General features: G+C 42.6%; 44 protein-coding genes and 1 tRNA gene. 10 read left to right on the top strand and 35 right to left on the bottom strand.

All coding sequences use genetic code 11. The features are described from left to right. Window positions 1-59: 59 nt before the first annotated feature. The 8 genes from NFR88_RS14165 to NFR88_RS14195 all read right to left on the bottom strand — a co-directional run bounded on the left by NFR88_RS14165 (window position 60) and on the right by NFR88_RS14195 (window position 2,448). Entirely contained in the window at window positions 60-422 is a 363-nt protein-coding gene (locus NFR88_RS14165; protein ID WP_251616971.1) for a helix-turn-helix domain-containing protein, read from the bottom strand. Next, on the bottom strand, window positions 419-583 hold the full coding sequence (locus tag NFR88_RS14170) for a hypothetical protein (protein WP_251616973.1): 165 nt from the start codon (window positions 581-583) through the stop codon (window positions 419-421). The genes NFR88_RS14165 and NFR88_RS14170 overlap by 4 nt, the downstream gene beginning before the upstream one ends. Window positions 584-614: 31 nt before the next feature. Next, on the bottom strand, window positions 615-962 hold the full coding sequence (locus NFR88_RS14175; protein WP_251616974.1) for a hypothetical protein: 348 nt from the start codon (window positions 960-962) through the stop codon (window positions 615-617). Beyond that, window positions 959-1,357, bottom strand: coding sequence for a glucosaminidase domain-containing protein (locus NFR88_RS14180; protein ID WP_251616975.1), 399 nt, complete (start codon window positions 1,355-1,357; stop codon window positions 959-961). The genes NFR88_RS14175 and NFR88_RS14180 overlap by 4 nt, the downstream gene beginning before the upstream one ends. A gap of 15 nt (window positions 1,358-1,372) precedes the next feature. Beyond that, the gene (locus NFR88_RS15125; protein ID WP_285813904.1) at window positions 1,373-1,495 is read right to left on the bottom strand and encodes a hypothetical protein; all 123 of its coding nucleotides are present in this window, start codon (window positions 1,493-1,495) and stop codon (window positions 1,373-1,375) included. Beyond that, window positions 1,492-1,692 carry a hypothetical protein gene (locus tag NFR88_RS14185; protein WP_251616976.1) on the bottom strand — a complete coding sequence of 67 codons (201 nt, stop codon included), beginning with the start codon at window positions 1,690-1,692 and terminating at the stop codon, window positions 1,492-1,494. Before NFR88_RS14185 ends, NFR88_RS15125 begins: the two co-directional genes overlap by 4 nt. 235 nt (window positions 1,693-1,927) lie before the next feature. Further along, window positions 1,928-2,200 (bottom strand): hypothetical protein, encoded by a 273-nt coding sequence (locus NFR88_RS14190; RefSeq protein WP_251616978.1) that lies wholly within the window; start codon window positions 2,198-2,200, stop codon window positions 1,928-1,930. A 26-nt stretch (window positions 2,201-2,226) separates the two neighbouring features. Further along, entirely contained in the window at window positions 2,227-2,448 is a 222-nt protein-coding gene (locus NFR88_RS14195) for a helix-turn-helix domain-containing protein (RefSeq protein ID WP_251616980.1), read from the bottom strand. A gap of 145 nt (window positions 2,449-2,593) precedes the next feature. On the opposite strand from NFR88_RS14195, the gene NFR88_RS14200 reads away from it, so the two are divergent. From NFR88_RS14200 to NFR88_RS14225, 6 genes are all read left to right on the top strand, one after another. After that, window positions 2,594-3,229, top strand: a complete 636-nt coding sequence (locus NFR88_RS14200) for a LexA family protein (RefSeq protein WP_251616982.1) — start codon at window positions 2,594-2,596, stop codon at window positions 3,227-3,229. 9 nt (window positions 3,230-3,238) lie between these two features. Continuing rightward, window positions 3,239-3,685, top strand: a complete 447-nt coding sequence (locus NFR88_RS14205) for a hypothetical protein (protein WP_251616986.1) — start codon at window positions 3,239-3,241, stop codon at window positions 3,683-3,685. Between the two features lie 92 nt (window positions 3,686-3,777). Then, window positions 3,778-4,359 (top strand): hypothetical protein, encoded by a 582-nt coding sequence (locus NFR88_RS14210; protein ID WP_251616988.1) that lies wholly within the window; start codon window positions 3,778-3,780, stop codon window positions 4,357-4,359. A 31-nt stretch (window positions 4,360-4,390) separates the two neighbouring features. Continuing rightward, a complete protein-coding gene (locus tag NFR88_RS14215) occupies window positions 4,391-5,113 on the top strand; it encodes a hypothetical protein (RefSeq protein WP_251616992.1) in 723 nt (240 codons plus the stop codon). A 174-nt stretch (window positions 5,114-5,287) separates the two neighbouring features. Further along, a complete protein-coding gene (gene dinD / locus NFR88_RS14220; protein ID WP_251616994.1) occupies window positions 5,288-6,109 on the top strand; it encodes a DNA damage-inducible protein D in 822 nt (273 codons plus the stop codon). Between the two features lie 99 nt (window positions 6,110-6,208). Further along, window positions 6,209-7,243 carry a tyrosine-type recombinase/integrase gene (locus NFR88_RS14225; RefSeq protein ID WP_251616998.1) on the top strand — a complete coding sequence of 345 codons (1,035 nt, stop codon included), beginning with the start codon at window positions 6,209-6,211 and terminating at the stop codon, window positions 7,241-7,243. A gap of 145 nt (window positions 7,244-7,388) precedes the next feature. Here NFR88_RS14225 and NFR88_RS14230 read toward each other — a convergent pair. The 17 genes from NFR88_RS14230 to NFR88_RS14310 form a co-directional block, all read right to left on the bottom strand. Next, window positions 7,389-7,464, bottom strand: a tRNA-Arg gene (locus NFR88_RS14230). 136 nt (window positions 7,465-7,600) lie between these two features. Beyond that, on the bottom strand, window positions 7,601-8,476 hold the full coding sequence (locus tag NFR88_RS14235; protein ID WP_251617002.1) for a YitT family protein: 876 nt from the start codon (window positions 8,474-8,476) through the stop codon (window positions 7,601-7,603). Then, on the bottom strand, window positions 8,445-9,800 hold the full coding sequence (locus NFR88_RS14240; protein WP_160203218.1) for a site-specific DNA-methyltransferase: 1,356 nt from the start codon (window positions 9,798-9,800) through the stop codon (window positions 8,445-8,447). Before NFR88_RS14240 ends, NFR88_RS14235 begins: the two co-directional genes overlap by 32 nt. Continuing rightward, on the bottom strand, window positions 9,730-11,583 hold the full coding sequence (locus NFR88_RS14245) for a YgiQ family radical SAM protein (RefSeq protein WP_251617006.1): 1,854 nt from the start codon (window positions 11,581-11,583) through the stop codon (window positions 9,730-9,732). The genes NFR88_RS14240 and NFR88_RS14245 overlap by 71 nt, the downstream gene beginning before the upstream one ends. After that, the gene (locus NFR88_RS14250) at window positions 11,546-12,205 is read right to left on the bottom strand and encodes an NUDIX hydrolase (RefSeq protein WP_251617013.1); all 660 of its coding nucleotides are present in this window, start codon (window positions 12,203-12,205) and stop codon (window positions 11,546-11,548) included. Before NFR88_RS14250 ends, NFR88_RS14245 begins: the two co-directional genes overlap by 38 nt. Before the next feature lie 53 nt (window positions 12,206-12,258). Continuing rightward, a complete protein-coding gene (locus tag NFR88_RS14255; protein ID WP_160203221.1) occupies window positions 12,259-12,681 on the bottom strand; it encodes a hypothetical protein in 423 nt (140 codons plus the stop codon). 156 nt (window positions 12,682-12,837) lie between these two features. Then, the gene (locus NFR88_RS14260) at window positions 12,838-13,026 is read right to left on the bottom strand and encodes a hypothetical protein (RefSeq protein WP_251617017.1); all 189 of its coding nucleotides are present in this window, start codon (window positions 13,024-13,026) and stop codon (window positions 12,838-12,840) included. Then, window positions 13,026-14,405: a hypothetical protein gene (locus NFR88_RS14265; protein ID WP_251617020.1), complete on the bottom strand. Its 1,380-nt coding sequence runs from the start codon at window positions 14,403-14,405 to the stop codon at window positions 13,026-13,028. The genes NFR88_RS14260 and NFR88_RS14265 overlap by 1 nt, the downstream gene beginning before the upstream one ends. A gap of 34 nt (window positions 14,406-14,439) precedes the next feature. Continuing rightward, entirely contained in the window at window positions 14,440-15,810 is a 1,371-nt protein-coding gene (gene pepV, locus NFR88_RS14270; protein WP_251617022.1) for a dipeptidase PepV, read from the bottom strand. Window positions 15,811-16,057: 247 nt separating this feature from the next. Beyond that, entirely contained in the window at window positions 16,058-17,080 is a 1,023-nt protein-coding gene (gene rlmN, locus NFR88_RS14275) for a dual-specificity RNA methyltransferase RlmN (RefSeq protein ID WP_160203224.1), read from the bottom strand. Window positions 17,081-18,067: 987 nt separating this feature from the next. Then, a complete protein-coding gene (locus NFR88_RS14280; RefSeq protein WP_251617024.1) occupies window positions 18,068-18,550 on the bottom strand; it encodes a hypothetical protein in 483 nt (160 codons plus the stop codon). 259 nt (window positions 18,551-18,809) lie between these two features. Further along, window positions 18,810-19,343 (bottom strand): hypothetical protein, encoded by a 534-nt coding sequence (locus NFR88_RS14285; protein WP_251617027.1) that lies wholly within the window; start codon window positions 19,341-19,343, stop codon window positions 18,810-18,812. After that, entirely contained in the window at window positions 19,318-19,689 is a 372-nt protein-coding gene (locus NFR88_RS14290) for a hypothetical protein (protein WP_251617030.1), read from the bottom strand. Before NFR88_RS14290 ends, NFR88_RS14285 begins: the two co-directional genes overlap by 26 nt. A gap of 509 nt (window positions 19,690-20,198) precedes the next feature. Next, entirely contained in the window at window positions 20,199-20,672 is a 474-nt protein-coding gene (locus tag NFR88_RS14295; protein WP_251617032.1) for a hypothetical protein, read from the bottom strand. 102 nt (window positions 20,673-20,774) lie between these two features. Further along, complete coding sequence (locus NFR88_RS14300) at window positions 20,775-20,969, bottom strand: hypothetical protein (protein WP_160203305.1); 195 nt, start codon at window positions 20,967-20,969, stop codon at window positions 20,775-20,777. Window positions 20,970-21,346: 377 nt separating this feature from the next. After that, entirely contained in the window at window positions 21,347-24,466 is a 3,120-nt protein-coding gene (ileS, locus tag NFR88_RS14305) for an isoleucine--tRNA ligase (protein WP_251617036.1), read from the bottom strand. Between the two features lie 724 nt (window positions 24,467-25,190). Further along, complete coding sequence (locus NFR88_RS14310; protein WP_251617039.1) at window positions 25,191-26,330, bottom strand: MFS transporter; 1,140 nt, start codon at window positions 26,328-26,330, stop codon at window positions 25,191-25,193. A gap of 98 nt (window positions 26,331-26,428) precedes the next feature. Here NFR88_RS14310 and NFR88_RS14315 point away from each other — a divergent pair, with 98 nt between their 5' ends. Both NFR88_RS14315 and NFR88_RS14320 read left to right on the top strand, forming a co-directional pair. Further along, entirely contained in the window at window positions 26,429-27,091 is a 663-nt protein-coding gene (locus tag NFR88_RS14315; RefSeq protein ID WP_160203085.1) for a YetF domain-containing protein, read from the top strand. Between the two features lies 1 nt (window position 27,092). Continuing rightward, window positions 27,093-27,476, top strand: a complete 384-nt coding sequence (locus NFR88_RS14320; RefSeq protein WP_160203084.1) for a DUF4363 family protein — start codon at window positions 27,093-27,095, stop codon at window positions 27,474-27,476. Window positions 27,477-27,540: 64 nt separating this feature from the next. Here NFR88_RS14320 and NFR88_RS14325 read toward each other — a convergent pair whose 3' ends face one another. The 5 genes from NFR88_RS14325 to NFR88_RS14345 all read right to left on the bottom strand — a co-directional run bounded on the left by NFR88_RS14325 (window position 27,541) and on the right by NFR88_RS14345 (window position 31,892). After that, window positions 27,541-27,786 (bottom strand): RNA-binding S4 domain-containing protein, encoded by a 246-nt coding sequence (locus tag NFR88_RS14325; protein ID WP_160203083.1) that lies wholly within the window; start codon window positions 27,784-27,786, stop codon window positions 27,541-27,543. 69 nt (window positions 27,787-27,855) lie between these two features. Next, window positions 27,856-28,134, bottom strand: coding sequence for an HU family DNA-binding protein (locus NFR88_RS14330; protein ID WP_160203082.1), 279 nt, complete (start codon window positions 28,132-28,134; stop codon window positions 27,856-27,858). 39 nt (window positions 28,135-28,173) lie between these two features. Then, window positions 28,174-28,983, bottom strand: a complete 810-nt coding sequence (gene mazG, locus NFR88_RS14335) for a nucleoside triphosphate pyrophosphohydrolase (RefSeq protein ID WP_160203081.1) — start codon at window positions 28,981-28,983, stop codon at window positions 28,174-28,176. 2 nt (window positions 28,984-28,985) lie between these two features. Beyond that, window positions 28,986-30,587 carry a putative polysaccharide biosynthesis protein gene (locus tag NFR88_RS14340; RefSeq protein WP_161907652.1) on the bottom strand — a complete coding sequence of 534 codons (1,602 nt, stop codon included), beginning with the start codon at window positions 30,585-30,587 and terminating at the stop codon, window positions 28,986-28,988. Between the two features lie 15 nt (window positions 30,588-30,602). Next, window positions 30,603-31,892, bottom strand: a complete 1,290-nt coding sequence (locus NFR88_RS14345) for an amidohydrolase family protein (protein ID WP_251617043.1) — start codon at window positions 31,890-31,892, stop codon at window positions 30,603-30,605. Between the two features lie 165 nt (window positions 31,893-32,057). On the opposite strand from NFR88_RS14345, the gene NFR88_RS14350 reads away from it, so the two are divergent. Next, window positions 32,058-32,549 (top strand): stage V sporulation T C-terminal domain-containing protein, encoded by a 492-nt coding sequence (locus NFR88_RS14350; protein ID WP_160203078.1) that lies wholly within the window; start codon window positions 32,058-32,060, stop codon window positions 32,547-32,549. Between the two features lie 166 nt (window positions 32,550-32,715). Further along, on the top strand, window positions 32,716-34,050 hold the full coding sequence (locus NFR88_RS14355; protein ID WP_251617047.1) for an MATE family efflux transporter: 1,335 nt from the start codon (window positions 32,716-32,718) through the stop codon (window positions 34,048-34,050). Here the strand turns inward: NFR88_RS14355 and mfd are convergent. Genes mfd through murC form a run of 5 tightly spaced genes read right to left on the bottom strand, consistent with a single transcriptional unit; the run spans window position 33,989 to window position 41,121 of the window. Then, window positions 33,989-37,429, bottom strand: coding sequence for a transcription-repair coupling factor (gene mfd, locus NFR88_RS14360; protein ID WP_251617050.1), 3,441 nt, complete (start codon window positions 37,427-37,429; stop codon window positions 33,989-33,991). The two genes, NFR88_RS14355 and mfd, sit on opposite strands and share 62 nt — an antisense overlap. Beyond that, window positions 37,422-38,012, bottom strand: coding sequence for an aminoacyl-tRNA hydrolase (pth, locus tag NFR88_RS14365; protein WP_251617057.1), 591 nt, complete (start codon window positions 38,010-38,012; stop codon window positions 37,422-37,424). The genes mfd and pth overlap by 8 nt, the downstream gene beginning before the upstream one ends. 27 nt (window positions 38,013-38,039) lie before the next feature. Beyond that, on the bottom strand, window positions 38,040-38,990 hold the full coding sequence (locus NFR88_RS14370) for a ribose-phosphate diphosphokinase (RefSeq protein ID WP_160203074.1): 951 nt from the start codon (window positions 38,988-38,990) through the stop codon (window positions 38,040-38,042). Window positions 38,991-39,037: 47 nt separating this feature from the next. Then, the gene (locus NFR88_RS14375; protein ID WP_160203073.1) at window positions 39,038-39,733 is read right to left on the bottom strand and encodes a UDP-N-acetylglucosamine diphosphorylase; all 696 of its coding nucleotides are present in this window, start codon (window positions 39,731-39,733) and stop codon (window positions 39,038-39,040) included. 11 nt (window positions 39,734-39,744) lie between these two features. Further along, window positions 39,745-41,121, bottom strand: coding sequence for a UDP-N-acetylmuramate--L-alanine ligase (murC, locus tag NFR88_RS14380; RefSeq protein ID WP_160203072.1), 1,377 nt, complete (start codon window positions 41,119-41,121; stop codon window positions 39,745-39,747). Between the last annotated feature and the right edge of the window lie 297 nt (window positions 41,122-41,418).

Genomic DNA, 41,418 nt, shown 5'->3' on the forward strand with positions numbered 1-41,418 from the left:
GTCGTATGTAACCATTTCTTGCGGTTCTACCGCTTTTTTGCAGTTTTCACACCAAAGCATTACATCACCTCTTCCATAGATATCTGGTTAGGGTCATATCCTTCCAGTATCTTAGCTTTTCGCAATTCTTTCATTGCTTTTGCACGACATTCCCTCGCTGATGCTTTGCAGGCCTCAACATCGTTTAAAGAGTATCCGGCTCTGTGTGAGGTTGAGCCGATTCTATACCCTTCTTCAATGAGTTCCGCTACACACCTACGAACCGCTCTATCGCTTGTATCCAGCATGTCCACAAGTTCCTGCCGAGTTACAGGTCGGTTGGCTCTTTTCAAAATTGACAAAAGCCTGTACTTTGTGTTATCATAATTTTGTGTTTTTAGGTCGGCTGCTCCGCAGTCGGTCTTTATTTTTTGGATTATCATGCTTCTTCCTCCTCGTGATATCCTTTTCGACTTCCTGTGCGTTTTTCGAGTTCATCCTCATACCATTCTCTAGGGAACCCTCCCATAGGGCACATCCCGTTTTTATCCATCCAAATGGCATTTTTTAGTTCATTAATTGTCATTCTTTCTAACAAGCTCATAACTCGTTCTCCTCGCTCATCATTTTTTGGTCTAACATGATGCACCTCTTTGCGTTATCAGTTTGAATCTTATCTCAGTCAAAAGATCCTGTAAGTCATTTAAGATGTATATTGCATCATCAGATTTCTTCAACAACTTTGACAAAAGCAATAACCTCGCATATACAACTAGGTCTCCGATAATTGCATAGACTGGCTCCGCACTTCTCGAATCTGCTGCTCCTCTAAATCTTGCATGAATTTCCTCCAGCCCCTTTGGGAGACCGTCTCTGCTGTATGCGTGCGTCTCATTAATGGCGATATGCCATAGCTCTACCAGAAGCTCCAATTCTTCCACACACATATTGACTTCCAGTTGCCCTACATTAACTATTTTCATAATAACTTCTCCCTTATCAATTCCTGCACTGCTTCCGCCCATGCCTCCGCGTTGACCGGGCAATACTTCTTGCTAATTTTCTCTACGTCATCGAATCCTTTGCCAAAATAATTCCTGGCCAGATTTCCTACGAATGCGTCAACGCCATCTTCGAGGCTGTCATATGTAATGGGCTCCTCGTCGATGCTCATACCGCCGACATTATTACATTCCGCAAACGCCCGACTTGTGAAATTACCCGTCTCCAGTCTGGCGATAGCTAATGGAATATCCGGTTCAATTCCGTACCAATCACACGCTAGGATTATCATTTCCTGCACCGATGGCACATAACTTCCTTTTGTCTGTTCGGGCATGTCCATCTTTACAATCTGCTGCGGCCAGTAATCTCTCACCACCGGAATTGACTTTCAAACCGGGATTGCCGCCCAACCACAAAGGCAAATCCACACGCCTGCGATTCCTGCCGCCCATGCCAGGCTCCAGCCTGTCCACCAAATAGGACTAAACTTTCTGATTCTGTACTTTTTCATACTGCGCACCTCTCTTTCAAATTCGCTACAACTTCCGAAATCAAATAGTACTTTCCGTCTATCCGTTCCAGTCCTTCTAAAAATCTGTCAACATGTCTGGGGTTCGATATACCCATACTTTCTGCAAGCTTTTGTCGAGTGATAAACACACCGTCACAAAATCGCTCCAAATCTCGTTTCATTTGTTGTTTTTCCATATTGTCTCCTTTCTTCTTTGTCCCTCCCCGCCAATAGTGGTATAATCAAGGCGGAGGTGATATCATGCCCAATAAGGCATATCCTTTTCGAGCTGATATAAGCTGTCCTCTTGGATATTCAAATTGCAAAGTCGAACTGCAATATTATCAAGAGGATTTCCCTGATGGTCCTGTGACATGGAAGCCGTGGCAAGGTTGCGAAAATGCGAACGGCTCCAATTCCTGCAATCAGTGTTTAGCGAAAGTCCTTAAACTGACGCTCACTGAGCAGAAAAGTCCAAGTATCCTCAGAAATTTGCTTCTTTAGCTCCAACACGGCGGCAGTCAGTGCGTCAACATACTGCTGTCGCCAGAACTCCCAATACGCTTCATCGTCATGTACAATTCTGCGGTCGCAGATTCCGCAATTCTTAAGACCATCTCTTAGTGATGCAAGAAGCTCTACAACAGTTTCCTGTTCGTTCAGCTCATGTATGCTGCCTGTTTCCCATTTTTCGATGAGTTTCATGTAATCCTCCTTTCTGGGTTTGTTGGCTATTTGCCTACATTTTCATTAAAAAAAATCGCATCACGCGTTGCAGAGTTATTGATACCCAATAACTTACACATTTTTAGAACTTCATCTGCCCTAAAATCGACGGCATTATTCATCTTCTTCCTAAGACTCGTATATGAAATTCCAAGCGTTTCAGCAATTTTCTTCTTTTTTATTCCTGATTTTAAAATGTAATCATTCAGCATTGACGTATTTGTCACCTTGTCCACCTCCTTTGTTGGCATATTGTCTACAAATAATTTATCACGCGGTTCGAAATTTGTCAACACTTTTTTGAAATTTATGTTGAATTTTTTTGAACAAAAAGTTATAATAAATTGAAACCATGTACGGAGGTAATATTTAGTGACAATTGGAGAAAGAATTAGAGTTCGCCGAGAAGCGCTCAAGATGTCGCAAGAAGAGCTCGCTTTAAAACTCGGTTACAAATCACGTTCATCTATAAATAAAATCGAAAAAGATGGCAGAGAACTTCGTCAAAATAAAATTGTTGCAATCGCATCGGCACTTAACACAACTCCTGCCTACATTATGGGCTGGGAAGAGGAAGACGACTATGAGTTCCTTGAGAAAAAAACTCTCAAAGGCATCCAAATTCCTGTCCTCGGTCGAGTACAAGCCGGACTGCCGATTGATGCAGTAGAAGAAATTTTGGACTACGAAGAGATCACGCCTGAGATGGCTACCAATGGCGATTATTTTGGGCTACAGGTCAAAGGGGATTCTATGGAGCCAAAGTTCTCCGAAGGCGATGTTGTTATCGTAAGGCAGCAATCTGACGCAGAAACTGGTGATATCGTTATAGCCTTAGTCAATGGAGACGAAGCTACTATTAAGAAACTGGTTAAATATGAAGGCGGTGGAATCGCACTTGTCGCCTCCAATCCGCTATACGCTCCACTTAGATTCAGTGAAGATGAAATTACCAGTAAACCAGTTAGTATTATTGGAAAAGTTGTTGAGTTGAGAGCGAAATTTTAAAAGATTAATATGAAACATTTACTCACAAAAATTATATACAGTACTATTATTTTGTCCTGGATTGCATACTTAGGAGTTCTTTGGTTTGGCTCAACAGATTATAATTCGCATTTCGAAAGGGCAAGTTACAAAGAAATTTATAGCGCCCAACTCGATACTTCAGATATCGGTGATTGTCCTTATAAAGGAGAATATTTGTGTCAATTAGAAAAAGTTGATGGTCGCTATACTATTAATTGGATTGTCATAAATGATAAAAAATATGATGCGATTACTGAGGATGACTATAATCCTAAATATACCGACTGGATTGATATTGATTTAGGGATTTTTGATATTAAGCTAGTAGAAAATTTAAATGATCCGTCATTTCAATTCAGCAGAAAATCAATAGGATTAACGATTCTTACGATTGTAATCGCAGTCATAGTTCGCAAGGAAACAAGAAAAAGTTAAAAGAAACTATTGACTGAAATAGATTGCAAAAATTTATATGCAGCACGTCAAACTAATGGAATTGAAATTAAAACAAAAGAAAGGAGCAGCAAATGTTCTCTGATATTTTGATTTTTGTCCTTATCTACATTTTGCCAATAGCTTTTGTTTTCTTGCTACTATTCACATTTGGAGAACATGCTTTCTTTAAGGGGAAAATTCACAAAATCGAAAACGAATTAAAACAAAAAACACGACTATTAGAGAATCATCCCTCTGAATGGATTGAAGTGCAAAAACTTCATGAAAAGGAAATCAACCTTAAGCAATCCCGAATAGTAAAAACCCTTGCCACGATTTTATCCCTGTCCTTAATCGCCAATATTGCTCTTGGAGTCAATAGAATTAATTCTACCGATTCGCAAAAGCAGTATAATGACGGCTATACAGTTGGTTACAACGATGGTTATGATGACGGTCAGAGTAATAGAGCAAGTATACAGTCGGCTAATGACCAATGGACAGATAATGATTATGAGTCGTCCAGCGATTATGCAGAAAATACAGTATATGTAACTGATACAGGCTCGAAATATCACCAATATGGCTGCCAATATTTAAGAGAAAGTTGTCATGAAGTATCACTTTCAGACGCCCAGTCAGAAGGTTATACCGCTTGTTCTGTATGTTGGTAGAATAAAAAGATAAATAAAGGAGGAACCCCTAATGAAAAAACTATTAAAAAAATCTTGTTGCATTATCCTTACCCTATCACTGATAATGTCAGTACCCGTCTATTCTTTTGCTGACACAGAATTAACTTCGACTCGTGGAGTAGAAATGTCAGCAATGGCATCTAAATCAAAGCCGTCAAAACCTATTATTACCGTAAAGCCTGTAAATAATGATTACATCAAAGTTTCATGGAAAAAATGTAAAAATGCTTCTAAGTATTTGGTATATCGAAAGGTTTCCGGAGGCAAATATAAAAAAATAGCTACTACTAGCAAAATGTACTACAATGATTACGCTGTGCGATATAATGTAAAATACTATTACAAAGTAATCGCAAAAAACAAGTCAGGGGCTAAAGGGAATTTTAGCTCTGTAAAATACAATAAAATAAAACTAAACACAGATTGCTATTATGGTTTTTTTGGAATTCCTGATTTCGGGAAAGCATTCAATATAGGCCTAGAAGATTATTACATGGACGAATATTGCATAGGTTTTATTTACCGGGGAGGATCAATTATTAAGGCAGGGTATGAAGCTACTGAAATCATTGATTTATATAGTGATTTGCTCCAAGAGTATGGCTTTGATTACCACGGAATGACTCTAGTTGACGGTACGTTTCTTTACTTTTTTTCACGCAACTATTTAGATGACGACGTTACTATCCTATATGATTCACATGGGATAACTATAGAAATTGGAAATTGTTGAGACAGAAAACGCCCCCTGCGGCAACAGGAGACGTTCGTAGGCTGAAGCATCAGCCAGTCATAAATTATTATCGGGCTGCGTGATACAACTCGACTTAAGCAATCATATTGTATCACCACAGCCCCTAATAATCAAAATTTAATGGTATTTTTCGGATAAAAAAGAGGGATAATAATGGATAAACAAACTATAGAAAAATTAAAATTAACATTTGATGATATCGCACACGTCCAAGACGGTATTGAATTTTGGTACGCTAGAGATCTTCAATCAGTATTAGGTTATTCAAACTGGCAGAACTTTGAAAAGGTCATTGAGAAGGCTAAGATCGCTTGTATTACGTCTGAAAGCATTGAAAATGACCATTTTATCGACGTCAGTAAAATGGTAAGCGGCGGTGTCGCAGATATACCAATTAGAGACGTTATGCTTACGCGTTATGCCTGTTATCTTATCGCTCAAAACGGCGACCCCCGTAAAGATGAAATTGCTTTTGCCCAAAGTTATTTTGCCGTTCAAACGCGTAAAGCAGAAATCATCGAACAGCGTCTTGAAGAATTAAATCGTTTACAATTAAGGAACCAGCTTCGAACTTCTGAAAAAAGACTATCACAAAATATTTTTCAAAGAGGAGTGGATAGTAATGGGTTCGGAAGAATCAGGTCTAAAGGCGATTATGCACTCTTTGGAGGACATACCACTCAGGATATGAAGTCTAAATACGGTATAAAAACCGGACCTTTGGCGGACAGCCTTCCTGCTGTAACTATTGCTGCTAAAAATCTTGCAACAGAAATGACAAATTTGAATGTAGAAGAAAAAGATTTATATGGGGAGTCGCCAATCACAAACGAGCATATCCAAAACAATCAAAGTGTGCGAAAAATGCTAAACGAAAGAGGTATCAAGCCCGAGACGCTTCCCGCTAGTGAAGATATAAAGAAAATAGAACGCCGTTTAAAATCCGAAGAGAAGAGACTTGCAAAAGAAAAATAGCACTATAATCTCGTTGTAGTGCACGAGAATCATCATATATCATATCCGACTCTAAAATCAAATTTAGAGTCATTTTTGCACCCAAAATGGAGGTTTAACATGGCAAAAAAGTACAAATACACAACCTCTTTGACCTTCGATGGAAAGCGTTACTATGTCAGGGCTGACTCTATGGAAGAGCTCATTGAAAAGAAGATTCATAAACTACGCGACTTAGAGGACGGCAAAGTCGTTGTCGATAGCAGCATGACTGTGAAAGATTGGGCTGAAATCTGTCTCAGAACATATAAGACCGGGGTAAAAGAAAATACCTACGCAAAGTACGAGGCGCTTGTGAGATGCTGTATAACCGACCATATCGGCAGCATGAAACTTTCTAAAGTAAAACCTATTAACTGCCAAGACGTGCTCAACAAGCAGGCTGGCAAGTCCAAGTACCAAATTAAACAGACTCGGCAATTCTTAAATTTCATTTTTGCCAGGGCAAAAGAAAATCAGCTTATATCCATAAACCCTGCGGAATATCTTAATGAACCAAATGGAACTAAAACAACCGGAAGGTCTATCACTGACGAAGAGCGCAAAGCCTTTCTGCATGTCACCGAAGATGATAGATTTCTGGTATTTCTTTTGATGTATTACTGTGGCTGCAGACCCGGTGAAGCCATCAAGACGATAGGTGCGGATATTCTTAACCAAGACGGATATAACGTGCTGCACATTAGAGGCACGAAAACACTCAATGCAGACCGTTTAGTACCGATTCCGTCTCCGTTGTACAACCGAATAAAAAACACGCCTAAAAACGCTCCTATTGCGCCTAATCAGGCAGGAAATGCCCACACAACCAGTTCATACAAACGCTGCTTTCACCATCTTAAACGGGATATGAATATATACATGGGCTGCGAAGTGTACCGAAATGAACTGATTCCGCCTCTCCCACTGGCTGACGATTTTATCCCTTATTATTTGCGGCACACCTTCTGTACCGACCTGCAGAAAGTAGATATCGATATTCGAACAGCCCAGTATTTAATGGGGCATTCTGACATCACAATGACTGCGAATATCTATACGCATACAGATTGTCACATGCTAATCTCTGCAGCCAAGAAAATTCAATCGTTTTAGCGTTTCAGGGTGCAACACTGGGTGCAACACACAAAGGGAATAAAAGGGCATAAAACGACAAATTTACAAAAAATCACGTTTAAATAAGAGCAATCAAAAACCCCTGAAGTGCATTGAAATTCCAATCATTTCAAGGGTTTTTCATTGGTGCGCCAGACAGGAATCGAACCTGCGGCCTTCACATTCGGAGTGTGCTACTCTATCCCCTGAGCTACTGGCGCATAGTATAAATAGTATACCATATATTTCTATAAAAATCAAAACTAAATTTATTCAATGCAGATAACACTGTCTATTTTATGTTTATCAGCTATGAAAAATAATAACACGTTCATTCGTTTCTCGTGGACTTCTTTCCTAGTCCTTATTAATCTCTGTAAAGCCTTTTCCGCTGCCCCAAACAGTGTCCACATGAAGCACTGTTACAAACGCAGCCGGATCCACCGATGCCAAAAAACGTTTCAAAATCATGCTTTCCCGCGGTGAACATAAAACCACCAGTTCTTTTTTGGACTGACCGGTAAATTCTCCCACCGCAGTTCTGCTGGACACGCCCCGGTTCAAATCCCGCATCACAAAAGCAATCGTCTCATCCGGCTTTGTAGTAAGAATATTCACCTGTACAATTTTTGTTTCAAAGCCGTACATGATAAAGTCCACCATCTTGGAGGCAATGAACTGAGTTACCAGTGCATAAAGCGCAATATTGCGTCCAAAAATAAAAGCAGAAATTATAATAATTGCAGCGTCCAGTGCTAGAAGGATTTTACTTAAATCCACTTGCGGCATCAGTTTTTTCTTCAAAATTGTAGCGATGGATTCTGTACCGCAAAAAGCATAGCCTCGCCAAAAGACAATACCATTGCAGACGCCGGAAAATACGCCGCAAAAAATCGCCGCTAAAATCACATCTTTTTCTTCCAACAATTGAAAATCAAAAAGCTCCATGACAAACATCACAGCAGGATACAAAATAGTTACTGCAAGAACCTTCTTTGCCTCCTGAAGACCCAAGGTCACCAGCACTACAATCAGAATCAGAAATGCGCCCGCATAGTACGCCAGCGAAAAATTGATGTCTACATAATTTTGCAGAATCCGCACAAGACCTGTCAGACCTCCGCTGGTCAGTCCATTTGGAATCATCACAGCTGTTGTTGCAAAAGCGCCGACTGCACATGCAATCAGGAGAAATATAAAATTAATCAGTTTTTCTTTTACTGTTTCCTTCATATAAAAACCTCTCGAAAGTAGTATTGCCCAAAATATCTACGACTTTAACACTAATATGACTTCCCAGTGCGGTAATTTGTTCGCAGGTCGTCTCCAAACGCCCCTTTTCTCTGACAAAAACTGCCTGGGGTCTGTGCACGCCGTCATCTGGATTATAAGCAAAGTCCACGCTCCAACTATCAACCATTTGCAGCGAATCCTCTGCCAATATCTTTTCAAGATTTGCCCGCGCCTTGTCTTCTACGACACCACTTAGCTTCCGTTCCTTTAATGAAATCAAACTGATGCACTGCCGCACCTTATCATCGGGAAGAAACTCCCTCTTCAAATTTAGCTGTACAGCCATATTTGATCCTTTAGCGGAAGCATTTCCTGCAAGACGGTAAACCTGAAAAGACGCCTCTTGCTCTATAAGACGATGGATCGTACTTTCGCACGCTAAAGATCCCAGATCACAACCGATAAAACGTCTGCCCATCTTTTCTGCCACTGACGGAAGTGTCCCGCTGCCGCAGAAAAAATCCGCACACAAATCACCCTCACGAGTGCAGCTTTCAATCATTCGCTGAATCAGCTGTTCCGGTTTTTGGGTCGCATAACCAGTCCTCTCTTTGGACGTCCTTCCTACCATGTCAATGTTCCAGACGTCTTTCATGTTGACCATAGTATACCACCCTAGATCATCTTCATACTCTCTGACACCTTTAAAACGATATGGTTTGTAGCCTCTGTTATAAGACTTTTCCTGCAATGGATAAAATTGATATCTACGGCTCTTTGCATAAACTAAAATCGTATCGTGCTTCCTAGAAAAATGCTTTTTACTGGTGCCTCCCGACTTGTAGTTCCAAATAATCTCATTGACAAAATTCTTTTCTCCGAAGATCTCATCCATAAGAATCTTGGCATAATGCACTACATGCCAATCAAGATGCAGCCACAAAAGCCCTGTATCTGCCAGAAGATCCCGCATCAAATAAAGTCTTGCCGTCAACATTTTCAAATAAGCAGAAATCCCCTGCTCCCACTTGTCATCGTAAGCATGATACTTGATGTTTTCATCGCCCGCTTTTATCACAGCATCATAATTTGACTTGGAATAAAAAGGAGGATCGATATAGATCATCTGCACTTTACCTGCCATCTCCTTCTGCAGAAGAAGGGATTTCATCACAGTCATATTATCCCCACAGCAGATAAGGCTTTCCATATCACTATGGCTTCCGCAAACCTCCTCAGTCAAAACAAGCGGCTTATCTTCTGCCTTTTGATACGCCTTTTCGCCTTCTGCTATGATCTTTGTGAACTCTTTGATCAGACTCATATTTTCTGCCTCTGCCTCCCAAAAGCACACCGACCAGATCTTCCCGTCCGGCTTTTTTCAGTGCTTTCATTACTATGCCTCTATTCTCCGGTTTATGATAATGAATCAGCGCCCGCTGCATTTTCTTCTCTTCTAAATCCTTTGCAATGTAGACAGGCTCCATCGTAAAAGGATCCATCTCTGTATAATACATGCAGGTTGCCAAAGTCGCAGGCGTCGGATAAAAGTCCTGCACCTGATCCGGTACAAACCCGTATTCCTTTAAAAACAGCGCCAGTTCCACCGCATCATCAAGGGTACTTCCTGGATGAGAACTGATCAAATAAGGAATCAGATACTGCTTTAGACCCAGCTGCTGATTGATTCTCCGGTACTTGTCCGCAAAAGCGATAAAAACCTCTTTTGCCGGTTTTCTCATATGGTAAAGCACTCTTTCTGTGATATGCTCCGGCGCTACCTTCAGCGTGCCGCTGACATGATATTTGCACAACTCCCGCAAGAAAGCATCGTCCTTATCTGCCATCACATAGTCATAACGGATTCCGGAACGGATGAAGACTTTCTTAACGCCAGGAATTTGGCGAATTTCTCGCAGCACCGCTAGATACTCTTTATGATCTACTTCCATATTTTTGCAAGGTCTCGGATACAAGCAGTCCTTGTCCTTGCATACGCCATATTCCAGCTGCTTCTTGCACGCCGGATATCGGAAATTGGCCGTGGGTCCGCCCACATCGTGAATATATCCCTTAAAGTCTGGCTTTTGCGTCAGTGCCCTTGCTTCCGCTACAAGGGATTCCTTACTCCTGCTTCTTACCTGTCTGCCCTGATGATACGTAAGCGCACAGAAACTGCAGCCGCCAAAGCATCCTCTTGCCGAAACCAGACTGAACTTAATCTCGGAAAAAGCGGGAATCCCGCCTGCCGCTTCATAGATAGGATGAATTTCATTTTCGTAAGGCAGTTCGTATACATCGTCGAGTTCCTGTCTGCTAAGAGGCGGTTGCGGTTTGTTCTGTATCACATACAGAGAATCCGCATACTTCTCGACAAGTCGCTTTCCATTGATATCATCGTTGTTTCTGTAAGCCATGGAAAAGCTCCTGCAGTAAGCTTCCTTTGATCCCGTGATTTCCTCATAGGAAGGAAGTACCGCCGTATCTTCATCCTGCTCAAAGGATTTCGCCTTATAACAGGTGCCCTCGATCCATGTAATATCTTTGACATCAATCCCCGCTTCCAGCGCTTCTGCAATCGCAACTACGGCACGCTCGCCCATGCCGTAAATCAAAAGATCTGCCTTTGCATCCAGCAAGATAGACCTGCGAACTTTGTCGCTCCAATAATCGTAATGTCCCAGGCGGCGCAGACTGGCTTCGATGCCACCGATGATGACCGGCACATCTTTGTAGGCCTCTCTTGCCCTATTGCTGTAAACAATCACAGCCCGGTCAGGTCTGTTACCGCTAATACCGCCCGGCGAATACTCATCGACCTTCCGTTTTTGCTTAAAGACAGAATAATTGTTCACCATAGAATCTACAACACCGCCGTTGATTAAAAATCCCAGACGAGGTCTTCCGAAACGCCTAAAATCCTCAGCGCTTTTATAATCCGGCTGAGGCAAAATCGCCACCTTATACCCATGACTTTCTAAAAGACGACCGATGATTGCAGTTCCAAACGAATGATGATCCACATAAGCATCTCCGCTGACCAGAACAAAGTCTACCTGGCTCCAGCCTCTATCCTCTATCTCTTTTTTCGTAACTGGTAAAAACATACTCCGTCCTCACTGTTTCAATAATATCTCCTGTAATTCTGGCAGTCAACCCCCAGATTACTCTGCCGTCAATATCATAGATTGGAATATCCCAGCGCCCTACACGCCATGAGTAATCTCTGCCTATGCCTATCTGCTCATAAGGAAAATCCTCGTCGATGGCAGTATAAACCTTCTCGGAAAAAACCTTAGGCTGAATGCGTTCAAGGTCCGATACGCGAACCAAAAAAATTTCTTCCACCTCATCCTTCTGCAGTTTTGCACATAGATAATCTGCATACTGCACAACGCCTAAATAAGTATACAGCGTGTAGTTGGCATAACCGTAAAGTATGTTTCCCGGTCCAATAAGCGTGACCTTGTCCTTGGGAATGCCGATTTCCTCAAAGGTTTCCCGAAGCGCACAGTCCTTTGAATCTTCTCCATCTTCCACGTGCCCGCCGGGGAAACAAATCTCACCAGGCTGTGATGCCATGTTCTTTGCTCGCACCTCGTAAAGGATGTAAAGCTGTCCATCTTTTTCTACAAAAGGAACCAGCACTGAGAAATATCGATGATCGCCAATAGCAGCAGGCTTTCTTCGTTCAAAAGTTTTCTTGACGTCAGTCAATGTCAACTGCATTTCATACCCCCATGAAAAAAATAAGGGCGGATAACCGCCCTTTCTTTGAGAAATTAGTTAAGAATCTCGTATTCTGAGAAGTCTACGCCGATCATCTCTTCCTTTTCGGCACTGAGGCTCACTACAAAGTTCATGCCGTAATTCTTGGAAATGTTCTTCAGTCTGGTTAAGAACTCAGGAATATCTCCCAGGGAGAAGTCTGCATGCTTCAGAATGCTATCGATGAAAATAGTCTCGATATCGTGGTCAGAGCTGATGATTCCATAGATGAAACCTATGTACTCGTCACAGTTAGTAATATGCTCATATTCTTCCATGCATACAACTCTGATTCTATATTTCAAATCGTACATTAATCTTGAATTCTTATTGATAAAGATAATGCTTCCGTTGCTGTTCTCAATCTGTTCGTTAGCAAGATCAATCATCTGCTTCGTCTTGCCTGTTCCTTTATGTCCAATTAATAATTTAACCATTATTATTGTCCTCCCGTTCTTTTGTTATTAGTGTTATTATACACTACCAGCGCAGTACATTCAATGTTTTTTTTAACGAAAAACACGTCAAAATACAGGAAAAAACAGAGCCTGCACCAGAGGAAGTTCTCATGGACAGACTCCATTTGTAATTGATTATACCAGTCCGATGTAAGGCGCAGCAGAAATAATAATCGCTGCTGCAATCAGAAGCGGCCCGGAAATTTTCAGCTGCTGTTTCAGGAATACGTTGTATGGAACACCAGCCATTTCGATAATACCCATATTAGTTGCTTCAGGATACCAACTGCATACAAAGTTTACACCGCAGGTAAATGCAGACATCAGGATAACCTGACCACCGGTAGAACCCGCCGTTGTGCCTGCAAACAGCGCAAATGCCAACGCACCAAAGATTGGCATAGTGATGCCGGAAACACCGCTTGTAGACTGCAGGAACAGTGCAGTGCAATGCAAACATATACCAGCACTGCCGCGATAGCAAATGCCCAAAGAGGCACGCCGGACAGGACGCTCTGAATCCAGTGAATAAAAGTAATACTCATGCCGGATTCTTTGGAACCCATGAAAATGGAAATACCTCTTGCTGCAGAAAGTACCAGAACAACGCCCATAAGATCCTTGCAGCCCTCAATAAAAGTGCTTACCCAGTCGTGAAGATTCATTCTATTAATCAATCCAATAGCTACAGCACCAAGAAGCCATGCTACAGAAAATTCATCAAAGTACCACCAGCCGAATGGTGTAAAGTTATCTGTGCCTACCAAATTACCCAGGAAAGTTCCACTCAACTTAGTCTGTAAAATATTCACATATTCAAACATAGTTTGATTTCCCACAGGAATGGAGTCCCAAGGAACATATCCGAGCACACAAGCTAAAATTACAATGCCAAATGCAACTAAAGATGCTTTCTGACGTCCTGTCATAACCGTTTCTTCTGAAGCCTGCGCATCGCTGCTTTCAGAAGTAATTTGGGTATTCACACCTTCAATTCCTGAAAGAGCTGATTTGTTCGGGTCTTTCTTTACCATACTTGCATAGCGGGTAACAGAGAAGATACCGATTGCCAGCAGTACAACCAGAAGCACCAGACGAAGCAGGATACCAGAGCCTAAAGATAGCTCATCATTGCCGATTGCCGCAACTGCAGCACCGACCGCATATGGATTTACAACGTCAGCCATATTACCGCAGACAGCACCAATCAGAATAACCTGAATACCAGTCAAAGCATCATAGCCAGCTCTAATAAACAATGGAATAATTACAATTGCAAATGCCGGAAGTTCTTCCCAGGAACCATATATAGTTCCCATCAGTGCAAATACAATCATCAGAATTGCAATCAGGGTATTTCCCTTAAACTTTCTAATCAGTACGCCGATACCTGCATCCATAGCGCCGCTCTTATTGAGCACAGCCAGTAAACCGCCGGACACCAGAATTGCCATTGCCACATCAGCAGCATTGGCAAAGCCTTTAATTGGAGCCAGGAAGAAGTCCCAGAAACCAACAGGGTCAGTTCCTGCATTTTCTATGATATTACCTTCATCGTCAAAGGCTGCATTATAGATAATCTCGCTGTTTCCCGCCTCATCACTCACTACAACAGAGGTAGGCACAAACCAGGTTAAAATGCCTACAATAAACAAAAACATCATGACGATGATAAGTGCAGGCGGCATTTTGAATTTTTTCATGATAATACCTCGCTTCTTAAATTTTTCATATTATTTATTTTGCAAGCTGGTAAATTGCCTCTACCATAATCTGCAGCCAGATTTCCAAATGCTTCAATTCGAGACATTCGTTCGCCTGGTGCATGGTATTAATCTGGTCAGGCAATAAGCAGCCAAACGCAACACAATTGTCGATGGTTCTAGAATACGTCGCACCACCGGAATACATCGGCTGACTTTCTCTGTCGCCGGTTACTGTTCGGTAAGCTTCCATCAGGGTAGAAACCAGTTTAGAGTCTTTCGGCACATATAGAGAATTTTCTTTCGATGCGACTGCAAAAGTATAACCGGTTCCCTGCAGCTTTTCCTGTACTTTTTCTTCGATTTTCTGTACCGGCGTTCTGACAGGGATTCTACTGTCACACCAGAACGTCAGCATACCATCTTTTACGAACACCTTTCCGATGTTCAAAGTCAGTCTGCCGCCGTCTTCGTCTTCTTCTGCAATCCCCATCTTTTCACCGAACAGACAGGTACCGAAGTGCTGCTGATAGAATGTGACGACCTCTTTCAGTTCACCGCTAATCGGCATTCTGGAAAGCAGTTCCATCAGGTAGCTGACTGCATTGACCCCTTCCTCCAGATGGGCAGCATGTGCGCCAACGCCTTTTGCAGTCAGTTTTAATTCGCCGTTTTCCATTTCATACGCAAACATTGCCGGATTCTCACTTTCTGCAATGGCTGCTTTCAGTGCGTCTTCCAGTGCTGCAGGCAGCACGATTTCCGCAGAAGAAGGCACAGAATTAAATGCGCCGCCGCCTTGGATGCGAAGATGCTCTGTTACCGGTCTGGTCAGCGTATACTGCAGCATGCCCATTTCCGCATAGGTCAGCGGAAATTCCGCGTCAGGGGAAAATGCTACAGTCGGCAGTTCCGGTTTTACCTGATGCAGATAATAATCCATGCATGCCCAGTTGGTTTCTTCGTTGGTGCCCAAAATCACGCGAATTCTCCGTTTCAGCGGAATCCCCGCGTCTTTGAGAAGCTGCATCGCATACAGGCAGGTCACCAGCGGACCTTTGTCATCCAGCGTCCCCCTGCCAAAAATTTTACCGTCTGCAATTTCACCACCCCACGGGTCAAAATCCCAGCCGTCACCGGCAGGCACTACGTCTACATGTCCCAGAATTCCAACCATTTCTTCGCCTTCACCCATTTCGATATGACCGACATAGTTATCAAAGTTCTCCGTGCGGAATCCCATCTTTTCGCCTAATTCCAATGCTGCCTGCAATGCCCTGGCAGGACCCTCGCCAAAAGGCATACCCGGTTTTGCTTCTCCCTCTACGCTGTTAATCTGACATAAAGCAGAAATATCCTTTGCTAAAGGCTCCATAACAGATTGCATTTCTTTCGTTAAATCCATAGTCTAATCTCCTCTTTGATTGATGATGATATGATGTTAGTAATAATATACCACAAGGGTTCATACACTAAAGTCGAATTTTGGAAGTTCGTTTGGAATTTTTTGGGCAAATCGTAAAATATCAGAGTATTTCCAATCACGCCCGATTTTTTTCGTTTAAAAAATCTCTGTCACACAGAAGTTTTCGCCTTCTGCGCTGTCTTCCCGCATCATGTAGACGATCTCTGCGTCTGTCGAATCCCTGTTTCTATTGCTGCTTTCCAAGGCGCAGCTGACCACACGCCGCGTCAATATCAGCCCCCAGTTCTCTGCGCACCGTCGCCGCAATTCCCCTGTGTTCCAAAATTTCCTGAAACTCCGCAGCGCGTTTTCTGCTGACGGTATCAAATCCGGCGCCTTCCACCCGGTTCAGTGGAATCAGATTTACATGGCAAAGCATGCCGTGAAGCAGTCTGCAAAGTCTTTCCGCATCTTCATCTCTGTCATTGACCCCATTGACCAGCGTATACTCAAAGGTAATGCGTCTGCCGGTCTTTTCTGTATAAGCCTTGCTGGCAGCCAGCAGCATCTCCAACGGATAACGGTGATTAATCGGCATCATAGAACCTCGAATCGCATCGGTAGTGCCGTGCAGAGAAATCGCCAAATTTACCTGGGGAAAATCTGCTGCAAACTGTTCCATGACTGGCACCAATCCACAGGTGGACACCGTGATATTGCGCATGCCGATGTTCAGTCCATTCTGGTCATTGACAATGCGCAGGAATGCCGCTACGTTTTCGTAATTATCGAAAGGCTCCCCTGTACCCATCACTACAATATGACCAATTTTTTCTCCGGTATCCCGTTCCGCTTCTAAAAGCTGCGATACCATTTCTCCCGGCGTTAAATTTCTGGAAAGACCGTTTCTCGTGGATGCGCAGAACTTGCATCCCATCCTGCAGCCAGCCTGGGAGGATACACAGATAGAGTTTCCATATTTATACTGCATAAATACGCTTTCAATGGTATTGCCATCAGGCAGCTGAAACAAATATTTCCGAGTGCCATCCTTCTTTGACTTCTGTATCTCTAGTGGCTGCACCGTGCCGATGCTGCAATGCTGTGCCAAAAGTTCTCGCAGGATTTTGGGTATATTTTTCATGGCGTCAAAATCAGAAATGCCTTTGTAAATCCACTGGAAAATCTGTTTTGCCCGAAATTTCGGCTGTCCCAGACGCAGCATCAGTGCTTCCATCTCATGCAATTCTAAACTCCGCAGATCTACCATCCCGTACCTCCTGTCTGTGTCTTGCCTTTTTTGTAATACTCATATCTTATCCCGTTGCTCCTTTTCTGTCAATAGAAAAATACGGATTGTGCGGCGGTTTGTCAGTCCGTTTTGACACGCCTTTTGCCTCCGAAAGAGAAAAGACAGACTACAGGCAAACTGCATTCTGTCCTTTCCCAGTGCAATATGTAATTAATGATGACTTCTAATCCACTCCCTTTTATTATAGTATAAATGATTATCCTATAAAAAACAAGTGATTTTTATAACTTAAATGTTTTATTTAAAATCCAATTTCACTTTTTTCCTGCTTTACACCCGTAAATGCTGCACCCAAGAAACAGCTGATGTCCGTCCAAAGACAAAGCCTACTCCACCAGCCTTGCTCCCTAATTTTGCTGCATCAGTCAGACAGGAATACCCTGTCCCACTGACAAAGGATGCGACTCCAATTATATTATAATTAGGTTTCTCGTAAACCCCAATTCAAATGAGATGAAAGAACGCAGCGGTACTTACAATTAAAAGCGGTGTCCCCACAATAAACCAAAAGTAATCAATATACTTTCCAAAACTACTGCTCCAACTCTTGTTCTTATACCTATAAATCATGCTACTTAAAAGCATGCACTGAGTTATTATACATAGTAATAATGTAATATTTATTTTTCCATATCATTATCCTTTTATTTAATACATCTCAGTTTTATTGTCTGTCCTTTATATTGTCTTCCTTCAACCCATCTACCGCCTTGATGCTTGTAATATGCCCACACTTCATAAGTTACTGTAACCTGTGTATATTTATATCCCATTACATCTGCAATTGTAGCAAATCCTGATACTATCCAAGATACATTACCTAAAACAGGTATAAATTCACTTCCTAATTTTTTTACTATATTCCGAGCCAAAATAAATTTTGGCTCGGAACAAAATTTTAACCTTTATACTTAATCCTACGTCAAATCCTTTATGACGGAAATTTTATGAAAATGGCACACAGTGAATTTCCATCTGACTGCGAAGTTCTGCGACTCGTTCTTCAACCTGCTTTTTTGTCAAGGTAATTTCATATTCCGGCTCTTTCAAATAGCAAGCATTGACAATATCGCTATACAACTCCGGAATTGCAAAATACACATCCATTAAAGGGTCGTCGCCCTCTTCTTCACCATACGTTATGTCATAAGGCAAATTCTTATCCTGCCAATGGGCATAATGATTTCGCGCCCATACCTTCATACTTGACATGAGAGCGGTATAACTACTTTGTAAGTCAGAAAAAGTGGTTGATTTCTCATCGAAAACCCCTAATGCGGACTCACAGAAAGTAGCAAAGCACTCTTCAGATGCACTCGCCTGGAAATTATATTCCGAACGCTCATTATCCACATGTTTTTCATATACTGCAATCGAGATTATCAATATTACTAAAAATATGCTAATGAAAGTTTTGCTCTTTTCCACGAATAGCTCCTTTGCCTTTCAGTTCTTTAGTTCAAATTCAAATTATGCGAAATTGTCGCAGTACCGGTTTTTATGGAAGCGGTTCTATCTGTATTCAAAAATAACCTATAAGTTAATAAGAATGATACAGAAATATTTGCAGTCTTTTTCCCCGCCTCTTGCTTATAAGACACTTTAAACACAATTCCATACTTTATATCTATCTCTGCAGATGATAATATTTATTTCTTTCTGCATCTGCTTTTTGTTTGCCTTTGCCTCATTTTTTTTGCAAGTTTATAACCTCATTAACGCGAGAACAAAGGAACAAAACAATCAAAATCCATAATACACATTGCGGTATAGGATACACAAAATTACCATATTCTCCATCAATAGCAGAGCAAATACCCGCAAGTAAGACAATTACACCTATAGACATTCCAAAATTTTTATAGGTTTTTTTCAATGATACCTCTCGATAAATCCCTTTCCATGCCAAGAATAAACTTCCTATGCATGCAATCAAAACTGCAGCCTGCCGCACATATCGACCAATCGCAACAACCAGAATTCGTGTGTGAAACATTTGCATCCATTTTTCTTGCGAAAAATAACCATTTTCGGGCGAAAGCCTCAAATCACTGACTAACATGCAAATGTCGTAAACAATGAATCCGAAAACCAGAATGATAGGAAATACATAAATCAGTTTTTTCATTTTCTTTTCCCTTTCATTTTTGCCATGTGCCATTTTATTATGGCACATGGCAATCTTTGCAACTAATTTATGAAAGTAATGCTGCAACTCCAAAAACTTCAGTATCCGTTTCTGCTTTAATGTTTATCATTCCAAGGTTCGCTTTTTTCACAATATCGTATCGTGCAGTAACGCTTACCTTATGTGTTTCCGGAACTTTGTTAATCGAAATATTGTCATAACTTAGTCCCCCAGACATCATAGGGAAACTCAGTTTTGGTGTAGAAACACTGGAAATTTTTCCGTTCTTAACTACAACACTATAAGATAAATCGACTTTATATTCACCGGTTCCCAGTGTAGCAAAGCTCGCAAGACCATAAGCTTCTCCTAAAATTTTATGGGTTTTATTCCCAGAAATAGTTTTTTGTATGCTCATTGGAGCAATCATTCTTTGCATAATTATATTATATAATTTATTTTAAATATAGGATTTTTCTTAAAATATGTGCTGTGGCTCCAATCACGATATATTTCTTAAAAGCTCTTTCTTTATATATAAGAAATATCATCCTTTCGATATTTTCACAAAGCACTAAGCTCTTTGGTAATATTTTTTGTTTCTCTGCTCATTCCAATCCTCTTACTTATGCCTCCTCTTGTTAAAAGGAATTTTAAGCCTTTGTTTAAACCCCTGCTAGCCTCTTAAGAATACTTATAGAAATTATCTTTCTGATGCACTCTGCTTTGGATAGTGGAAGATATCAGAAATCGAGTCTCTGATATCTCCCGATGCAATATGATTAAGGGTCTAATCCCTTCCCTTGACTAAAGCCTACCACCTTCACTGTCAAAATACAAGAGCTTTCGGGAAAGTGGGCGTTTTTTCGGGAAAGCGGTCAAATTTTACATAAATTTACAGGAAACGAATTGTTATTCTCCTCATTAATACTGTTGTCATAAACAGAATCAGCCCACAAAAGTAGGAACCTGCATTATCTTAACTAAGTCAAGGTTTGTACCTCGCCAATTCATCACATAAGATTCGTCATATTGAATCCATAAAAATCTTTTGCAAGAATAAGTTAAAGTTCCGATCTTTTCATCATTTTCGTATATGAAAAGCTTCTCCCCTTCTTTTTCTGCCTGAAAAATTCTGTTTTCTTTTGCACAGTACAGCCACAGTTCTGAAAAATCGACGCCGTTCTCCTGTGCTTCTTGCTGCAGTTCAGACGGCGCGCCATTTCCTGTAAGCGAAATCACAAAATTCGCTGGATGGATGATTTCTGCTTGTTCTTCATTTTCTACCAGATAGGATCCATGAAGCGGATCATCTCTTTCATACTGCGGAGCTTGAGATACGAAATAGATTATCACTACCGCAGTAATGATAACTGCAAATATCAAAACTGTAATTCTGATGGCTTTTCTGTTTCTGTTCATGACAAATCTGCCTCCACTTTTTTATGCCATCTTGATTGATTCTCCACTAAGACCCACATATCTAACAGCTTTTGATTTCTTGAATATTTTTTTACCGCCTGTCTAACAGCATATGGATTTCAAAAATCCCAGTACAGTAATTACAAACAGAGGAATACCGATAAAAACGCCTAAATAATCCACATACTTTTGCAACGGTTCTTCCCAATATTTTCTTTTAAAACCACGCCAGGCACCCCGTACTAGCCAAAATTGTCCACCTAGGCAAAGCAGTAATGTAATACTGATATCCGACATTATGTCTCTCCTGATTATTTTATTAAAGTTAAAAGAAGTGAAGATTTAAAAATACTTTTGGAAATTGTCTTCAAAATTCATTTTTCTTTGGATAGTGGAAGATATCAGATGTCGAACCTCTGATATCTCCCGATGCAATATGATTAAGAGTCTAATCCCTCCCCCTTGACTAAAGCCTACCATTTTCGCTGTCAAAATACAATAACTTTCGGAAAACTGGTCATTTTTTCGGATAAGTGGTCATTTTTTACATAAAATTACAGTAATATATGTAAATTTTATTTAAATTTTTCATTTATAAGGCTTTCTTTACGAAAAAAACTATGAAAAAGGACTTTACATGAAATCCATGCAAAGTCCTTTTATCTCACATTTGGTTATACTCTTTCCACTCCGATACCGGTCTTATGTCCATTGAGGTCATAGGTTTCCAGTCCGGAAGCCTCTTCAATGGAAGTTGCCAGAGTTTCCTTCTTGATATAGTCGCCGAAAGTATCTACTGCAGCTTTCACATCTGCGTCTGCTTCCACGAAAATCTTGATGTTATCCATCATCTCGTAGTCGTTTGCTTTACGCATCTGCTGTACCTTGGAAACCAGCTCTCTTGCAAGACCTTCCGCAGCAAGCTCAGGTGTCACGGTCGTGTCAAGAATGGTGAACACGTTGTTTTCCATAGCTACCGCAAAACCTTCTTTAGCATTGATGCGGACATCTACGAAGTCCTTCTTTATTTCAACTTCTTCACCGTCTAAGTTCAGCGTCATAGCGCCTGCTTCCAGACGAGCTACCACATCAGCAGCGTTTTCCTTTGCAAGAGCCGCGCCAAAGGCTTTGATATTCTTACCTAGAACCGGTCCTGCCACCTTGAAGTTCGGCTTTAAGGAGAAGTTCATATACTGGTCAAGCTCCTCTGCAAAGACAACTTCCTTGACATTGAGTTCTTCCATAATCAGCGGCGTCAAGTCCTCGATTACCGCCTGATACTTACCATCTACCAGAATTTCAGAAAGCGGCTGTCTTACCTTGATTCTTTCCTTTTCTCTGGTTCCTCTGCCCAGAGTAACTAAGGTTCTGACAAGATCCATTCTCTCCTCTACCTTTTTGTCGATGAGGCTTTCGTTTGCCTTCGGGAAGTATGCCACATGAACAGTTTCCTCACCGGTCAGATTGGTATAGATTTCGTCAGACAGGAACGGTGCAATCGGTGCAATTAGCTTAGCTGTGCCTACCAGCACTTCGTAAGTAGTCGCATATACGCTCTTCTTGTCTTCAGTCATTTCCTCCGCATAGAATCTTCTTCTTGCGCGTCTGATGTACCAGTTGGACAAGTCCTCAGCAACAAAGTCTGTAATTGCACGAACAGTCTTCATATGGTCGTAGCTGTCCATATATTCTGTTACATCTTTTACCAGCTGATTATATTTGGAAAGAATCCATCTGTCCAGTTCAGGTCTCTTGTCATAATCTACTGTCAATGCCGCAGCATCCACATCGTCCTGATTGGAATACAGTACGAAGAAATTGTATACGTTTTTCAAAGTGCCGAAGAACTTGCTGACAACATCGATGAGTCCGTCCTCGTCAAACTTGGTCGGTGTCCACGCCGGTGATACAGAAAGCAGATACCATCTGGTCGCATCTGCGCCGTATTTGTCGAAGAGCTCAAACGGAGAAACGGTGTTTCCTCTGGACTTACTCATCTTCTTTCCTTCTTTATCCAAAATCAGGTCGTTTACCAGTACATTTCTATACGGCGCCCTGCCCATGATAAAGGTGGAAATTGCCATCAGGGAATAGAACCAGCCTCTGGTCTGGTCGATTCCCTCACAGATAAAGTCTGCCGGGAATAGCTTTTCCTCAAATATTTCTTTGTTTTCAAACGGATAGTGCCACTGTGCAAACGGCATAGCGCCGGAATCGAACCAGCAGTCCATAACCTCCGGAACTCTGCTCATCGGCTTGCCGCAGTGCGGGCACGTGATGTGCACGTCATCCACATACGGTCTGTGCAGCTCGATAGACGTATCGATATCCTCGATAGCTTTTTCTACCAGTTCTTCGCGGCTTCCGATACATTCCAAATGACCGCATTCACATCTCCAAATCGGAATCGGTGTTCCCCAGTATCTGGAACGGGAAATTGCCCAGTCCTTTACATCTGCCAGCCAGTTGCCAAAACGCTTCTCGCCGACAAATTCAGGGAACCAGTTTACAGTGTTGTTATTGGCAACAAGCTGATCCTTCAGCTTGCTCATTTGGATATACCAGCTTGGTTTTGCATAGTAAACAAGCGGTGTACCGCAGCGCCAGCAGTGCGGATAGTTGTGCGCCAGCTTTTCCTTGGAGAAAATTTTGTTCTCTCCTGCCAGATACTTGATGATATCCACATCAAGACCTTCTTCCATAACAAAGCGTCCCGCCCATGGCGTTTCTGTATAGCAGCCTCGTTCGTCTACAGGCTGCAGCATTGGCAGGTTGTATTTGCGTCCGCACTGATAGTCGTCTTCACCAAATGCTGGTGCAGTATGCACGATACCTGTACCATCTTCTACGGAAACGTAATCCATGCAGGTTAGGAAGAATGCTTTCTTGCCGCCTTCCGGCTTTACAAATGGCATCAGCTGTTCATATTCGATATATTCAAGAGCGCTTCCTTTCATCTCTTCTAAAACTTCGTATTTGCCTTCGCCCAGCACTTTGTTCGCAAGCGCCTTTGCAACATAGAAGATATTGCCCTCTTCATCGCCCTCTGTCATCTTTGCTTTGATATAGTCGATGTCAGGACCTACGGTCAGAACAGTATTGGAAGCCAGTGTCCAAGGGGTTGTGGTCCATGCCAGGAAATATTCGTTTTCGGCGTCTTTACGCTTGAACTTGCAGACCAGCGTGTTAACCTTGACTTCCTTATAGCCTTGGGCTACTTCGTGGGAAGCAAGACCGGTTCCGCATCTCGGGCAGTACGGCAGAATCTTGTGACCTTCGTAAATCAGTCCTGCCTTGAAAAACTCTTTCAGAATCCACCAGCCGGATTCAATATAGTTGTTGTCGAGGGTAATATACGGATTATCTAAATCTACCAGATAGCCCATTCTCTCTGTCATCTCTCTCCACATGTCTGTGTAAGTGAAAACAGATTCTTTACACTTCTGGTTAAATTCCTTGATACCATATTTTTCGATGTCCTGTTTGCCGCTCATGCCCAGCTGCTTTTCGACTTCGATTTCTACCGGCAGACCGTGGGTATCCCATCCTGCTTTTCTGTTGACCTGATAGCCTTGCATAGTCTTATAACGGCAGATAGAATCCTTCAAAGTTCTTGCCATCACATGGTGAATGCCCGGCTTTCCATTTGCAGTCGGAGGACCTTCAAAGAATACGAACTTCTCGCCGTCTTCTCTGGCGCTGACACACTTGTGCAGCAGATCTTCTTTCTTCCATTTCTCGACCTGTTCGTTCTGTACCTGTGCTACAGGCTTATCCGATAATTTCTTGAACATGTATCTCTACTTCCTTTCTGTTTTTTCAAGTTCGGGGTATTCTACAATAAAAAAATCCCCAACCGAAAATATGATTTCCGATTAGGGACGATTCAATTCTAAACCGCGGTACCACCCTAATTGCTAAACCTCGGACGCTTGCATAAATCCATATGCGCCTTAAGGCTGCCTCTCATTAGTGCGCAGGCTCCGGAGTGATATTCGCAAAATCGCAGCTTCACCGATCATCTCTCAGCAAACGATGACCTCTCTGTAAGGGTATTACGCCGGGCTACTGGTTCCTTCAACGCCTGATATAAAGTTTTACTTACGTACCCAAATATTTTAGCATTGTTTCGGCTTGTTTGCAAGCAAAATCTTTGCTGACATTTCGTATTTCACTTTACAGAAAAAAGCAAAATTCGATTAAAAAAATGCAAAGTTCAATCTTTTGATATTACTACAAACTAAATTTTCTTATCTTTAAGCAGAAATTTGCGCAAAAACTAGCAGTATGCATGTACATATTTTTAAGATTCTACAAAAAATCCTCTATTTTTTCTTAGATACTAATCCAGGTTGCATTTATCACCCAACAGCACCTGCTGGTTTTCCTTTTTTTGATGTAATAAAGGGTAAAGTTCTGTAATGCAGAAATTCATTTCGACATTCAATCTGAAGTCAGCACATATATAACAGCAAAAATCCCATTTTACATCTCCGCTCTTTGCCGAATTGCTATATCTCACCTCTTGCTATGCAGCCCGAATGCAATATAAAGCACAACACCTATCACATTCATGCCACTAAACAGTGCATACACGCCAGTCGCGCCAAAGAAGTCCATTGCTACCCCTCCAAAGAAATTGCACAAAATCGTACCGCCATTGGAACTGACTGCATAAAAGGCTGCTACTGTCAGCGCAATGAGGCGAAAAGCCACTGTCTCCGATAGATACTTAACGTATTCAGTCAGCAGAATCCCATTTACCATGCCTTGCAAGAAAAAAGTAGCTAGCAGAAATATATCAGAAGGTCCCAGTGCATAAAGCCCAAAACGCACTGCAGACAGCACCATAGCAAAGGCTATGGTTTTCTCTCTTGAAAATTTTGCGCAAAGCTTTGGCGCCAGCGCCATAAACGGCGCCTCACTTCCTACCATGAGAAGAAAAGCAGTTCCTACGCCTGCTACGCTGCCGCCGCCTTCTGTAAAAAGAAAGCTAAAATAAGTATTGTTTGCCACATTAGTGCCCATGACGAAAATGCCACAAAGAATCAGCTGCAGCGCCCGCTTTTCCTTCAGAAGTTCCTTATAACGGATTCTTTTTCCATTACAGGCAGCGCTTGCAGCAGCGTCCTCATCACGCTGCACAGTCATAATGGTAAATGCCGCCAGTCCAAAAGCGACCGCATTGAGATAAAAAATATTTTCAAGGCCCCATGTTCCTCCGATTTTACCCCCTGCAAAAACTGCTGCTGCGTACCCAGCAGCGCCACATAGCCGAATCGCCGAAAAATGCACCTGATCCTCTTCCAATACCAGCGCATCACACAGTCCCATGACTGGTCCCTGGAAAAAATATTCCAGACCATAGGTCGCAATAAAAATCAGAAATATCGTCACAAAAGAATTACAGACAGCCATTGCACCCGCTAAAAGGCATATCAGCGCAATTACTTTTCTTCCATCGCGGCTGTTGGCATATCGATTGCCCCAAAAAGTGGACGCAAAAACAGCAATTGCTGTTGCCATGGAAGTCACCGTGCCGATTTGCGTTCCGCTAAATCCAATGCTTGCCATATATTGCCCGATTAGTGGATTGATAACCCCCATAGCAGCATAGCCGAATGTATAAAATAATTTAAATTTTGTCGTCTTTTTCAAACTATTTCTTCCTTTTTTTTAAATTTATAGTATTAAGTAGTATAGCAAATCACGCCTCGGTACACAATAGCAATATCAATTATTTGGAGGTGTATTTTTTGATTATCGTTTGTATTCGAACCTTTATTTTATACTTAGTCGTGCTTTTCACCCTGCGAGTCATGGGAAAATCCGAACTTTCAAAGATGTCGACCTTTCAGATGGTAGTTCTGTTTATGATCGCTGAACTTGCCTCTATTCCTATCGACGAGCCGTCATCTTCTCTGATCAACGGCGCTATGGCAATCTTTACACTGCTTTTCCTGCAGGTACTGCTTTCTTATATTTCTATCAAAAACGAAAAATTTAAGAATTTCATCAACGGCAGACCCAGTGTCATTATTGACAAAGGCATGATTAATGTAAAAGAGATGCAAAGGCTTCGCATTACCGTCAACGATCTGTTTGAACAGCTCCGTCTGGGCAACTGCCCTTCTATTTCAGACGTAGAATATGCCGTTATGGAATCTAACGGAGAACTTTCTATTATCGCAAAGACAGATCAGGAAAAACTACCGCTGGTACTGATTAGCGACGGCATACTTTATGAAGAAAACATGGCAAAGACTGATACCGATTACAATACCCTGCTCTGCATGCTTCAGGCAAAAGGTATTACCGATATTAGCGAAGTCTTTGTCGCCTTCTATGATGGAAAAAGCATGTTTCATGTTTATCCTATGCCGCAACACAAACAAAATTTTTCTGGCGAGGTGTACTAAAATGAGAGCACTAATCACTTCAATTATCTCTCTGGCGCTTTTAATCGGCTGCTGGGGAATCTTCTACCACTACTCCGATGAAAATCTGAATGGAATCATCACTGAATGCGAAGATGTAGTTATGGCAGCTATCCAAAACGAAAACTGGGATGAAGCCTATGATACCTTTAAAGAACAATACAAAATATGGCATGAATACCAGAACAAAGCGCTGTATTTTCTCGACACACAGCCCATCAACACCGCCGACGAAGAGTTTGCCAAAACGTTAATGTATATCAAGGCAAAAGATGTATCAAACAGCAGCGGCGAACTTCTGGCATTGACAGAGCAGCTTCGTGTACTTCACGAAAACGAAGGGCTTCATCTACGCAATATTCTATAATAAAATAGATGCACTGGAAAAGACAGGGCTTTTACAGCATACCCACCGCTGTTTCACCCTGTCTTTAGTCTTCTATGATTTCATACATATCCGCAGCATCCTCTTTGCGGCAGGATTCTGTCAGCTTCAGCACTTTTGCTGTAAGAGAGCTGTTGCCGAAAGAAATGTGAATCACATCTCCCTCCTTTACCTCTGCACCAGCTTTCACAACTTTGCCGTTCACGGATACACGCTCCTGATCGCAAGCGTCTTTTGCCACAGTTCTGCGCTTAATCAAGCGAGAGTTCTTTAAAAATTTATCGATTCTCATGAGTTTCCCTCCTATCCCAGTTTAAAAAGAAAAAAGGACAACGCAGGGTTGTCCTCTGTAAATGCTCTATTATTTGTTTACTGCGTCTTTCAGAGCCTTACCTGCTTTAAATACAGGAGCCTTGGAAGCAGCAATTTCGATTACTTCTTCCGGTTTTCTAGGATTTCTTCCCTGTCTAGCTTTTCTTTCTCTAGTCTCAAAAGTACCGAATCCGATTAACTGTACTTTATCTCCCTTAACCATTGCCTCTTCTACGCTTGCGAGGAATGCGTTAATAGCAACTTCTGCATCCTTCTTGGTAAAATTTGTCTTTTCTGCTACTGCAGCAACGAGTTCAGCCTTATTCATTCTAAAAATCCTCCTTAAAATTATAGATAAGCATTGAACTTACTCTTTCTTTGCCTCTTGCCAAAGTCTGTCCATTTCTTCTAGGCTCAGATCTGCTAAATCCAATCCTCTCTTCCGTGCAATCCTCTCCATACAGTCAAAGCGCTTGATAAACTTAACGGTAGCCTGATTCAGAGATTCCTCGGGATCGATATTTAAAAATCTGGAAGTATTGACCATCGAAAACAGCAAGTCCCCATATTCTTCAGCGATATGCGCATCATCGCGCTCTCTGTAAGCTTGTACCAATTCTGCAAGCTCTTCCTGAATTTTATCAAAGGGACCTTCTGCATCGGGCCAATCAAACCCAACTTTGGCAGCCTTGCACTGAACCTTGGAACTTCTAATCAAAGCAGGTAATGCCTTAGGCACTCTTACCAGCCGATCGGTATATCTAAGTTCCTCATGCTCTCGGCTCTTCATATTCTCCCATTTTTCAAGGGCTTTGTCAATAGTTTTTGCATCATCTTCTAAAAAAATGTGCGGATGTCTGCGAATCATCTTCTCACATTCCTCATTAATGACATCTTTCAAATCAAAATGTCCTTCGTTTTCTGATAAATTGCTATGAAAAACTACCTGCAGAAGTACGTCTCCCAGTTCTTCCCTTAGATTCTCCGTGTCCTTTTCTAAAATGGCATCTACGGCTTCATAAGCCTCTTCCAGCATACATTTGGTCAGCGTTTCGTGGGTCTGTTCCCTATCCCATGGACATTCTTTTCGCAAAATCTTTACGATTTCTACAAGACGCAAAAGTGCGTCCGCCTCATTATCTTTTGTCAAATACAGTGCTTCATACTCTTTTTTCATAATTATTTTACAAACCTCTTTAAAATTTTTACAAGTTTGGTTCCGCCTGGCATTGTTTCCACTTCATCCAGAGTAATAGCTTTCAGGGTAAAGATTAAAATGACATACACCACGACGCCTACCATAATGGCAAACAGCGTCGCAATGCTATTTCCAAGAAATCCTGCTGCAAGGCGATATGCTGCAAAAGCACATACCCCCATAAGCATAGCAGCAAGACACGGGCGGATATAGGTCAGATTGTAGTTAAATTTAACGCCTGTATACTGCTTTACTGATCTGTTATTGAGGACCAACGCTACCACATAGGCAAACATGGTGCCCACAGCAGCGCCTTTGATATTGATATCATGAATCCCGACCAGAATAAAGGTCAGAATGACTTTTCCTACACAGCCTATAGCAAGATGAATCACTGGCAACATCTGCTTTCCGATAGACTGCAGCACGCCGACAGAAGTCTGCGTAATCGCTAGGAAAATAACACTGATTGCCATAATCATCAGGGTCGGTACTGCAGCGATTGCACTGGCTTTTTGATCGGAATACAGCAAAATCATAATTGGCTCTGCTAGTGCAAAAATACCAAATGCGCAAGGAAACGCCATAATCATGGTCGTCCTGTACCCCAGCTGAATATTTTCCTGCACGCCCTGTCTGTTATGAACCTTGAACGCTGCTGCAATAGCAGGAACCAAGCTGACTGCTACAGCTTGCGTAAAGACCTGCGGAAATGCAATCAACGAATTACAAAAACCACTTAAAAGCCCATAAAGAGTCTTTGCTTCTTCGTAAGACCATCCTGTCGCCTGCAGTCTAGTCATAATAATGCCTGTGTCAATCAAAGTCATAATCGGCATAATCTCACTGCCGATTATAATTGGAATTGCAATTCCGACGATTTTACGCAGAATAACGCCAGTTTCCTCCACCTGTTTATTATTCAAGTCGATTTTTCGGTGAATGACCCTGCGATTCAGCATGTAGATAACAACGATAATGCCAAGACCTGCGATAGAACCTGCCGATGCTCCAAAAGAAGCGCCTGCCGCAGCTTCTTTCAGCCCTGTATCCAAAAGCTTATAGGCGAGAGCCAGACCCACGATAACACGAATGAGCTGCTCCGTTATTTCAGAGATGGCAGTAGGATTCATATTCTGCCGCCCTTGAAAATATCCACGGAATGCCGAAAACATCGGCACAAAGAGCAGCGCTGGAGAAATGGCTTTTACCGCCAGCGCAGCATCTGGATTTCCAAGGGCTTTAGTGATTGCTTCTCCTCCGAAAAAGCATGCTGCAAAAGAGACGATACCGATTCCAAACAGTAAAGATGTGGCAACCTTAAATACCTTATGGGCATTTCTGTATTCCCCTACAGCAATTCGCTCCGATACCATACGTGAAATTGCCACCGGAATGCCCGCCGTAGACAACACTAAAAGCGCACCGTAAATGGTATATGCAAATCCGTAGTAGGACATGCCGTCAGCACCGATCCAGTTGGTTAGAGGAATTCTAAAAACCGCTCCCAGCAATTTGATGACAACACCTGCAATACCAAGCACTGCTGCGCCTTTGATAAACTTATTTCCCTTGTTTGACATAATCCCTTTCGCTTTCTATAGTTGTTTTAAAATTGCTGCTGTGGCAGCTTCTGTTTCAAAGATTGTCTTTTCTATATCGATGGTAGTATATTCTCCGTCTTTATAGAGTACTTTTCCATCTGCCATCGTCATGACGATATCACCATCGGTGGCTGAATATACGATGTTATTCAGCATATTATGCACCGGGTGCATGTTAGCCACATCTGTGCGAAGCACCAGCAAATCCGCCTTGTTTCCTTCTTTTATGGCTCCACAGTCATATCTTCCCTGTGCCTGTGCGCCATTTATAGTCGCTGCTTCAAGCGCTTGCTTTGGTGTTATTACAGTCGGATTCTGCTCTCTTACCTTTGCCAAAATTGCAAAAGTCTTCATCTCCTCAAAGAAACTTAGGTTGTTGTTGCTTGCCACGCTGTCTGTTCCCAAAGCCACAGGGATTTCCCGCTTCAGCATTTCAGTCACGTTGCAGATTCCGCTGGCAAGTTTCAGATTGCTGACTGGGTTTGACGCGACAGTCACGCCTTTCTCTTTTAGAATATCGAAGTCTTCTCCTTCACACCACACGCAGTGTGCTGCAATTGCCGGCACATCAAATATGCCGCATTGGTTGAAATACTGTGCCGGACTCATGCCGTCGTGACGCGCCTTGCACTCTTCATGCTCTGACTTTGTTTCCGACAAATGTACATGCATTCGCACATCCATTTCCTTAGCCAAATCTGCTACACATCTTACTGTTTCTTCGTTGCTTGTATATTCTGCGTGAATGCTGGCGTCTATAATGATTCTGCCATTTTCTATACCGTTAAACTGTGTGATTGCGTCTCTGGCTTCTGTCATGGACGGAAGCTTTGTAATATCCATACCCATAGGATTTGCCACTGCCCGGGAAATATTCGCTTTTGCGCCGCTATCTGCCACAGCTTTTACCATATCCGGTATAAAATAATACATATCAGAAGAAGATATAATACCATAACGCAAAGATTCTGCCATGCAAAGGAGCGTGCCCCAATACACCGCATTGCTGTTTAGTCTGTCCTCAAAAGGAAAAATCCGCGTGTTGAGCCAATCCATCAACGCCAGATTTTCACCATAGCCCCTCATGAGAGCCATAGGAGAATGGGCATGCGCATTATAAAAGCCCGGAATCAGCAGCCGGTTCTTTCCGCTATAGATTTCTCCAAAATCTTCCATCGGTGTATCTTTGCCAATATAAATAATTCTGTCATCCTTCGTACCGACATACATATCGTGTTCAATCTCAAAATTTTGATTCAAGATTGTAATTTCTTTAAAAAGCATATTCTTTCCTCCATCAGGTTATACCGGTATTGTAACATGATTCCCTTTTTATGCCAATGGGTTTGAACGGATAAATTATGAAGATTTTATAAATTGCCCGGTATATTTTTCATAGCAAAGCAAAGACTAGAGATACAATATTTGTAATAAAGGAGAATAAGTTACATGAAAGCAACCGGAATTGTAAGACGAATCGACGACCTGGGAAGAGTGGTCGTTCCTAAGGAAATCAGAAGAATCCTCAGAATCAGAGAAGGCGACCCTTTAGAAATATATACTGGTGAAAGCGGTGAAATTATTCTAAAGAAATATTCCCCAATTGGTGATATGAGCCAAATCGCAGCAGAATTTGCTGAAACCGCCTCTTCTATTTTAGGCAGCACCGTAGCCGTTTCCGACACAGACAGCTTTGTTGCCGCTGCAGGCAAGCAGAAGCGTCAATTTGCAAATGACAAAATCGATGCAGAACTGGACCACATCATTCAGTCCAAAGATAGATTCCAAAGCGGACGAAAACTCATTGTTCCTATCGTCTCGCAAGGTGATGCCATCGGCTCCATTACAGTCCTTGCGCCGGAAGATAAAGACCTTGGCGAAGCAGAACTGAAAGCTGCTGAAATCGGCGCTGAGTTCATTGCGAAAAGATTATATGACTAATAGTAAAGAGTGTGCATATCTAGCTGCACACTCTTTATTGTATCAGGAAAAACAAACTGCCAGTGAACGGAGATTTACTGTTTCAAAATATGTCCCTGCCTTGACAAACACCTTTCCCGTTTGATAGACTGAAAGCACGATATTATTCTAAAGGAGAATCGACAACATGCGCAAACATGCCGTTTTTTTCTATTATGTAATCCCCTCTGTGCTGGCTTTTGCCTTATCAGGGGTTTACGCCATTGTTGACGGCTTTTTTATTGGAAACAGCATAGGAGATGCGGGGCTTGCCGCCATCAACTTTGCGTGGCCAGTTACAGCCCTGCTGCAAGCTCTTGGCACCGGTATCGGCATGGGCGGCGCAGTACAGTACTCCCTACATCTGGGAGGTGAACAAGACAGTCAAAACAATCCGAATAGCTACTTCCATGTAACAATCCTGCTGCTTCTTGCGTCTTCCTTCGCTTCCGCGGCTCTCTTCATCTTCGCCTCAAAACCTCTGCTGATTCTCTTTGGTGCGGAAGGCGAGGTCTTAAACATGGGCACAGCATACCTGAAAGTCATTGTCCTTGGAGCCGCTTTCCAAATCTTCGGCACTGGCTTTGTTCCCCTAATCAGAAATCTAGGCGGCTCTCTCTTTGCCATGACTGCCATGATTTGCGGCTTTTTAACCAATATAGTCCTGGACTGGCTTTTCGTCTGGCAACTGGAATGGTCGCTTGTTGGTGCTGCTGCTGCCACAATGACTGGACAAGGTGTTACCATGCTGCTGGCTCTGTTCTACCTAATCAAGAACAAAATCGGCTTTTCACTGCCGCCATTAAAAATACTGAAAAAACAAGCTGCCGCCATCGTAGGCGTTGCCCTGTCCCCCTTTGGTCTAACTTTTTCACCTAACATCATCCTGATTCTCATGAACAAATTTGCCATGATTTACGGCGGGGAAATGGCAGTGGCATGTTATGCTGCAGTTTCTTACATCACTATGATTATCCTGCTTCTTCTGCAAGGCGTCGGCGACGGCTGCCAGCCTCTTATCAGCAGATATTATGGTGAACAAAAGCACGACTACGTAAAAAGTACCAGGCAAATGGCTTACGGAACTGCACTGGTTCTTGCTGCCATCTGCATGGTACTGTTGTTTCTTGTTCGCGGAAGTGCCGCTTCTTTGTTCGGCGCTTCTGCAGCAGTGCGTGCGGAAGTTGCCGCAACGCTGCCCTATTTTCTGGCAGGCTTTATCCCGCTGGCATTTGTCAAAGTTACTACATCGGCATTTTACGCCACTGAGCAAAACCGATTCGCCTATATGCTGGTCTATGCAGAGCCAATCTTTTTGCTAATACTGCTCTTGATTCTGCCCAGGCTTTGGAATCTTTCCGGCATCTGGATTGCAGCCCTCTGCTCGCAGCTACTAACTTTCGCAGTATCTTTTTACTGCATTAAGCTTTCACCCCGGCAGGCTTTACACTCTTCTGTTCCTGCAAAATCTGCAAAAGCTTAACCGTATCCTTCAGTTTTTCTGTCGGTTTTACAGTAAGTCTGATGTAAGGCTCTACTCCGCCGTGCACAAATGTTCTCATACCGAAGGCTTCACTCACATTCATCAGGGCATAGCCGTTTAGAGGATTCTTTTCGCCGAATGCCACGATAACCTTACCCTGCTGCTCGTAGATTCGGGAGACAGCCAAATTCTCCGCCATGCTGCGGATCCTGGAAATGCGAATCAGATTCAAAGTTTCCCGCGGTACATCGCCAAAGCGGTCCATCATTTCATCGATAATTTCATCTTCGTCACTTTCATTTCTGACAGTGGCGATTTTTTTATACATCTGCAATTTCAGAGTTTCATTCTCAATATACCAAGTCGGAATATTGGCAGTAACCGCAAGCTCCACGGAAATTTCTTCCTGGTTGTCGTTTACTACCTCTCCCTGCAAAGCGCGGATTGCATCGTCTACCAGCTTGCAGTAAAGCTCATAGCCGATGTTCATCATATGACCGCTCTGCTCGCTGCCAAGAAGATTTCCTGCGCCGCGAATTTCAAGATCACGCATAGCTACTTTAAAGCCTGCGCCAAATTCCGTAAATTCCTTAATGGCTTTCAGCCTTTTTTCCGCAATCTCCGTCAAAACTTTGTCCTTTTGATACATCAGATAAGCATATGCCATGCGGTTGGATCTGCCTACGCGTCCTCGCAGCTGATAAAGCTGAGAAAGCCCGTATTTGTCCGCGTCTATGATAATCATGGTGTTAGCATTGGAAATGTCGATTCCCGACTCAATAATAGTCGTCGCCACCATAACATTGTGTTCGCCGTTGATAAAGCTCAGCATAACATCCTCTAAGGCATGTTCGTTCATCTGACCATGACCTACGCAGACTCTTGCCTCCGGCACCAGGCTTCTGATATTGTCCGCTAGTTTGTTAATGCCCCGCACCCTGTTGTACACGACAAAGACCTGCCCGCCTCGATCAAGTTCCCTCGTGATGATTTCACGAATCATGAAATCTTCCTGCTCAAGCACATAAGTCTGTACAGGATATCGCTCTTCCGGCGGCTCCTCAATGACACTCATGTCTTTAATGCCCGTCAGGGACATGTTGAGCGTCCTTGGAATCGGCGTTGCAGAAAGAGTCAAAACATCGATGTTCTGTTTCATCTGTTTGATTTTCTCTTTATGTGCCACTCCAAAACGCTGCTCTTCATCAACAACCAAAAGACCTAAATCCTTAAATTTTACATCACTGGAAAGAAGTCTGTGGGTACCAATAACAAGGTCCACCTGCCCCCTTCCAAGGGCGTCAATAATCTGCTCCTGCTGCTTTTCCGAGCGGAAGCGAGATAACATCTCTACTTTGAGTGGAAACTGCTCAAAACGCTCTTTTAGCGTGTAATAATGCTGATTTGCCAAAATGGTGGTAGGCACCAGTACTGCCGCCTGCTTGCCATCTGCAATGCACTTAAACAAAGCTCTTGCTGCAACCTCTGTCTTTCCAAAGCCTACATCACCGCAGAGCAGTCTATCCATGGCCTGAGGCCGCTCCATATCCTCTTTGATTTCCTCGATGGAACGAAGCTGATCGTCAGTTTCAGTATATGGAAATGCCTCTTCAAACTCTTTCTGCCAAACTGTATCCTCGCAGAAAGCATGACCTTTCTGCATTTTCCGCTGCGCGTAAAGCTTTAGAAGCTCCTGTGCCATTTCAGCGATGGCGGCTTTTGCCTTTGCCTTCGTTGCCTTCCACTCGCCGCCGGACAGCTTATTTATCTTAGGCGACGCACCATCAGAGCCAATGTATTTCTGAATCATATCCATCTGCTCAACAGGCACGTAAAGCATGTCGTTTCCGGCATATTTGATCTTCAGGTAATCCTTTTGCTCCCCCTGCACGCTCAGTTGCTCAAGACCCAGGAATTTACCGATTCCGTGATTTTCGTGAACCACAAAATCACCGCTCCTCATGTCTGCAAAGGACTTAATCTGTTCCGATTTAGTCTTTTTCTTTTTTCGCTTCTTTCGCTGCAGATTTTGACCGGAGAAGATATCATTTTCACTGATATAACAAATCTTTTCCTCCGGAAAATCCATTCCGGCGCTGAGAGTTCCCTCAGCAAAGATGATTTTTTCGTCGAGTCCGATTCGCTGCGCAAATTCCCGCAGATTGCCGATTCTCTCTTTGGAGGATGCTGCAATGACGATTTTATACTGCTTCTTCGCATAATTCTTTAGCTCTGCTTCCAAAAGCTCCATTCTGCCGCCGAACTCCACCATCTGCCTGCTCTGCACACTGTGAACAGCCGTAAGATGCTCCACACCCTTGATTGCCTTAGCGAATGGGGTCAACACATAAACACTTTCTTTTTGGTAAATTTTATAAAAGTCTTCCCTGCCGGAAAGCAGTTCCATGTCCTTTGGAATCACCTGCCCCCGCTCGAGGAAAATTTTAAAATCATCTTTCGTTTCCGTGCTTCTGGCATCCAAATATTCACAAATTCTGTCGGGATCATCTATGATAATCGTGCCGCCTTCCATATAGTCCCAAAGGTATTCCGTTTCTTCGTAGAAATAGTGAAGATAGTTTTCCAGAAGCTGCAGATTAGACACATTGGTAATATATTCACAAAGCTCATCTCTGCGCTTTTCCAGGTGGGTCGCCGCCTCTTCAAAGTCATCTCCCTTTTTCAAAAGCCGCTTTGCCTGCGCCGTATATTCCCTATGCAAAAGCTTTGCTGCCTCTTCAAAAATCCCTTTATCCGCCAACATATGCTCAGCCGGATAGATTTCCACAAACTGGAGATTTTCTACAGAGCGCTGGGTCTCAATATCAAAATTACGAATGGAGTCCACTTCCGTATCAAATAGCTCAATTCTGTACGGTAGTTCACTGTCCGGCGTAAAAATATCTAAAATACCACCTCTTAAGGAAAACTGCCCTTTGGTATCCACCAGTTCCATACGTTCATAGCCCAGCTTCACCAGAGATTCTTTTACCTTGCCCAAGTCAAGATCGTCGCCCAAAGAAACCTTCATGGAAGAAGATTCAAAATTTTTATGAGGTGTAATCTTTTTTACGGCAGCAGAAACAGGCGCTATGACAATGCAATCTTCCTTTGTCCTAAGCGCCTTTAAAATCTTGAGTCGTTCTATAAGTTGGTCGTGATTCTTGGCCTCGTAGCGCAAGAATACCTGATCTTCCGCAGGCAGCACCAAAATTTCCCTCTCCGAAAAAAAAGAAAGGTCTGATGCCAGCCTCCCTGCACGGGCGCTGCTGGCTGTGACAATCAGACTCTGTCCTTCTTCTTTCAGTATATGGGAAATAACAGGTGCACATCTGCTTTCAGAGATTCCTGAAATATTAATGATTCCCTTATTATTCATGTTCTTCCTTCTTCGGTCTTGCCTTTTTTGTGTTATACCGGTTCATAGCAATATCTACATCTTCCGCTAAGATGCATTCAATTGCACTGACCGCCTTGGTTACCGTCTCTTCCAGCACTGGCACTTCTTCCTTTGAAAATCCTCCAATTACAAAATCCACAAGGTCTCCCTTTTTCTGGCTTCCGATTCCGATTCTGATTCTCGGAAAGCGGTCAGACTGCAGCTGATAGACGACTGATTTCATTCCATTGTGAGTACCCGCACTTCCGAATTTTCGAATGCGCAGGGCTCCCAATTCGATATCAATATCATCGTAAATCACAATGAGTTTCTCGGGATCCAACTTATAAAAGTGCATGACCTGGCGAATGGACTCCCCACTTAGATTCATATAGGTCTGTGGCTTTACCAGAAGGACCTTCTGGCCAGCGATTCTTCCTTCGCCGACCAGCGCCTTAAATTTCAGTTTATCTACTTTTATGTCATGTTTTATTGCCAGCTGGTCTACGGTAATAAACCCCATATTATGTCTGGTGTTTTCGTATTTTTTTCCGGGATTTCCCAGTCCTGCTATCACATACATAACAAATTATATTCCTTTACATGAAAATTAGTCGAATAATTTACTTACAGAACCATTGGTGAAAATTCTCGTCATGGCTTCTGCAAAAAGAGGTGCAACGGACAAGAAAGTCATCTTGTCCAGTTTCTTTTCTTCCGGCATTGGAATGGTATTTAAGAGAACCAGCTCTTCAATGACGGACTGTTCCAGTCTCTCAACAGCAGGTCCTGATAATACCGGGTGCGTTGCACAAGCATAAACTGCCTTTGCTCCCAGTTCCTTGATTGCATTTGCTGCATTGGAGATGGTACCTGCAGTGTCAATCATGTCATCAAGAATAATGCAGTTCTTGCCGTCAATATTACCGATAATGTTCATAATCTCACTCTTGTTCGGCTCCGGTCTTCTCTTATCTACAATAGCAATCGGGCAATTTAAGTACTGCGCCATGTTTCTTGCGCGAGTTACGCTGCCGTGATCTGGCGATACAACACAGACATCTTCCAGTGCTTTATCTTTAAAATATCTTGCCAGAATCGGCATGCCAACCAGATGATCAACTGGGATGTCGAAATATCCCTGAATCTGATTTGCATGTAAGTCCATAGAAACCACTCTGTCAGCACCTGCTGCAACCAGAAGATTTGCCACAAGCTTTGCTGTAATTGGATCTCTTGCCTTAGCTTTTCTGTCCTGTCTTGCGTATCCATAATACGGAATTACCGCATTAATTCTTCCGGCAGAAGCTCTCTTCATGGCATCAATCATGATGAGCAGCTCCATCAGATTATCGTTTACCGGGTCACAAGTTGACTGCACGATGTAAACATCGATTCCTCTGACTGATTCCCAAAGATTGACAGAAATCTCGCCATCACTGAATTTTGTTACTGTAGCTTTACCCAGCGGCTTACCCATAATAGATGCGATTTCTTCTGCCAGCTTCGTGTGTGAATTTCCGGAAAACACTTTAAAATCCGAAAAAACGCCGTTTTTCATGTTTTGTACCTCTTTCTTTCTTCGATTGTTGCCAATCATGTTACTTATTATTTCTTTTTGTATAATCCCTTTTCCCGTGCCCAGCCTTCGATGTTCCGCTGTCTTTGCCTTGCAATTGCAAGAGAATCTTTCGGAACATCTTCTGTAATAGTGCTTCCGGCAGCAATGTATGCGCCGTCTTCCACAGAAACCGGCGATACCAGATTGGTATTGCAGCCAATAAATGCTCCGTCCCCAATGTTTGAGCGATGCTTGTTTGTTCCGTCATAGTTGACAAATACCACACCGCAACCTATATTCACATCTCTTCCGACGTCTGAATCCCCTATGTAAGTCAGATGAGATGCTTTTGAACCGTCTCCAAGAGACGAATTCTTGACCTCCACAAAATCTCCGACCTTGCAGTTTTCACCAATGGTGCAGCCCGGTCTGAGATAGGCAAAAGGTCCCACTTTGGTACCTTTTCCCACTTTACTCTCCATAATCACTGAACTCTGCACGGACGCACCGTCAGAGATGACAGAATCCTTAATTCTCGTATTCTGATAAATGGTGCAGCCCTCTCCGATAAAAGTCTGCCCTTCCAAAGTCACGCAAGGACCAATCAAGGTGCCGGCACCGATGGTAACCGTTTCGTCGATATACGCAGTGTTGATATCGACGAACTCCACCCCATTTTCCAGATGGCGAATAGCAACCTGCTTGCGCAGGGCTTCCTTTTCTTTATAATCTAAATATGTCATCTTACTCCTCTTTACCTCTCCATAATTAAATCGCCAACCTTGTAAATATCTCCTGCTCCCATGGTGATAACTAAATCTCCAGCTTCTGCATTCTTCTTTACATAGTTTGCAATTTCTTCAAAGCTGCTCATATAATAAACCTTTTTGTCAGGATGTTCTTTCTTAATTTCTCCAGCAAGTTCCTCAGATGAAATCTTATAGATATCCTTTTCTCTCGCCGCATAAATATCTGCAAGCAGCAAAACATCCGCCTCTTCGAAGGAGGCAGCAAAATCATTGAACAAAGCTAATGTTCTCGTATATGTGTGCGGCTGAAATAAGCACCACAGCTTATTGTGCGGGATATTATGAGCCGCAGCCAAAGTTGCCTTAATTTCCGTCGGATGGTGCGCATAATCGTCTACCAGTTTAACACCATTTTCTGTGGTGCCAACAATATCAAAGCGCCTTTGAGTTCCCTTAAATGCGCCCAAAGTTTCTATAATGATTTTTGAATCCACCCCCAACTGATGGCAGCAGGCAAAAGCCCCCACCGCATTGAGAATATTGTGTTCACCCGGTACTCTCAGCTTCACTGTACCTAAATTTTCGCCCTGATAATTTACATTAAAAACAGGCATGCCTTCACTGTCAAAAGACACGTCTGCAATATGATAGGTGCAGCTTTCGTTATAACCATAGGTGATGGCACCAGGGATGTCCTTGATAATTTTGCTGACAAAAGGATTTGCATCATATGCAATTATTTTTCCATCTTCCGGCACTGCCTTAGCAAATCGGTCAAAGGAGCTTACGATATGGTCGATATCCTTAAAGTAATCCAAATGATCCGAGTCGATATTCAAAATGACTTCGATTTTAGGACGAAGTTCCAAAAAACTATCTCTATATTCACACGCCTCTGTTACAAAGTACTGACTCGCTCCAACCTTTACATTTCCGCCAATCTCAGCCAGATTGCCACCAACTAAGATGGTCGGATCCAGCTTGGCACTGTTTAAAATTAAAGAAACCATAGAAGTGGTTGTAGTCTTGCCGTGGGTCCCGCTAATCGCGATACTGTTTGCAAAATCATCCATTAAAGTCCCCAAAACCTCTGCTCTGCCTGCCAGCGGAATATTCTTTTCTCTAGCTCTGACAATCTCCGGATTCTCTTCCGCTATGGCTGCAGAATACACAATCAGGTCTGCATTTTCTACATTCGATTCTCTATGGCCTATATAAATTTCTGCACCTTTTCTTTTTAAATTCTCGGTTAAATCTGACGCCTTCATATCTGAGCCAGAAACATGATAGCCTCTCGCCAGTAAAATCTCTGCAATGGCAGAAAGTCCTACACCTCCAATTCCAATACAGTGTATATTTTTATAATCACTCAGCTGAATCATTGCCTATTCCTCCAAATTTAATCTATATTTACTCTATTCTCATAGTTTGACTCTTGTTTCCAAAATTATGTGAATGACCTTACGAAGCGCCGTAAAAATTATTCTGGAATCATTATATCGCGACCATTCCGCTTTCCTTCTTGAATCGAAAGGAGCGATTCAATGATTCCTACCTTGTGAAACGTCGTAAAAATTATTCTGGAATCATTATATCGCGACTATTCCGCTTTCCTTCTTGAATCGAAAGGAGCGATTCAATGATTCCTACCTTGTGAAACGTCGTAAAAATTATTCTGG

The organism is Senimuribacter intestinalis (genome assembly GCF_943192965.1).
Classification (GTDB): Bacteria; Bacillota; Clostridia; order Peptostreptococcales; family Anaerovoracaceae; genus Senimuribacter; species Senimuribacter intestinalis.

Coding starts and splice junctions, on each gene's coding strand:
- NFR88_RS14190 (WP_251616978.1), bottom strand. CDS start 2,200: ATGAAACTCATCGAAAAATGGGAAACAGGCAGCATACATGAGCTGAAC.
- mazG (WP_160203081.1), bottom strand. CDS start 28,983: ATGAAAAAAGAGTATGAAGCACTGTATTTGACAAAAGATAATGAGGCG.
- NFR88_RS15125 (WP_285813904.1), bottom strand. CDS start 1,495: ATGAAAAAGTACAGAATCAGAAAGTTTAGTCCTATTTGGTGGACAGGC.
- NFR88_RS14165 (WP_251616971.1), bottom strand. CDS start 422: ATGATAATCCAAAAAATAAAGACCGACTGCGGAGCAGCCGACCTAAAA.
- NFR88_RS14350 (WP_160203078.1), top strand. CDS start 32,058: ATGAAAGCAACCGGAATTGTAAGACGAATCGACGACCTGGGAAGAGTG.
- NFR88_RS14340 (WP_161907652.1), bottom strand. CDS start 30,587: ATGTCAAACAAGGGAAATAAGTTTATCAAAGGCGCAGCAGTGCTTGGT.
- dinD (WP_251616994.1), top strand. CDS start 5,288: ATGGATAAACAAACTATAGAAAAATTAAAATTAACATTTGATGATATC.
- NFR88_RS14185 (WP_251616976.1), bottom strand. CDS start 1,692: ATGGAAAAACAACAAATGAAACGAGATTTGGAGCGATTTTGTGACGGT.
- NFR88_RS14255 (WP_160203221.1), bottom strand. CDS start 12,681: ATGGTTAAATTATTAATTGGACATAAAGGAACAGGCAAGACGAAGCAG.
- NFR88_RS14290 (WP_251617030.1), bottom strand. CDS start 19,689: ATGCAAAGAATGATTGCTCCAATGAGCATACAAAAAACTATTTCTGGG.
- pepV (WP_251617022.1), bottom strand. CDS start 15,810: ATGGATTTAACGAAAGAAATGCAATCTGTTATGGAGCCTTTAGCAAAG.
- NFR88_RS14295 (WP_251617032.1), bottom strand. CDS start 20,672: ATGAACAGAAACAGAAAAGCCATCAGAATTACAGTTTTGATATTTGCA.
- NFR88_RS14370 (WP_160203074.1), bottom strand. CDS start 38,990: ATGAAAAACGGCGTTTTTTCGGATTTTAAAGTGTTTTCCGGAAATTCA.
- NFR88_RS14205 (WP_251616986.1), top strand. CDS start 3,239: ATGAAACATTTACTCACAAAAATTATATACAGTACTATTATTTTGTCC.
- NFR88_RS14300 (WP_160203305.1), bottom strand. CDS start 20,969: ATGTCGGATATCAGTATTACATTACTGCTTTGCCTAGGTGGACAATTT.
- NFR88_RS14330 (WP_160203082.1), bottom strand. CDS start 28,134: ATGAATAAGGCTGAACTCGTTGCTGCAGTAGCAGAAAAGACAAATTTT.
- NFR88_RS14225 (WP_251616998.1), top strand. CDS start 6,209: ATGGCAAAAAAGTACAAATACACAACCTCTTTGACCTTCGATGGAAAG.
- NFR88_RS14250 (WP_251617013.1), bottom strand. CDS start 12,205: ATGCAGTTGACATTGACTGACGTCAAGAAAACTTTTGAACGAAGAAAG.
- murC (WP_160203072.1), bottom strand. CDS start 41,121: ATGATTCAGCTGAGTGATTATAAAAATATACACTGTATTGGAATTGGA.
- NFR88_RS14320 (WP_160203084.1), top strand. CDS start 27,093: ATGAGAGCACTAATCACTTCAATTATCTCTCTGGCGCTTTTAATCGGC.
- NFR88_RS14260 (WP_251617017.1), bottom strand. CDS start 13,026: ATGTCTGCATTTACCTGCGGTGTAAACTTTGTATGCAGTTGGTATCCT.
- ileS (WP_251617036.1), bottom strand. CDS start 24,466: ATGTTCAAGAAATTATCGGATAAGCCTGTAGCACAGGTACAGAACGAA.
- NFR88_RS14235 (WP_251617002.1), bottom strand. CDS start 8,476: ATGAAGGAAACAGTAAAAGAAAAACTGATTAATTTTATATTTCTCCTG.
- NFR88_RS14355 (WP_251617047.1), top strand. CDS start 32,716: ATGCGCAAACATGCCGTTTTTTTCTATTATGTAATCCCCTCTGTGCTG.
- pth (WP_251617057.1), bottom strand. CDS start 38,012: ATGTATGTGATAGCAGGACTGGGAAATCCCGGAAAAAAATACGAAAAC.
- NFR88_RS14345 (WP_251617043.1), bottom strand. CDS start 31,892: ATGCTTTTTAAAGAAATTACAATCTTGAATCAAAATTTTGAGATTGAA.
- rlmN (WP_160203224.1), bottom strand. CDS start 17,080: ATGGTAGATCTGCGGAGTTTAGAATTGCATGAGATGGAAGCACTGATG.
- NFR88_RS14210 (WP_251616988.1), top strand. CDS start 3,778: ATGTTCTCTGATATTTTGATTTTTGTCCTTATCTACATTTTGCCAATA.
- NFR88_RS14170 (WP_251616973.1), bottom strand. CDS start 583: ATGAGCTTGTTAGAAAGAATGACAATTAATGAACTAAAAAATGCCATT.
- NFR88_RS14240 (WP_160203218.1), bottom strand. CDS start 9,800: ATGAGTCTGATCAAAGAGTTCACAAAGATCATAGCAGAAGGCGAAAAG.
- NFR88_RS14245 (WP_251617006.1), bottom strand. CDS start 11,583: ATGTTTTTACCAGTTACGAAAAAAGAGATAGAGGATAGAGGCTGGAGC.
- NFR88_RS14325 (WP_160203083.1), bottom strand. CDS start 27,786: ATGAGAATCGATAAATTTTTAAAGAACTCTCGCTTGATTAAGCGCAGA.
- NFR88_RS14375 (WP_160203073.1), bottom strand. CDS start 39,733: ATGACATATTTAGATTATAAAGAAAAGGAAGCCCTGCGCAAGCAGGTT.
- NFR88_RS14175 (WP_251616974.1), bottom strand. CDS start 962: ATGAAAATAGTTAATGTAGGGCAACTGGAAGTCAATATGTGTGTGGAA.
- mfd (WP_251617050.1), bottom strand. CDS start 37,429: ATGAATAATAAGGGAATCATTAATATTTCAGGAATCTCTGAAAGCAGA.
- NFR88_RS14215 (WP_251616992.1), top strand. CDS start 4,391: ATGAAAAAACTATTAAAAAAATCTTGTTGCATTATCCTTACCCTATCA.
- NFR88_RS14265 (WP_251617020.1), bottom strand. CDS start 14,405: ATGAAAAAATTCAAAATGCCGCCTGCACTTATCATCGTCATGATGTTT.